Genomic DNA, 56,225 nt, shown 5'->3' on the forward strand with positions numbered 1-56,225 from the left:
ATCGACGTTCACGACCGCCTTGTCGAACGCCCTGGCACCTGGGCAGCATGAGAGGTCGTGCCCGCCGGGCACGTAAGCCGAGAGGTACTGATGAAGCTGCTGCTGAGCTCGTGGTTTCTGACCCCGGACAGTCGGCCGCCGGTGCTGACCGACAACCTGGGCACCGGCAGGGCAGGCATCGTCTTGAACGCTCTGGATGAACATGGCCCCTCACGCACCCGCAACCTCGCCCGCGAGAGCCGCACCCTGGAGACGTTCGGCTACTCCTGCGAGGAGCTGGACCTGCGCGACTACTTCTCCGGCGCCGAGGGTCTCACCGATCGTCTGAACGGCCTCGACCTGGTCTGGGCTCTGGGCGGTAACGCGTTCGTTCTGGCCCGCGCCATGACGCGGTGCCGGTTCAGCGCTGCCCTCAAAAAGCAGGTGCATCGGCGTGAGTTCACCTACGGCGGCTACTCAGCAGGAGCATGCGTCACCGGACCGGACCTGGAGGGCATCGATCTCATGGACGACCCGACCGTGCTGCCCCACGGGTATTCGTCGACCACGGCGCCGGCATGCCTGGGTCTGGTCCCCTACCGAATCGTTCCTCACTGGCGATCCGAGCACCCCGAAGCGGAAGGCGCGGAACGAGCCGCCGCTGATCTCACCGACCGCGGATTGCCTCATCGATGTCTACGCGATGGGGAGACAATCACCATCCCTGATGTCAGCAAGGTGGTCCTCTGACCTGCACGTGCCTGTGCCTGTGCCTGTGCCTGAGTCTCGTTTGTCGGTCGTGCGAGGTGCGTGTTTTTCGGCGAGGTCTGTCGGTGGTGTGGTGGCCTTCGCCCAGCGGGCTACGAGATCGCGGAGCTGACCGCGGCGACACGACGGTCCAGGCGGTCGGCAGCAATATCGATGAGTTCGTAGCCGAAGGCGCGGTAGCTCTGCTCGTGGATCCTTTCGAAGGCCAATGACTCCTGGAAACTGATCCGGCGGGCACTGGTGGGCTCGCAGAAGCCCAGATTGCGGATGAAGAGCACCTGACGCTCATAGATCCGTCCGGTGGTGATGCGCTCGATCTCCGCAGTCAGTACTCGGGAAAACGGTAGCCCCAAATAGCGGGCGAGCGCGTGGGTGCAGACCGGAGATCGATCGAACACCTGGACGGAGTCCGTGGAGGAGGCTTCCAGCTGTCGTTGTTTTTGCAGATCAACGATGTCGTCGATGAACGACGCCCGAGTCCACGGCGCGTCCTCGCCCTGCGCCTGGGCCTGCGCGATGACCGCAGTCGCCGCCTCGTCGACGACCCTGTACCCAAGCTCGGCAAGGCAGCGCAGGATCGATGTCTTGCCCGCGCCCGGCGTACCGGTGAGAACGTACCGTCGCATGATCAGAAGCCTTTCGTGGATTGCGGGTGCAGCCCATCGGCACCCCGCCGGGCCTATTACGAAGGCATCGAGGCAGGGGCCTCCGGGATGGATGTGGGGGGTGTTCTTGCTGCGTTCTTGGTGTGCTCTCAGCAGGCCCTCGAACGGCTCAGGTGCCGGAGATGCCCGCATTACCCAGGGCGTAAAGCAGGGGCCTACAGCAAACTGATCACAGCTGTCCTGCTCAGCCTCACGCCGGCTCCCAGTACACCTGCTCACCGAGTTCTCGGCAACCGACCTGGTGTCCTTCTACGCCCACTTGAGCTGGCACGCGCGATTGCAGGACCGTGACCTGCTCTCCGTGCGGACCGTGACCGGGCGGCGCACCGTCGACCTCACTCGGCTCACCAAGGTCGGCCGGATCGAGGTGGTCGCCCAGGGACCCACCGACGACCGGCTGATCCTCACCGACGACCACGGCGTACGCGTCCTCCTCAACAAACTCAATGGCGGCCGCGACACCGTCGACGCAGCCGTGCGCAGAGCCCTGCTCCACAGCCCCGCCACGGCAGGCGTAACCGTGTCCGGGCGCGCCGCGGAACGTCTCGACCTGGAAGCTGAAGTGCGGCGCCCGAACGGCAGGTTCAAGGAGGGGCGCCGCATTCCGTTCACGCTCATCGGCTTCGCGCCGCTGCTGTCCGTGCCGCTGTACCTCCTGCTGGCGCTCGTTCTGACGCTCGGCGGATTCCAGCTCGCCGACATCTCCTGACCACAGGAAAATTCGGTGCCGTTTCAGCAAGCACTCCCCCACCCGCTCGTTCCTGCGCCCCTGCTCGCCTCCGGCGCAGCGGAGCACGCCGATGTGGTGGAGAGAGCCGGAGGACGCCGAAGGCGCATTGCAGGATGACCGACAATGCCGGGATGACTCGACCCAGAATCCGCGTCGCTGCGTACGTGATCCGGAATCGTGCCGTCCCCGAGCTACTTGTGTTCGACCATGTGGGCATGCCGGAGGCCGGCACCCAGGTCCCCGCGGGAGGAGTCGAATCGGGCGAAGAACTGGAAGCAGCGGTTCTCCGCGAGGTCGCCGAGGAGACGGGGCTGCTGACGGCCGCGGTGGTCCGGCGGATCGCCGTGGAGGACAAGCCCCACCCCGACACGGGACACCCGCGGCGCACCAGCTTCTTCTACGTACAGGCTCCCGCAGACACCCTCGATGCGTGGGAGCACCAGGTCCAGGGGGACGGAGAAGACGTCGGCCTCACCTTTGCCTGCCGGTTCCTCTCACTTCCCCTGAAGCAGCCACTGGCCGACGATCAAGACGCATGGCTGGGGAATCTCCTGCCGATCGTTGCCCCACAGGTGAGGCCCGGGCAATGATCCGCAGGACGCGACTGGGAGCGGGGCATCAGGCCATCGCGAACTCGGCGACGTACTCGTCGAAGGGCCCGATGCCGACTTCCGCCGGGCAGCCCTAGTCGCCGGTCGTGCCGTCGAGCATCTCGCGGAGGATGTCCAGGTGGCCGTTGTGGCGGGCTGTCTCCTCGGTGAGGTGAAGGAGGATCCAGCGCAGGTCGACGTGGAGACCGTCGCGGACCGCCCGCTCGGCCTGGTCGTCCAGGCCGTTCCCGGCAACCAGTTCGCGGTAGCGGGCGCTCTGTTCGGCGTATTCGTCGAGCAACTGCGTGAGCGGGAAGTCGACGGCGATACGCATCTCGCGGTCGGGGTCCTCCTCGGTCCAGGGACCGTGGTCTTCCTCGCCGAGGAAGACCACCTGGAACCAGTAGTACTCGACCCAGCGGAGGTGGTTGATCACTCCGCTCATGGTCATCAGAGGTGAGCCCGGCAGGAGCGCCTTGCGGGCGTTCTCGGCGGAGACGCCATCGCACTTGGCGCGGGCGGTGTCACGTGTGTAGTCGAGAAACGTGGTGAGCTGGGTGCGCTCGTCCCACGCGGGCGGCGTGTCGTCGATTCTGGTCATCGCGCGAAGCGTCCCCGATGACCGCGACCTCTGTCGAGGTATTTATCGACGGGCCCAGCCTGCTCCGCCTAGCCCCTTGTCGTCGGGGCGCTACAGCCAATCAGCGCCGGCAGGCCGGGCTGAGGAGCCGACCGGCACCCACGCCCTCTACCCCGATGACGTGGTGGTGATTACGGTTCCGGACGTGGCCAACTCATATGCGGGACTGGCGCGTTACTACGACCTCATCATGACCTCGGGGTACTACGACTACGACGCATTCACGCGGGCCCTGCTCGCGCGCATCGGTAACCGCAGGGCGCTACTGGAGCTGGGGGTGGGTACCGGGCTGGTCTGCGAGAAGCTGCTGGAACTCGGCCCGCCGGATCTGCGGATCACGGGAATCGACCACACGGAGAGCATGCTCGCCGTGGCACACGAGCGGCTCGGTGACCGGGTCCGTCTCCTTCCGCAGGACATCCTGGAGATGTCAGTCCCGCCGACCTTCGATGCGGCCTTCTCGGTCGGTGGCATCTGGTACGGAGTCCAGGACCAGGAGCACAGCTGGCTGGGCAGCCATCTCCCGGGTGAGGCCGAGGACCTCAAGGGTTTGACCAATCTGGCACATGCGCTGCCGCCCGGCGGGACGCTCCTGCTGACTCTCCAAGAGCAACACCGCTCCTACCGTCGGACACTGCCCGGCGGGCTTGTCTACGCCCAGGAGGTCGAGGACAAGGGCGATGGGCGGTTCGTCAAGGACTACAAGGTTCTGCGCGAAGGCGAGGTGATGGCGCACCAACGCTCCCCGTTCCGCCTCCGCACTCAACAGGAGGCCGACCGACTGCTGGAGGAGGCCGGATTCCGCTTCGCTTCCAGGAGCCCCGACAAGTTGCTGCTTGAGTACACCCGGCTCTGAGAGCCGTTCGGTCTCGATGGAGGACGGCGGCGGGTGTCCAGCAGTCGGCGAACGTCGCCCGACGCCGCCGGAAGGCCGGCGGGCTTCGACGGCGGGTCAGTCGGACAGCCGTAGCGGCAGCGACTTCAGACCGTTGATGAAGTTCGACACCAGCCGCTGGGGTGGAGCGGCGACCGCCAAGGTGGGCAGCAGATGGCATGTCTCCTCGTAGAGCGCCCGCAGTTGCAGCCGGGCGAAGTGCGCACCGAGGCAGGTGTGCGGGCCGTCGCCGAAGGAGACATGGGGGTTCGGGGCGCGGGTCAGGTCCAGCCGGTGCGGGGTGGCGAAGGCCCGCTCGTCGTAGTTGGCCGAGCCGTGGAAGACGACGACCTTGTCCCCGGCGCGGATGCGGCGGCCGGCCAGCTCGGTGTCGGACGCGGCGGTCCGGCGGAAGCTGAGCACCGGCGGATGCCAGCGCAGCAGTTCCTCCACACAGGTGGCACCGGGCACCGACCCCGCGCGCAGGCCGCGGTACGCCTCGGGGTGCTCGGCCAGTGCCAGCAGACCGCCCGGGGCGGCGCTGCGCACCGTGTCGTTGCCGGCGATGGTCAGCAGGAAGAAGAACATCTCCAGCTCGGGAGTGGGCAGTTCCTCATCCAGGGCGAGTACGGTCAGGACGTCGTCCCCGGGGTGCCGCCGCTTGTGGGCGGCCAGCTCCCGCGCGAAGTCGAACATGTCACGCAGCATCGCCGGGGAGCGTGGATTGACGGGCGGGGTGGGCGGCGCCTGCGACGGCAGTTCGGTGGCGGAGGCGGGCGGGGGCGTTCCTGCCTCGTCCGGGTCCTGGTAGCCGATGACGCGGCGGGTCCAGTCCAGAAGCAGCCCGCGGTCGGTGGCCGGGACGCCGAGCAGGTCGGCGAGGTTGAGCAGTGCGAACTCGTCGGTGACGGCGGTGACGACATCGACGACGCCGTCCCCGGAGCGTGCCGTGTCGGCGGCCGCCGCCAGCAGGCCGCGGGCCCGTTGGCGTACGGCGGCCGTGAAGCGTTCGATCCGGCGCGGGGTGAAGGCCCGGCTGACCAGGCGTCGCAGCCGGTTGTGGTCCGGGGGATCCTGATTGAGCATCATGCGCCGGATGAAGGGCAGGTCGGCGGGGTCGGGGTCGCGAATCTGGGTCGCGCCCAGGTGGGAGGAGAACGTGCGGGCATCCTTGAGGACGCGTACGACGTCTGCATGCCGGGTGACGGCCCAGAAGCCGGGCCCCGAGGGCCAGCCGAGTACTTCGTGCTCCTCCTGCCAGGCCACCGGGTGCCGGTCGCGCAACAGCCGGTAAGCGGTGTGCGGCAGCCCCTGCACGTAGCCGCGAGGGTCGAAAACGTTCGGCACCTCGGGGTCCGTGGCGGTCGCCGCGCCCGCCGCCTGTCCCGTCACCCGGCCGCCCCCGGCCCTCCGCCCCGCCCGGCGCCCTCGGCCTGTCCGTTACCGTCGTCGGCCCGCCCGGCGTCGTCCTCGCGCAGGAAGTCCTCCACCGTCCGGATCAGTTCCAGCGGCGTTTCGTCCATGGAGTAGTGGCCCGCCGAGGGCAGTTCGACGAGCTTGGCGTCGGTGTGCCACTGCATCCACGTCTGCCGCGCCAGGTCGGCATTCAGAGCCGGGTCCAGCGCGCCGGTCACCACCAGCGCCGGGGCCGACGAGCCCTCGATCTCGGTGTGGAACCCCTCCCTCGCCCATGAGTCCAGCCAAGCCCGGAACGCCTTCGGGTCGCTGCACGCCAGGGACCGCCGCACCATCCGGTCCAGCCATGCCGCAGGGCGGCTGCCGCCGGTGGTGATGTCGAGGATGGCCCGCCGGCTGTCCGGATCGTGCTCCGCGGAGGTGAACAGTTCCCACTGCTCGGGGGGCATGGGCAGCCCGGAGGCGGGGACGGGTGAGACGCCGGCGAGCCGGCGCACGCGGTGCGGCGCCGCGGCCACCACCCGCTGAATGACACTGCCGCCCATCGAATGCCCGATCAGCGAGAAGCGGTCCCAGCCCAGACGGTCGGCGAGGGCCAGCACATCGGCCGCCGCCTCCTGCGTGGTGTACGCACCGACCGCCCCCTTCGCCGCGCCGTAGCCCCGCAGATCGACCAGCGCGTACTGGAAGGCGTCCTGATCGAGGTCCGGCAGCAGGGCGTCGAAGGCGGACCGGTCGGCGAACCACCCGTGCACGGCGATGACCTTGTGCGGCCCCGACCCGTGCAGGCCATGAGGTAAGGCGAACGGAGTCACGCTCTCTCTCCCGACGTGAGACAAGGACGCGCAGGACCACCGCCGCGTCCGGTCACACATTGACGCGAACTCCCCCGCCCTGCAAGAGGACGCCTGCCCGGCGAGTCCCCGGCCTCGCGCACACCGGCGGGGCGCAAGGGTCGGCATCTGGCTGAGGGCCGGCGAGTCGCAGACCGCAAGCTCGCCGAGATCGAGCAATCGAGTTCGAGTAATGCCGCACCCAGAGCCTCGAACGCGACGCAGGCGGGCCGGGGGGATTCGACCGCACAGCTCCTCCCGTCAAGCGTTCTTGACGCGCAGGCATCCTCCACCCACTACGGTCTCCGGGTGACCGATCTTCAGACCTTGCGTGCCACTCGTGAGTCCTACGACGCCATCGCACCCACCTACGCGGAGCTGTTCAACGACTCCCTGCGCGACCGTCCCCTGGAACGCGCCCTGCTGAGCGCCTTCGCGGAGCTGGTGCGGACGAACGACGGCGGCGAGGTCGCAGACCTCGGCTGCGGGCCGGGGTACGTCACAGCTCACTTGCACGGGTTGGGTCTGAATGCCTTCGGTGTCGACGCCTCCCCCGTGATGGTCGAGCTCGCTCGCGAGGCGAACCCCGGGCTTCGCTTCGAGGTCGGCTCGATGGCCGCGCTGGACATCGAGGACGGCACGGTGGGCGGGGTGCTCTCGCGGTGGTCGGTCATCCATACCCCGCCGCAGGACGTGCCCGCCATCCTGGCCGAGATCGCCCGGATCCTGGCTCCCGGCGGGCATCTGCTGATCGACTTCCCCGCCACCGACGGCCCCCACCACGAGACACAGGCCTACGACCATGCGGTGGCGACGGCCTACCGCTGGTCCCCCGACCGTCTCGCCGCGCTCCTGCGCGACCACGGATTGGTGGAGTCCTCCCGCACGGTGATCGAGCCGAAGCCCACCGACCAGCGGCAGTTCCAAGAGGTCCAGCTCCTCGCCTGCAAGGCGTAGACCTCGATCACCTGACGACATCGGCGCGGATCGATGGGCCGGGGATCGGGCGGGGGTCGGGCGGGGTCAGCTGGGATCGGCTGGGTGAGGAGGAGCAGCCCGGCGAGCCACATGATCGCCCGGACAGCTCCTGGCTGAACCCGACCCTGCCGTCGGTCGCCTCGTCGGGGTAGGGCGGGATCACGGATCCTGCTTGACCCTCACGTTGCGTGAGGCTGGAGGGTCAGGTGCATGAGCGACTACTACAACGCGTTCGAGATGAGCCCCGTACCCACTCCCGGCCCGGAGGCGGTTCCGCCGGAGCCGTTCCATGGCATCTATGGAATGCCCGCGTTCGTGACGATCCCCACGAGCGATTTGGCGGCGTCGGTGGACTTCTGGATTCGTGGGCTCGGGTTCTTCGAGCTGTTCAGGATCCCCGAAGCGGTTGTGCACTTGCGCCGGTGGGCGTTCCAGGACGTCCTCCTCGTCCCGGCGGCGAGCGATCCGGAGCAGACACCAGCGATGAGCTTCAGTTTCGCGGGCGTGCTCAGCCAGGTCGATTCCCTTGTCGAGGACTGTCGTGCGTTGCGCCCCGACTCGGTCGACGGTCCACGGGACACTCCCTGGAACACCCGCGATGTGGTGGTGACCACCCCCGAGAACGCACGGATCATTTTCACCGCAGCGAAGCCCTTTGATCCGGCCAGTCAGGAGGCGCGGGACCTCGAAGCCGTCGGGATCACCCCACCGGGCGCCGAGCGCGGCGACAATGAGAAGCATGTCTGATGCCACTGGCGCCGATGGCCTGACCGTCGGTCAGGTCTCGGCGCGCCTCGGCGTGACGGTCCGCGCACTGCACCACTGGGATGAGATCGGCCTGGCGCGACCCTCGCTGCGCACGACTGCCGGATACCGGCTCTACACCGCTGGTGATCTGGAACGCCTGCACCGCATCGTCGTCTACCGCGAGATCGGTCTCGGCCTGGACAGGATCCAGGCCATCTTGGACGACTCGACCGTGGACGTACCCGGCGCCTTGCGCGCGCAGCGCGCCCAGGTCGCTGAGCGGATCGACCGCCTCCGGCAGCTCAGCGCCGGGCTGGACCGGATGATCGACGCCCACGAGCGTGGCCTGCTGCTGACCGCCGAGCAGCAGGCCGCGATCTTCGGCCCCCAGTGGAACCCGGACTGGCCCGCCCAAGCCCGTCAGCGCTTCGGAGACACGACGCAATGGCGGCAGTACGCCGAACTCTCGGCCTCTCGCAGTCCGGAGGATTGGCAGGACATCGCCGACGCCGTTGCCGGCCTCGACCGCGCGCTGGCAGATGCGATGGATGCCGGTGTCACACCTGGTAGCAGGGAAGCGAATCAACTCGTGGAGCGGCACCGCGAAGTCTTTGCTTCGTACTTTCCCCTCACCAGGCAGATGCAGGTCTGTCTCGGCCGTATGTACGAGGCCGATCCGGGGTTTGCTGCCCACTACGACGGCATCCGCGCCGGCCTTGCCACGTGGTTCCGTCGAATCATCGACGCGTGCGCGCACGCCCACGGCATCGACCCCGACACCGCGACCTGGCAGTAGGGCGCGGGGCCGGAATCCTCAACCCGTGGGAGCGTCCGACGCCCCACGAACCCGGACGTCTCCCACAACAAACGACGCCAGGAGGGCCATTTCGCTGACGGTCCGCTCCTGGGTACCGCCGCCTCCCCGGCCGGCATCGGATTCTCCGTAGCGTGAATCTGATGGCAACCGGCTCATCGATGCCGGCCACGCCAATGCAGGCGTGGCCGGCATCCCGTTGTTCCGCGACGGACAGCCGCCTCGCTTCTGCACCGGGCCGGCAAGACGCGGGGGCGACTCCCCGGAATCGTCGGCGGCCTGCCAGGTCGCCGGCCGGATCCTCGACATGCAGGTGCTCCGCTCCCCGACCTTGGGGGCCCGTTGCACGATGACCGTCGCCGCCGCCCGGGCTCCAGTCCTGCGCACCCCGGTTTCGGCCGAAGGCGTAGGCGTCCTTCCGGTTCGGGTCCTTGGCGGTTCCGCGCGCAGCAATTCCGTGGTGGAGGTCGTCACCGACGACATGCCCTTCCTGGTCGACTCGGTCACCAACGAGCTCTCCCGCCAGGGCCGCGGCATCCACCTGGTGATCCACCCGCAGGTGATCGTCCGCCGCGATGTCGCCGGCAAGCTCATCGAGGTCTACGACTCCACCTGCGAGGCGCACGGCAACACCGGCAAGGGCAAGGCGGCCGAGCTGCCGCACGACGCGGTCACCGAGTCGTGGATCCATGTCGAGATCGACCGGGAGACCGACCGCGAGGACCTCCAGCAGATCACCGCCGATCTGCTGCGGGTGCTGTCCGACGTCCGCGAGTCCGTCGAGGACTGGGAGAAGATGCGCGGCGCCGCGCTGCGCATCGCCGACGAGCTGCCCTCCGAGCCGACCGCCGACGACCTGCGCGACCAGGAGATCGACGAGGCCCGCGAGCTGCTGCGCTGGCTGTCCGCCGACCACTTCACCTTCCTGGGCTACCGCGAGTACGAGCCGGCCTCCGCGCCCAGTGAGGGCGGCACCGATGCAAGCGGCTCGTCGCCGAGCCCACAACGGCCGCGAGCTGCACAGACCTTGAGAGCCACCTGCGCGACACGCGCTGCGCCCGTTCACGCTCCGGCCCGCCGGGGGCTTTCGCGTGCCGCTCGACCATGACTCCATGACGTTCTCCACCGACGAGCCCGGGATGGTGACGGTAGGGCGCGGAGATTTCTGCCGTAGACCAGGAAATGCGCAGGTGGGACGGACAGATCGCTCGTCGGCACCGTCGTTGACCAGACTCGGTGAGGTAAAAGGGCGGTCTCGGCATGCCTGGCGGATGCCCCAGGAGCCTCCCACGGCACGGGAGTTGGCAGCGACTCTCCAGGCGCTCGATACCATCAGTCACAACGCGAAAGAGAGCCCGCTACCTCGCGCCAGGCTTCCTACGGCCACTGGTTCGAGGGGGCTCTCTACGCGGCGCACCACCCATCAGGACCGCTAAGACCCGATTTCTGGAGGCACACCCATGGAAAATGACGGTACCACCCTGCCCCGGGACGGCACCGGCAAGCGCCGGGCACGCCGCCGGCGCATGCGCCACCCCCGTGGACAGCGCTCGCGTCCCAGCCCGATGTGGCAGGAGCCGGTACGCGGCGCCCTGTACGCCGCGGGCAGCGGCCTCATCGCCCTGGCCGTGGCCTGGGTCCAGAGCCGCATGTGACACCCGCCGGCTGAGCGGCGCGGCGCCCGCACCCGCACCCGGCCCGGGGTGCAGGGCGCCGCGCCGCTGCCGCACCAATGGAACAGGTATCAGAGCACGCGGCGAGGCGTCTCGGCACGGTAGGTGCCGTCTTTACCGTCCGGGCGATGCACAGCAGTTGGGCCCTGCAGCGCCCCCCGTTCTACGTGGGCCCGCGCCGCCGGGCGTGAGGGCGGTGCTACGGCAGTGCGGGACTGGGCTCAAGCCCCCACGTATTCCGCAGGACTTCGGCAGGGCTTCCACAGGGCGGGACCGCGCTCGGGCTCCGGCCGGCCAACCGGCCATCAGGCACGACAGCGCAGCATCTCCAGCGGCGGCTTCGCCAGGAGGTCCGCCCAGAAGTCCTCGCCGAACTCACTGATGCCCGCTTCGGACACGTGCAGCGCAACCCACTCCACGTCACTGAACCCGGCCGCCCGCAGACAGTCCTCGTAGACCTCGCGACGTGGGGCGGTGGCGATGATGCTGATCGGCTGCGGGTCGAGGAGAGCCGTGACCCGCGCCTGCGGACCCGTCTCACTCTCTTCACCGGTGGGCTCGCAGCGGAACCCGTACTTGTCCAGGGAGGGGCAGTCGAATCGGTAGTCGGGCTTCTGGGCGAGCACGAAGAACTCTCCACCCGGCACCAAGCTCCGGTGGATGTTGCGGCACATCCGCTCCATCCCCGCGATGTCCTCGGCGTAATTGAGGCACTGCACTCCCGCCGCGACGTCGAAGCGGGTGTCGAGAGACGGCAGTTCGGCCACGTCACCGACCTCGTAGCGCAAGCCCAACGGGTCACGCTGCTCGATCTCGCGCGCGGCGGCGATCATCTCGACGGAGATGTCGACACCGAGGACGTCCGTGGCACCGCGGCGCTTGAACTCCCTGCTGTAGAAACCCGTTCCGCATGCCACATCGAGAACCGACTTGCCGCTCACATCCCCGACCATGCCCAGGAAGCTCGGCACTTCCCCGTAACGCGTCAGCGGCAAGGACTTGAAACCCTCGAACGCCTCACCGATCTCGTCATACTGCTGCACGCTCACGTGCCGCCCCCTTCTGTACGTCATCCGGTACGTGGCCACGCCGGCACTCCGAGTGCAGAGGTTCGCCGGACCGCGGCCGTGGCAGAGAGTCTGCTCCGACCCCGCCTGGCCGCCGTACTGGCAGATGGCACAAAGAAGTTGGCCGGGCGATCCTCCTATCGCCCAACACCCGGACGCCTCGGATCGGGCCGAAACGCCAGAGGACGAGGGCAGTAGTCGATGGTCGTCAGTCCGGTGAGACCGGGGTGGGGCGGTTGGCCCGCCGAACGCTGCTGTGGCACTCGTCTTGAGCTACCCCAGCCCCTGCGGCAATGCCTGGTCATGCCCACCCCAGGGGCTGCCGGACAGCAGCCGGAGGGCAAGCCGTGGAGCTGCTGCTGCTCCTTCGACCAAGAGAGCGTTACTGTCGCCCGGCGCTCCGGGCGGCCGAAGTCCGCCGCCACTGCTCCATGACCTTCTGGAGGGACTCGCTCACCAGGAGAAGAAAATCGGCGGAGGACTCGAAACGGGCACCGGCCGGAGTTGCGGCCCCGAGAATCTCGGTTGCGTGCCGGGATGCGGCCACCAGGGCGTCGTTCATCCGCAGAGCTGCCAGGGTCGACCGGAGCCAGATCTCATCGTCGATGACATACCGTTCGCGGCGCCCGCCGGGAGACCGCTCCCGCCAGAGCATTCCCTGCTGTTCGAGGAACGTGACGGCGTGCGAGACGGACGCGGGGCTGATGCGAAGCCGCTGGACCAGGTCGGCGGCGGTGAGGGTGCCGGAGTCGCTGATCAGCAGGCAGGCCAGCACTCTGGCCATCATCCGCGGCAGCCCCTGCTGTTCGAGGAGAGCGGTGAAGGACTCCGTGAAGTCATGGACCGCTTGAGGGTCTCGCCCATGGCCGCTGTCAAGGACCGGCGGCGCCGGAGGCTGAGCCTGCTTCTGCCGGCGCGCACGCCGCCGTGTGGCCTCCTCCGCCCGGTCCGCGCTGTAATCATCCGGCCCGCCGTTGCGGGTGACCTCCCGCATGACGGTCGAGGCGGGACGCCCAAGGCGCTGACCGATCTCCGTGTATCCGAGCCCCTCGGCCAACCCCGCGGCAATGTGCCGGCGGTCCTCATTGGTGAGTCTGCCTCCGGGCATCGGTGCTCATCTCCCATCTGTCGACATGCGAGGGGTCCGACACCCCTGCACCCCGCTGCGCAGTATGCATTCACACGAACCCCATTGCAATGCGAGCCCTGGCCATCCTCCATTGCATTCGGCGCCATAGCCATTGCAATACCAGCTCGACATCGCCCAGTTGAGCGCCAGAGAGAGCCTTCGACCTGTTGCCCAAATCGTAAACGCAATGTAGGTTCGCAGTCGTTCAGTGATTCCCGAACGCTTGCGAGTGCCAGCGGCAGCGCGGAGGGAGTCCCATGACCAAGCTCCAGCTCACCGAGGCCATGCGCGCCACGCCGGGACGGGTCGCGCAGATCGAACTGCACGCAAGGAGATCATGATGGGACAGACCAACGGCGGCTTCTCCAAGGCAGGGCTGCACCGAGTGCGCGACGTGCTCGCACGGCATGTCGAGTCCGGGAAGATCCCCGGGCTCGTGGCCCTGGTCAGCCGGGGAGACGAGACGCACGTCGAGGCGATCGGGACGATGCGCCATGACGGTGGCGCGCCAATGCGCCGGGACACGATCTTCCGGATGGCGTCCACCTCCAAGCCGGTCGCAATGGCACCGGTGATGGTCCTGCTCGACGAATGCAGGGTGCGGCTGGACGACCCGGTGGAGCAGTGGCTGCCCGAACTCGCCGACCGTCAGGTGCTCCAGCGGATCGACGGCCCGCTGGACGACACCGTGCCCGCCCGGCGGCCGATCACCGTACGGGACCTGCTGACCTCCACGTTCGGTCTCGGCATAGATCTGACGGCCATGGGCTCTCCGATCATGAACGCGATCTTCGAACGGGGCATCTTCAGCCAGGGCGTGGAGCCGCTGCCCGAGCCGGACGAGTGGATGCGCCGCCTGGGCACGCTGCCGCTGATGCGTCAGCCCGGGGAGCACTGGCACTACCACCTCAGCCATGACGTGCTCGGCGTGCTCGTCGCGAGGGTCACGGGCCGGCCGTTCGAGACGTTCCTGCGCGAGCGCATCCTCGATCCGCTGGGGATGAAGGACACCGGATTCCACGTGCCCGGCGAAAAGATCGACCGGCTCCCGCCCTGCTACGCCCCCAACCCCCAGACCGGAGAGTTCACCGTGTGGGACGAGGCGGTGGGCGGACAGTACAGCGCGCCTCCGGCCTTCCAAGCAGGAGGCGGCGGCCTCGTCTCCACCGTCGACGACTACCACGCCTACTTCCGCATGCTGCTGAACCAAGGGACGCACGGAACCGAACGCATCCTGTCCCGACCCGCCGTTCAGCTGATGACCACCAACCGCCTCACGCCCGAGCAGGAGACCGCCCGATCGGCCCTGGCCCGCAACTCCGTCCATGTCTCCTTCGGCCAGGGGCAGCAGGGCGGCTGGGGCTTCGGGATGGCGGTGCGCACCTACCGCGGCGACTACGCTCCCCTCGGCCAGTTCGGCTGGGACGGCGGAACCGGCACCACGACGTACGCCGACCCAAACAACCAGCTCACCGGAATCCTGCTCACCCAGGTCGGGTTGACCACTCCGGCTCCGGCGCGCCTCATCCACGACTTCTGGACCACGCTCTACCAGGCGATCGACAGCTGAAGCCCGAGCCCGCGCCCTGCAACGCCCCTGGTACGCCCTGGAGTCCGAACCGTCGACGTTGCCGCGAGGTTCGGCTCCAGGTCACCTCAGAAGATCGGTGTGCCCGCCCCGATATGTGCGGAGGGTTTCGGGGCGGGGCTGCGGGGCCCGCCTGTCCCTCGACCCGCGCCCGCACTCGACGGATACGGCTCCACATCACAGACTCGGACCACCAAGGGGCACGTCCACCACGCACCACGGAGGAAGAGACAGTGAAGCGCATCGGCGTCATCGGAGTGGGCGAGATCGGCCGGGCCCTCGTGACGGGTCTGTTCGACGGGGACGACGAGTCGCCACAGGTGTTCCTCTCCCCTCGGGGAGCCCGCACGGCCGCGGAGCTGTCCTCACGCTACGAAGGCGTAGCGGTGTGCGCCGACAACCAGGAGGTGGTGGACCGCTCCGAGGTGGTGTTCATCGCCGTACGCCGCGAAGACCGGCACGAAGCGCTCGCCGGATTGAGGGTGAACGACGACAAGATCGTGGTCAACGTGATGGCCGGCGTCGGCAACGACGACCTGCGCCGGACGCTGGCCACCGATGCCCCGCTGGTACGGGCCATCCCGCTGCCCGCCATACGCGAACGCCGCTCCGTCACGGTGACGTACCCGTCGCACCCGGCAGTGGATGCTCTCTTCGAGCACTTGGGCGGCGTGCTCCCGGTCGCGGACGAGGCGGCCTTCAACGTCTTCTCCACGCTGACGGGGACGCTGACCACCCACTACTGGTACCTCGCCACCCTCACATCGTGGGCCACCGACCACGGCATCCCTGCCGACGACGCGGACAGTTACATTCGCAGCCTCTTCCAGGGGGTGGGGCGCGCCCTGAGCGACGAGACCCGCTCCCTGCACCAGCTCGCCGCCGACCACGAGGCCCCCAACGGCAACAACGAACGCATCCGCACCACATGGTTCGACCCGGCCAACTCCGAAGCCCTCAACAAGGCCCTCGATGCCCTCCTCGCCAACCTGAAGTAGCCCGGCAGCTCACGGCCACCCGCCAGGTGGTGACCTCCGGCCGACATTGCGGTCGGTTGCGTTCACCCCTGAGGCGCGCCCCGGTACGCAGGCAAGAGTTATCAGCGCGAGCTGGCCTAAATCATTCGGTGTCGAGCAGAATGCGGGGCATGACGGAGGACGCGTGCAAGGAAGACGTCATCGAAACCGCATGGCAGAAGTTGCTCACCACTCATCGAGTGGACGGCCGGCTGCTACGCGCCGCCTACGCCGAGCCCCGACTACGGCAGCTGTTCCCCTGGGTCGGCATGGGCGAGTTGCACTTCAGCCGGTGCACGGAGCTGCGGTGGACCTGGGATGTCCCGTTCATCGCCCCGATCATGGGCGGCGGCTTCCTCGTCAGCGGGCCCTCACGGTCCCAGAGCGTCGGCCCCGCCCCCACCGCGGAGGCGGCCATCGCCATGGTGGTCGAACGACTCCCGACGGGCTGCGGTCGCGCGTTCGTCGGCACGCCCGAGCAACTGGCCGAAAAGGAACAGCCGGAGTAACAGCTCCTGCAGACGTCAAGCCGTAGGAGCCGGGTCAGGGCAGGCGGCAGGGGTGCGGGGCCTGCCCACCGCTGTCGCACCTGGGCCCGGGCGCCCGGCGAGGCTCCGTCTGGGGATCGTCCCCACTCAGCCTGCCGCCGGGCGCCTCCTCTGCGGCCGATGGCTACCCCGTCGGTTACCGGTTCGGCATCCGCGAGCTCCAGCGGCGCTGCGGCAGCAGCCAGCCGGCTCGGCGCCCAGCCCATCAGCGTGGGCCCCTTGAGACCCGCCCCCTGCACCACACGACATGTCCCGGCAAATCCGTTCCCGAACCCGATCTCAAGTCGGTCTGACCGCGGCTCGGCGGAGGCTCCAGGCACGTCGGTATTCGCCCAGGAGCAGGGCGATCATCGTGGGCACGGGTGGGCGAGCGGGGCCGGCGAGCAGCGCCGCGCCCTTGCCTATTGCGGCGTCAGCAGTGCGTTCTTCCACTGCTATCAATGTTCTGGCCAGGGGGCGGTGCGCGGGCGGGACAAGCTGCGTGATGACTCGGCTGGAGGCGAGGGTACGTCGGGCCTGCCCGAGGAGCTCGTGCAGCAGAGCGCGTACCTCTGCGGTGTCCCGCCCATGCTCCAGATCCGTGCGGGTCACTCCGTGGCGCTCCATTGCATCCAGCGGAATGGCCAGCCGCCCGTCGCCGAGGTCTTCACTCAAGTCGTTGACGAAGTCGAGTCGCTGGCTGCCGTCGATGTAGCTGCGGCATGCGCTGCGGTAATCGTCGGGGTCTGCCGTCGGGGCCAGGAGGCCGGCGATGACCATGAACGCGGGGAGCGAGTACCGGTCGATGTAGCGCTGGTAGTCGGCCTCTGTGGCGAAGCCTGTGAAGTTGAGGTCCGTGCGAGCACCGTCGAGGAATTCCTCGACATGGGATGCGAGGCAGGGGTGTGCGCGCACGGCGTGCAGCAGAGGCCGGATCAGAGGGTGGGTGCTGTGCCCCGTCCCCAAGGCTTCACGGACTTCCTCATTCCAGCGGTCGAAGGCGCCCGAGCGCGCCCGGCGGGGCCCGGAGTCGAGCAGATTGTCCGTGTGGTGCATGAACGCCGTCGCAACGACGACGTGCGGAACAAGGGCGCTGGGAAGAAGCAGGCGGGTTGCAACATAGTGCTGGGGTCTGTACCGCCGGACCAGCTTGCGCTGCCGAGTGAAGTCGCTGCGCAGGTGCGGGGAGCGGATTTCTGCGGCATCGAGAACTCTGTTCCACGTACTCACTGGCGGTGCCTTCGTCGTCGCGGGGGCCGCGCGCTGCGATCTGCGCACGCGCCCGAGGTCGACATCATCATCACATTCCCGTGACAGGGCCCTGTCACGGGGCTGAAGCTCAGTTGCGGCGGCTGACTGAGGCGATCGCTGACCGGTGGCCTGAAGCCCCTCCGTACGGCGGCAAGTTCACCGAGGTCGTCCCTCACCTGACCATCGCTGACGGTCCGGATGTTGCTGTCCTGGAAGAGATTGAGGCCGATCTTCTCAGCAGGCTTCCCTTCACGGCCCGTGTCCCGTCAGTGGACCTAGTGGTGCATGACGGCGCGAAGTGGCAAGAGCGGGCATCTTCACACAATGGTTGTGACGTACTGATCCGACGACAGCTGGAACACCCGTACTCGCCGACCGCAGGTGGGATTGACGGTCTCGCGGACCGGATGCATCCGCAGTTTCGTCATGATGCGTTCGGAGGCGTCGTTGCCCACTTGAGTGATGCTGACGATCCGCTCCAGCCCTCGCTCCTCGAACCCGAACCGTACAGCGGCCGCAGCGGCCTCGGTGGCCAAGCCCTGCCCCCAGTGGGAACGCCCCAGCCGCCAACCGACCTCAACCGCCGGCAGTACCTCCGGCAAGTAGTTGGGAACCGAAAGGCCGGTGAACCCGGCCAGCTCCCCGGTGGACCGGATCTCCACGGCGAACAGGCCGAAGCCCTGTGACTCCCACTCGCTCTCCCATGCCTGGACCCGGCCGCGAGTCTGCTGTTCGTCGAGGACGCTGCCGTCACGGATCCACCGCATGACCTCGGGGTCGGCATTGACGGCAGCCATGGGCGCAACGTCTTCCTCGCGCCAGCGACGCAGGATCAATCGGGGTGTTTCCAGCGTGACCATCCCATCATTCTCGATCACAAATGGACTCTCCGTCATCCTCACCAGGCACCTTCGATACACGCCCTGGGCCCCTCGGATATTGAGCGTAGGGGCAAAGGAGAGTTGGGCAGGCCCGATGCTCCCAGCAGGTTCCCCGTCGGCATGACCGGGAAGGGAGGGCGCGCGGCCGGCCACAGGCCCCGCCCCAAAGTCCCAGCCCGGCGGCCACCCGCGGAGAAGCGGCCAGGGCCATTACCCCCGGAGTAATCGACGGTTCTCCTCTTTCCCGGCAAGGTCAAGCACATCGACGGGAACCCCCGCAGGGACCCGTCCACAGCCGCTAGGAGAGAGCCATGTCCGTCACGTCCTCCCCCGCCACGACGAGTTCGGCCGTCACCGCGATTTCCGCCGCAGAGGCGACACGGGCCGTCGTCCAGGAGTTCCTCGCCGCCCGGTTGGCTGGGGACACCGGGCGGCTCGTAGAACTCTTCGCCGACGACGTCGACTGGCTGCTCGCCGAAAACCCCGCCGTCCCATGGATCCGCCCGCGGTCCACCGCCGCCGAATGCGCCGCGCAATTCACCGAGTTGATGGAGTACACCGTTCCCGAGGACGCGCGCGCCTCCGTCGACACCTTGCTCGTCGACGGTACCGACGCGGTTCTGTTGGGGCACGTGTCGGGGACCGTGCGTACGACCGGAAAGTCCTTCGAGGGCCCGTTCGCTCTGCACCTCACCGTCGAGGACGGCCGGGTCACGCGACACCACCTTTACGAAAACAGCCTGTCCATTGCCGAGGCATGCACCCCATGAAGGCACGGGCGACCAGGCACCGACGAGAGCCGGGTGGCCCCAGGAGTAGGGCCTTGCCCCGGCTCTCGCACGACTCATCCGCTGAGGGGTGCCTGCCCCGCAGCCTCCGATGTCCTTTCCCTATCCGCTAGGACGGCGGTGAGTGCGGCAGGACGGGACCGGTTCACGGCAGTTGCAGCGGACAGGATCGCCGGGGCCGCTGCAACTGCGAAGCACATGGGCAACGGGAGGTGACCTACCGCTAGCCCGGTGGCAGCGGTTGCCCCTGATGAACCGGCATTGAAAGCGGTGTTGACCCACGCGCCCGCCTGGATGCGGTTGGCCGGACCGGCGGCCTCATCGACGATCAGGTAGGCCGTGGTGAGAGCTGGAGCGATGAACAGTCCGCCGAGCCCTGCCCACGCGATGAGCGCATAGGGATGAGGGGAAAGCCCCGTCGTAGCCAGGGTCAGCCCCAGTGCTGCGGCAAGACATGACAGCCGCAGCCTGCTTGAGGCGCGCCATGGGACGGCGCCGTAGATCAGGCCGCCGATGGCGCTGCCTGCGGACAACGCCGCCAAGACCCAGGCCACCGCCTCAGGGGCGTGACGTGCGTCGGCGAAGGCGATCACAAGCAGGTCGAACGCTCCCAGGCACATGCCCACTCCGGCTGAGACGGCGATTGCCTGCCCCAGCCCGGGGCGGCCTTGCAGCGGCCGTCGGCGCAACAATGCAGGTTTCGCGGCGTGGACGGGTTCCTGGGACGGCGCCGATACGGCGGAGGCCCGCCGGCGGTCGCCCTCGCGGCGGACTGCCGGAGAGGAGGTCAGGGCAAGTGAGCCGCTCAATACGAGTGCGGCGCTCACCGCAAGACCGACTGATGGCACCGTCACCCGTACCAACAGGCCCACGAGCAGCGGTCCTGTGACGAAGAGGAGTTCCTCGGCGACCGAGTCCAGGCTGTAAGCGCGCTGGAGCAGGCGCTTGTCAGGAACCAAGTCGCTCCACAGTGCCCGCATCACCGGTCCGAGAGGCGGTGTGCTGGCGCCGGCGGTCATTGCCAGGACCCCGAGCAGGACTGCTGACGATCCTGACCACGAGGCCGCGAAAGCCAGCCCGGTCAGCAACAGTGCGTAGACCGTGGCCATGGGGAGCAGAGCACGGCGCGGCCCGTACCGGTCGATCAGGCCGGCGCGGGCCGGCGAGAGAAAGACACTGGTGAGCCCGAACAGGGCCATGACAGTGCCGGCTACGGCGTAGGAGTTGGTGGCCTCTTTGACTGCCAGGACCAGCGACAGAGAGACCATTCCGTAGGAGAGCCGGCCCAACAGTGCCGCACCGAATGTGCGGCAGGCGTGGCGGGTGCGGAGCACAGCCGCATACGACGGGGCCATGGAAGATGAAGACATGATCATGTTCCTCTTGGAGGCAGCGCCGAGCTGGTGGCGCTGAATGTGCATGGGAGGCGAGAGCGCCGCGCCCGATGGGGCGCAGTCAGCACGGACTCCTATGCACGGAAGAGGAACATGCGGTCAACGTAGCAGAACGGGTGCAGGCCGGGGCGCTGTCACCCAAATCGGTGTCGGCAATTGAGGGTCTACCGACGATCGCACTCATCGTTGCGACGCCAATTCCCTTACCAACTGGCATTTCTGACCTGACATCAGCTCGTACGCCGGGCACCTCGGCGGTCGACATCCCCGCCTACGCGCCGACCTCTGCGCCACCGCCATCACAGCAGCCCTCGTCGCCACAGCATCCGGCCTGCTCGCCGCCCATTGGTTCACCGATCAGCGACCCGATCTCCGCTGGACCGGGGCGCGATGTCACCTGCCGCGACCACCCTCTCCTCGCAGGCCGGCGGGCCGATTTGCCAGGTGCCGATCCCAGGTATGGGCGGAGGCGGGGGCGCCTGCTACGGCGGCAACACGGGCGGGGGCGCCGGCCACGCGGGAGGAGGAGGCGGCCTAGAGGTCTACGCCTCGTCAAGCGCCTTCTGCGGTAGTGGCGGGGGTGGTGGCAGCAGCTTTGTGGGCGGCCCCGGAGTCGCCGCGGGACGCACCCTTCCGGGCGACGGCACCCGAGCCGGCGGCAAGGACGACCCCCTGTACAACTCCCCCGTCGGCGACGCGGGCAACCAAGGCCAAGTAGTCCTGCAGTGGTCCGAGTTCACGGTTACCCCCGGCGCGCCACCCGATGTGGAGCTGACGCGTGGCGGACCGGCCGGATACCCAGGAGTACGCGTCGCCTCGGAGGTCGCGTTCGAACCTGTGACGGTGACGGTGGCACTGCCCGCCGACCGCGGCCTGCTCTTCGGCACCCCCACACTCGCCGACCACCAGCTGACCGTCCAGAACGCAGCCGGGGACACCACCCAGTACACCGGAACCCTCTCCGAGGACGGCACGTCACTCATCTTCTCCGACGTGGACCTGCAACTGCCCGGGACCACGACCATGTGGGTCGACGTGAGCGCCGGCCATGACGTCCCGCTCGGCGCCACCAACCTCACCTTCACCGTCGGAGGAAAGACATCCCCCTCCACCACGGTCGTCGTCACCCCCGGCTACAGCGTGTCACCGGGAGGCGCGCCCGTGACAGCGGAGCGGGGAGGGCGGCGGCCCGTGTAACCCGGGCGGAGAGGTCCGCAACAACGGGACGGAGACCATCCCACAGCAAAAGGTCACCGCCACCCTCCCAGCCGATGCAGCCATGCAGTTCGGCACCCAGGGCAACCCTGATCACCAGCTGACCGTATGGCCCACAGGCGGAAGCACCACCGTGTACTCGGGGACGCTGTCCGACGACGGCCAGAGCCTCACCTTCTCCGACGTCGACCTGACCATCCCCGCGAGCGGATCACAGTCAGTCATGTGGGTCTGCGTCACCGCCTCCGACAACACCCTCGTCGGCCCTACCAGCCTCCAGTTCACCGTCGGCGACCGCACCTCACCATCCACCACCATCAACGTCATCTGACAGAGATGCGGGGACGGATCCACCCGCCGCGGCCCAGCCCTGTTCGTTTTCGGCAAGGGGCCCACTCGCGGTCCTTCAGGAGGGCGTTTCCGTGTCAGGCCGCATGCCTGTCGGTCCGCAGGGCGGACGGTTTGTCTTCGTGAGCGACGCGTGAAGGGAGCGCAGCCCGAGCCCACCACGAGGCAGCCGTAACGCGGCACCCTTCCTCGTATCCCTCCGCCCTTGCTGACCAGCAACGATGATAGCCCCGACCAAGTCTCAGGTCGGGGCTATCCGCGCTGCCTGACGCTCCGCACAGGCAGTCGCTCGTGCCCGGGGAACGTGCTCGGTGAGGCCGTTAGCCTCCAGGCGCCCGGACTTCCGGGTCCTGAAGCAGGTGGAGGACGGCAGGGAGTGCGCTTGCGCGGGCACGGCGGAATGCCTCGCGGAAGTCGGCGGTCGAGGTCACGGTCTCGCCGTGGGCGCCGTGGGCGCGGGCCCAGGCCGCGAAGTCGGGGTTGGTCAGCTGTGTTCCGGAGGGGCGGCCCGGATAGGTGCCCTCCTGATGCTCCCGGATGGTGGCGTAGCAGCCGTTGTCGACCACCAGGGCGATGAATGTGGCCCCGTATCCGCGTGCGGTCGCCAGCTCCTGGCCATTCATCAAAAAGCAGCCGTCACCTGCGACGGAGACGACCTCCCGGCCGGGGAACACCAGCGACGCCGCGACCGCGGCCGGAATTCCCATGCCCATCGCGCCGTTGCGCGGCGCGACGAGTGAGGCGGGCGACCGGTGTGGCAGATGGCGCGCCGGCCAGAGTGCGTGATTGCCGGCTCCGTAGGTGATGACGGTGTCCGGTGCGAGCTCCTCCTGCAGCACGCCCATCACCGCGGTCATGTCGACGTAGGAGCCGCCCGGGTCCGGCGCGGGGGCGGCGGTGCGGGATCGGGTGTACGCGGCTCGAGCCGCAGCGAACCAGTACCCGGCGTCCGCATGCACCGAGACCGGTGCGGTGGCCAGGTCGAGCGCGAACGCGGGAGCGTCGGCTGAGACGAACTGGTCGACGCGGCCCGCGTGGCCGAGTGCTTCGCCGGGGAGGACCAGCACCGTTTCGGAGTCCAGGCCCCGGGTGTAGCCGTCGCTCAGCACATCGGTACGGGCGGCACCGAGGAAGAGCGTGAGGTCGGCCTCGTCGAGCAGTCCTGCCGTACGGCTGCTTCGGCCGTACCCGAGCGAACCTGCGAAGGCGTTTCCCCCGTCGAGTTCGTGGGGGACCGCGTCGTACGCACGGAAGTCGGCGACGACCGGGACGGAGTGCTCTGCCGCCCACCGGACGAGCTCCTGACCGCTCTGCGCGGTCCAGCCTTCGCCGCCGACGACGACGAGGGGCCGGCGGGCGCGTTCGAGCCGGCCGACCAGCTCCTTCAGCTCGGACTCGGCCGCACGGGGCCGGGGGACGGCAAGCGGCTCCGACGTATGGGTCGTACCGACCGAGTGCGTGAGGACGTCTTCGGGCAGGCCGATCACGACAGGTCCGGGCCGGCCGCTCCGCGCCGTTTGGATGCTCTCGGAGACGACACGGGCCGCGGCCGACGGGTCGTCCAGCACCACGACCTTCTTGGCCGTGCTGCCGAACCATCCGAAGACGTCGAACTCCTGGAACGCCTCGCGCCCCCGGTCCGCGACCGGTATCAGACCCACGAAAAGGATCAGCGGTGTCGCGTCCTGGTGGGCGGTGTGGACGGCGATGAACGCGTTGGCGGCCCCCGGCCCCCTGGTCACCATCGCCACCCCTGGAAGGCCCGTCAATCGCCCCTCGGCCAGGGCCATGAAGCCCGCGCCGCCCTCGTGCCGGGCCACCACTGTCGTGATCGTGGAGTCGTGCAGGCCGTCGAGGACATCGAGGTAGGACTCACCGGGAACGCCGTATACCCGTCGGACGCCTTCGCGCTCCAGTTGGGCGACAATGAGATGGCCTGCGGAGAGCCTGCGGTCGGGGTTATCGGCATTCACCATCGCGGGTCCCGTTTCCTTCTTCGAGGATTCACTTGCCGATCCATTCTTGCTTTCCTCGGATCGTGTGGCACGTGGCACCGGCACTCGAAAAGGCCGTGATCGATGTGCAGATGAACACCCGTCGGCGCGAGTCCCCTGGCACGGCCGGGCCGAGCCGCCGAGCCCCACACCCGAGCCGCCGGTGACGGGATCCCTCCGGTAGCCGGCCGCAAGGACGGGCAGGGCCGCGGGCGAACCGCGGCCCCGGCTCAGCTCGTTGGCTCATTGGTCATCTGCACAGTTCGCGGCCTGCGGTGATGTGCTTTTGATTCTTGCCGGTGGCGCTGGGGCCGGGGCACCGTTGGCCAATCGCCGGGTGCTCCCGGACGCCGGCCATGTCCCCTGTCCCCCTCGGAGTCCTCATGACGAGTCCTGCCTCCGCGCCGACCGGCGTGGGCCGCCTCGACGCGAGCCGCCTCGACGCGGCGAGAATGCGAAAGATTTCCCTCGCCAGCGTGATCGGAACCACCGTCGAGTGGTACGACCTGTTCCTTTTCGGCACCGCGTCGGCGCTGGTTTTCGGGAAAGTATTCTTCCCTCAGTTCGACGGCGCCGTCGGTACGATCCTGTCCTTTTTGACATTCGCGTCGGCGTACTTGGCGCGCATGGTCGGCGCGGTGCTGTTCGGGCATTTCGGCGACCGGCTCGGACGCAAATCCATGCTGCTGACCTCGCTCACGGCGATGGGTGCGGCGACGTTCGGGATCGGCCTGGTGCCGGACTTCCACGCCATCGGCATCGCGGCGCCGCTCCTCCTGCTCGGACTCCGAATCGTCCAGGGCCTGGCGCTCGGCGGGGAGTGGGGAGGCGCCGTCCTCATGACCGTTGAACACGCACCGCACGGCCGGCGCGGCTTCTACGGTTCCATGGTCCAGGTCGGAGTGCCGCTGGGCACGCTGCTCGCCAACGGTGCCTTCCTGCTGATGGCCGCGAACCTGGACTCGGCGGCACTGCTGAGCTGGGGCTGGCGTATTCCGTTCCTGGCGTCCGTGCTCCTGGTCGGCATCGGCATCTACATCCGTCTCCACATCGAGGAGACGCCCTCCTTCCAGGCCGTCAGGCAGGACGGCGCCAAGGCCCGGATTCCGTTCTTCGCGCTCATCCGGCAGTACTGGCGGCAGGTCCTGCTGGGCGGAATCGCGACGCTGTCCACGGGCTCGACGTTCACCCTGATGGTCACCTCTGGGGTGAGCTACGGGACCACCGAACTCGGCCACTCGGAGAGCCTGATGCTGTGGGCGGTCATGGCGTCCTGCGCCGTCGCGTTCGTGGCGATCCCGTTCTTCGGCCGGCTCTCCGACCGCGTCGGCCGCAAGCCGGTGATCTTCGCCGGAGTCGCCGCGGAGGCCGCCCTGGCCTTCCCGTTCTTCCGTCTCCTGGACACCGGTTCCACCGCTTCGGTCTTCGTGGCCTACGGGCTGATGACGGTCGCCTTCTCCGCCAACTACGGCCCGATCGCAACGTTCCTCGCCGAACTGTTCGGCGCCCGGGTGCGATACTCCGGACTCTCCGTCTCGTACATGCTCTCCGGCCTGCTCGGCTCCGCGACCGCACCGGCGATCACGGCAGCGCTGCTGTCCGCGACCGGCAGCAGCGCCTCGATCGCCTGGTACGTCCTCGGCGCGGCGGTCCTGTCGCTGCTGGCGCTCATCCTGCTGGCCGAGACGCGCTTCGGCGACATCGACGCACCGGGTCCCGTCGCCCCGCCGGTCGGCACCGAGGCGGTGGCCAAGGCATGAGTGCGATCCAGCGGTTCGACACCGCCCCCGGTGTGCCCACCGCGGTCGGCCCGTACGTCCAGGCGACCTCCGCCGGCGGGTTCGTGTTCACCACCGGACAGATTCCGGCGGCGCCCGGCCACTCCCCCGGCACGTTCGCGGACGACGTGCGCGCGACGCTCCGCAACCTCGAATCCGTCCTCGTCGCGGCCGGCTCCGACCTCGACCACATCGTGAAGCTCAACACCTACCTCGGCGCGGAGGAGCAACTGCCCCCGTACAACAAGGTGTACGAGCAGGTCTTCGCAGGTCACCGGCCGGCGCGGACGACGGTGTGCGTCGGACTCTGGGGGGTCTCGATGGAGATCGACTGCATCGCGGTCCTTCGCAGCGAATCGGAGGGCTGAGCATGCAGGCGCCAGACGATGTGCCCAGCAGCCATGATCGGCTGCTCGAACGTGTCCGGGAGGTGGACTTCCCGACCCTCGGCCACTTTCTTGAACGGGGCTTCGTCAGTTCGGCGATCCGGCGGTACGGTCTCGCTCGGCGAATGGCCGGTCCGGCGGCCACCCTCGCCCTGACCGAGCCGGATGCCGGCGCGGTCAACCGGGCGATCGTCGGCCTGAACCCCGGCGAGGTGCTGGTCATCGACATGGGCGGCGACCACACCCACGCGGCGATCGGCGCGGTCACGGCCGCGGCCGCACGCGCCCGTGGGGCCGCGGGAATCGTGGTCGACGGTGTCGTCACCGATGTCGACGCACTCTCGCACCCCCGCACCGGAATTCCGGTCCACGCCCGTGGCAGCAGCTGCCTCACCACCAAGCGGCTGAACAGCGGGGCCGGGCGGCGTGGCATCCCCGTAGAGACCGGCGGCGTCCGCGTCGAGCCGGGGGACATCGTCCTCGGTGACGCCAACGGGGTGGTCGTCCTGCCGCCGCGGAACCTGGACGCGGTCCTTGCCGAAGCGGAGGCCTCCGACGCGGCCGAACCGGAACTCATCCGGCGGATCGCGCAGGGCGAGGACCTCCGCGACCTCCTCCACCTCAGCTGACCTCCCCCGCCGGCCGAACAGGCCGCAGTCAGTCCGTACCACGTGTCCGCGCGGGCACGGCGCACCAAGGAAGCGAAGCAACGTGAGCGAATACCGGATCGTCGATCCCACGACGAACTCCCTCGTCCGCAGCTATCCGACCCATGACGACAGCGAGATCGAACGCGCGGTCACGTCCGCGGCGGACGCATTCGCCTCCTGGCGCCGACGCCCGATCGCCGAGCGGGCGGACGCGGCACTGGCGGTGTCGTGGGAGTTCCGCAAGCGACGGGAGGCCCTCGCCTCGATCATCACCCGCGAGATGGGCAAGACCACCAGCGAGGCGCTCGGCGAGGTGGACCTGTCAGCGGCGATCTTCGCGTACTACGCGGAGCACGGGCCGGCGTTCGCCGCGGACCAACAGCTCGACATCCGCGGTGGCGGCGAGGCGTGCGTCAGGTCCGAGCCGCTCGGGGTGTTGCTCGGCATCATGCCCTGGAACTACCCCTACTACCAGGTCGCACGCTTCGCGGCACCCAACCTCGTCCTCGGCAACACCATCCTTCTCAAGCACGCCCCGAACTGCCCGGAGTCGGCGCAGGCCATCGAGGACATCATGACGGCGGCCGGGCTGCCGTCGGGTGCGTACGTCAACGTCCGCGCCGACCACGACCAGGCCGCGCGCATCGTCGCGGACCCCAGGATCCAGGGGGTTTCCCTCACCGGATCGGAGCGGGCCGGGCGCGCGGTGGGCGAGATCGCCGGCCGCCACCTCAAGAAGTACGTGCTCGAACTCGGTGGCTCCGACCCGTTCATCGTGCTCCCGGACGCCGACCTCGAAGCAGCCGTCAGCGCTGCGGTTGAGGGCCGGATGGGCAACGCGGGGCAGGCTTGCACCTCTTCGAAGCGCTTCATCGTGGCGGATGCCGTCCATGACCGCTTCCTCGCCGCTTTCACCGCAGCGGTCGCCTCTTTGACGGTGGGCCATCCCTCGGACGACGGCGTCGCGTTCGGCCCGCTGTCCTCCGAGGAAGCGGCCCGCACGGTGATCTCACAGGTGGCCGACGCGGTGGAGAAGGGGGCCACGGCCGTGACCGGTGGAGCGCGTATCGCACGCCCCGGTGCCTTCGTCGAGCCGACGATTCTGACCGGCGTCACCCCCGCGATGCGCGCCTACCACGAGGAGATCTTCGGTCCCGTGGCCGTCGTCCACCGCGTCGCCGATGCCGAGGAGGCCGTCCGCCTCGCCAACGACACGCCCTACGGCCTGGGGAGCGTGGTCTTCAGCCGCGATGTCGCGGCGGCGGAGGCCGTCGCCGACGCCCTCGACGTCGGCATGGCCTCCGTCAACGGCCCCTCCGGCACACAGGAGGACCTCCCGTTCGGAGGCGTCAAGCGCTCCGGAGTCGGGCGGGAGCTGGGCGAATACGGGATGGGCGAATTCGTGAACCGCAAGGTCATTCGCGTGCACCCGGCCTGACCGAGACCGGTCGGCGGAGGTCATCGGCCGGTGTCACCGGCCGGTGGCCTCCGTCAGCTGGGTGCGGGCGCGCAGCGCCAGCGTCAGGAGCGCCGCGTCCTCGGGGCGGCGCACGTCGTAGCCGGTGAGCTCCGCGAAACGGTCGAACCGGTGGCGGATGGTGTTGCGGTGGCAGTACAGAGCGGCCGCGGTGTCCGCCACGGACCCGGTCCCTGCCAGGTGGATCCGCACGGTGTCAAGAAGCCGCTCCGCCTCGGACCCGGGGACATCCGCCGAGGCGAGGCCGCCGAGGACGTCGGCGGCGAGGTCGTGTCCGAAGCCCTCCGACCGGTGAACGAGGACATCGAGCCAGCTCTCCTCCAGCCTCCTGGGCCCCGTCGCACCGGCCGGCAGGACCCGGGCGGTCGCAGTGGCCAGTTCGACCGCGCGCGGCACCTGGGCCAGCCCGGCCACCTCGGAGGACACGCCGCAGGGCGCCTCCTGGAGGTACTTCAGCACCACGTCCCGCGTCACCCGGGCCCCGAGCTGGACGGTCAGCACCACATCCGAGGCGACGCCCTGAAGCTGCAGCGGAACGTCGGAGGAGCGAAGCGCGGCCGCGGCCCTGTGCAGTGCGGCACCGTCACTGAGCGCGGCGACCGCGCAGACGAACCGTTCGCCCGGTTGGAACCCGAGTGCCAGGGCGGCGTCACGCACCACGATCGGGTTGCTGCCCCCGGTCTCCCGGAGCCGGGCGAACCACAGCCGGCGCTCGTCCTCGGCCCGCCTGCCCATCTCCAGGACCGTGCGCTGGTACGCGGTCATGATGCCGGTGACATGGCCTCCGACGGCCTCCCACACGAGGTACGCCGAGGACACCAGCCGCGCCTTCTCCTCCTCGTCCGCCCGCCGTACGAGAGCGGACCACACGATGTGGAAGTTCACGCGCGCGGCCTCCAGCAGCGCGGCGAGCGGCACGCCCTGCCGGGCACGCTCCTCGCCGACCCGCTCGGAGACACCCGCGATGTGCTCCGGCACGGGCAGCTGGGCCACGGTGCGCAACAGCAGCTCGAACGCCTGCCAGGCACTGTCGTGGGACTCCTGGTCGGTGACGAGGTCGGCGTAGCTCGCACGGACCGGCCCCACATAGGCCGCCCACTCCTCGACGAGGACGTCGATCTCCTCCAGGCACTGGCTGGCGAGAGCGGAGACGCGGGGATCCGGCGGCGGCAGGGACGGACGCGGGGTGTGCATGTGCACAATCGTGGCCCACCTTCAGCAATAATCCAATGCCGGCGGGGAGCGCCGGACGCTCGCCGTCACGAGGGGACGGCGCGGCGCATCGGCCCCGCGCCGTCCCCCGCCTCACCGGACGTTGTCCAGGGCGCCGTTCATCAGCCGGTGGAGCACCTCGGCCAGCTGATCGGTGCCGGCGCAGATCTCGCTGTCCTGCGTGAACTCGCCCTCGTTGTGGGAGATGCCGTCGACGCTGGGCACGAAGAGCATGACCGCGGGCGCCACATCCTTCATGTTCACCGAGTCATGCCCCGCGATGGTCATCACCCGCTGGTGGCTGAGCCCCAGCTCCTCAGCCACCTCGGCGGCGAGCTCGACGCCGGCCGCGGGGAACTGCGCCACACCCCAGCCGTGCGTCTGGACCAACTCGATGCTGACCGACGCGCGCTCCTCGACGCCCGGAAGCGATTCGGCCAGCTTCTTGGCCGCGGCGTCGAGAAGCGCTTCGTCGGGCGAACGCAGATCGACGTGCATGCGGACCTCGCGAGCCACCACCACCGGGGAGTTGGGCAGAACGGCCATCTCGCTCACGGAGGTGTGCAGCGGGGTGTCCTTGCTCTGCTCGGCCAGTTCGCGTACGCCCACGACCAGGAGCGAGGCGCCGAACAGGGCGTCGCGGCGATCCGCCATGATCGTCGACCCCGTGTGGGACTGCTCGCCACGGACGACCACCTGGTACTTGCGTGCCGCCCAGGTTGATTCCACCAGGCCGATCGTCGTCCCCGCGTCCTCCAGGCCGCGGCCCTGCTCGATGTGGATCTCGGCGTACGAGGCCACCTCGGGCCCGGCGTGGTCGCCGATCGTCCCGATCTCGCGCAGCGCGCTCTCCACGGTGGTGCCCGCCGGATCGGTCGTGGCGAGGGCGGTCCCGGCGGACAGCTTCCCGGTGAACACCGAACTGCCCATCATGCTCGGCTTGAACCGGGAGCCTTCCTCGTTGAACCAGTTGACGACGGCCACGTTGTAGCGCGGTGCGTCGTCGGAGGCGCGCCGGCGTTGGACGGCCCGGTAGGCGGCGTGGGCCGACGCGAGGACGCCGTAGGCGCCGTCGTAGCGGCCACCGAGCGGCTGGCTGTCCAGGTGCGATCCGCTGAGGACGTACGGCGCTCCCGGGGTGAAGGTGAAGAGACCGAACTGGTTGCCCACGCTGTCGTAGTGGACCTCGAAGCCCCGGTCGGTGAGCCACTGGTGCAGCCAGGCACGCTGCTCGCCGTCGGCGGCTGTGGCGGCCTGCCGTTCCACGCCTCCCCCGGGGGTCGAACCGAATGCCGAGAGGGTCGTGAAGTCCTCCAGAAAGGCGGTGTCCTGCGCGTATGTGCCGGAAGAGGTACGGGAGTTACTCATGCGGAAGTCCCTTTCGGTGGGTGTGCCGGCTCGGCCGGCAGTTTGAGGACCTGAGGTCGGGGGGTGACACGGTCGGAGCGCCGTCGGAGCGCGGCTGGGACCGGGCGGTACATCAAGGTGAGCTCGACCCGCAGAACCCACTGGGTCATGTCGGCCGGGCAACCGAACGCGGCACCTCGGCCCTGAAAAGTGCACCCGTGTTCATGGCCTGCTCCCCCTCAAGACGAAACAAGAGGCGGAAGGCGCGCACATCTAGTGCTTGAGACCGGCTTCGGTGACGCTGTAGCGCGGTGCCAGCAGACCACCGGCGAGAGCGATGAATCCGATCAGCGTGAGGATGCCCGCGCTGGGCCAGAGGGTGTCTCCGGTGAAGGTGAGCGCGGCTGTCGCGACCAGGGGCACGCAGCCGCTGAGCAGACCCGCGAAGTTGGCGGAGACGGCCACCCCGCTGTAGCGCACCTGCGCCGGGAACAGGCTCGTGAGCACGGCGCCGGAGACGGCGTACGGATAGGAGACCGCGGCGACACCGACGGTCATCGCCGCCACGACGACAACGGGGCTCGCCGTCCCGATCGCCCAGAACACCGGGAAGGCGAGCGCGATGGTGGCCAGTGCCCCGCCGATCACGACGCGGCTGGAGCCGTACCGCTGTCCGAGCCGGCCCCCGGAGACGATGACCGGGATCTCGACTGCGGCGGCGATGACGGTCGCCAGCAGCAACATGGAAGAGCTCAGGCCGAGAACCCGCTGCCCGTAGCTGATGACGAACGTGGTGACGAGGTAGAAGCCGCCGGCTCCGATGAGCATGATCGAGGACCCGATCAGCAGTTGCCGCCAGTCACGGCGGAAGAGCTGACGCAGCGGCGTCTCCGCCACGGTCTCCTCCGCCTGGAGGGCCTTGAAGGCGGGCGACTCCTCCAGCTGACGTCGGATCGCGACCGAAACCGCCAGCATCGGCAGGGCGAGCAGGAACGGCACCCGCCATCCCCACGAGTCGAAATTGTCCGGTGAGAGCAGTACCGAGCAGAGGAAGAACGCACCCGAGGAAAGGATCGTGCCGACCGGAGAGCCGAGCTGGGGAATGCTGGCGTAGACGGCGCGTGAGGAAGCAGGCGCGTTCTCGGCGGCGATGGTGACCGCTCCACCCCACTCGCCGCCGACACAGAGTCCTTGCAGGATCCGCAGGACGATCAGCATCACGGGAGCGGCCACCCCCAGAGAGGCATACGTCGGCAGCAGGCCGATGAGCACGGTCGCCGCCCCGATGCCCACGATCGTCGTCATCAGCACCTGCTTGCGGCCGACCCGGTCCCCGAGCCGGCCGAACAGCAGGCCGCCCAGCGGGCGGGCCACGAACCCGACGGCGAGGGTGGCGAATGACGCCAGCGTCGCGGCGAGGGCGTTGCCGGAGACGAAGTACTGCACGTTGAACACGACCGCCGCGGCCGTCGTGAACAGGAAGAAGTCGTACCACTCCATGGCGGTGCCGACGAACGCCGCCACGGCGACTCGGCGCGCGACAGCGCGGTCCATGGTGCCCGGCGGCTCGGTGATGGGGACGGCTGCTGTGTCGCTCACTATGAACTCCGGAAGAAGACGGGCCGGACGCTGGTTGGCTTTCATTCGACCCCGGGCCGGATCATCGGACCATTGCAGCCCGCCACCGATTTCAGCAAGATGGTTGTGCACACGCACAACCGCCAGGACATTGCCGGGAGCTCCCCATGAAGGATTTGGCCGAGCGCAAGAGGGAGTCCCTGCCGCGCTGGCGGGAGCTGGTCGCCGCCATGACCAGTGAGGTCGACGCACTGGCGGAGACCTTCCTGGGCAAAGTGGATGACATCGATGGATACCGGGCGGGCCCGGTGGGCGAGGAGCAGCTGCGGGAGTCGGCGCGCGACTCGCTGGCGTTGATCCTCAGCGCGGTCGCCACCGACTCCACCACGACCCAGCTGAGCTCGCTCCCCGGCGAGCTGGGGCGGCTCCGGGCACGCCAGGGGGTGCCCGGCGAGGATCTCGTCGCCGCAGTGCAGCTCGACTTCGGACTGCTGTGGTCGGCGATGCTGACTCGCGCCCGGGACAGCGACATGGCCGTACTGGCCCTGCATGTCGAAAACCTGTGGTCGGTGGTCGATGACTACGCCCGCGCGGTGCAGCAGAGCTACCTGGAGGAGCGGGCGCTCCTGGCCGCCACCACGCGCGACGAGCAGCGCACCTATCTCGCGGAGCTGCTCGGCCCGGCCGGCCAGTCCCCCCGGGACGTGCAGAACATCGCGCGGGCCCTGGGCGTCGAGGCCGATGCCGTCTTCCGCGTGGTGGTGGCCGATGCGGCGGCCTCTCAGCATGCGCACCGTGCCGCCGCGCGGGTCACCACTCTCGGCGAGCAGCTCTTCGTGCTGAACCAGCCCGGACGCGTCGTCCTCCTCTGGCCGGCTCCCCGGTCGGGCGGACTGCAGGAGCGCCAGCTGCAGCAACTGCAGGGGATGGCGGGCGGCCTCGTGTCGGATGTTGCGGGACTCGGTGCCGTACCTGCGGCGACGGCGACAGCCTTCGAGATCTGCCGGACACTCCGGCCCGACGACAACAGGCTGGTCACCCTGGCGCAGGCATGGACCCGCGTGACGAAAAGCCAACTCGACGAGCAACACGGCTTTTCCGCCGCGCTGCTTGCCGGCCTCGGCACGGTGCCACCATCGGAACGGGACGTGATCGTGGAGACGATCCGCGCCTACCTGGCGACCGGCAGCCTGTCGGCGAGCGCCGAGCGCCTGTACTGCCATCGCAACACGGTGCTCAACCGCCTGGGCCGCTTCCAGAAGCTGACCGGACTCGACGTCACCATCCCCGATCAGGCCGCGCTGGCACTGGTGGCCCTGGCCTAGAGAGGTCGACCGTCCCACAGCCACCACCACCCGGCAGGCGACACGCACCCGACCAGCCCCCGGGCCCCTTACCGCCAGAGCCCGAACAACCGGCACAGCCCGCGAAACACCAGACCGTGGGATTGCGGAGCATGACGGCGTCCCTCGAAGCGGCCTTCGCACTTCTGCGCTGGTTCCGCCGACTGCGTATCCGCTGGGAAATCCGCGCCGACATCCACCAGGCCCTCCTCACCCTCGGCTGCGCAATCGTCTGCCGGCGGTGCCTCAAAAAAGCAGTGCTGATCTGAGCCTCAGCTCGAACCGCCGACCAGTGCCTCGCCGAGCGGGGTTCGCCGGTAGAGCACCGACCGTCCGGACCGGGCGCGGACGAGCAGCCCCGCGCCCCGCAGGATGGCGAGGTGGTCTCCTACCGCGCCGGGTGCCATGGCGAGGCTTCGGGCGAGGTGACTGGTGCTGGCCGGGGCGTCCAGCGCCACCAGCAGCCGGGCCCGGGCCCGGCCGACCAGAGCGGTCAGCGCGTCCGGTTGGGGAACGGTCTCCTGTTCGCCCCACAGGGCGGCGGTGCCGCGGGCAGGATAGACCAAGGTCCTGGGCCAGGGGTCTTCCAGGTGGGCGGCGATATTCGCGACGAAGACCGAAGGGATCAGCAGTAGCCCGTCGCCGGCGAGGCGGACCGTTCCGCCTCGGGGGAAGAAGCCGAGCTCGATACCGCCGGCGCGCCAGGCGATGCTCGGGTGCAGGCTCTCGATGGTCGTGGCCCATCCGTGTTCGCCGATCACACCCACCCGGTGCACGACATCGCGCTCACAGATCGCGCGCAGTTGCGGCCAGTCCGGGGCGAGCAGCTCGTGCCACGCCTGGTCCATCGCCTCGGCGATCCTGGAGACGGCGTCCGTCGAGTCCAGCACTGCGCGTACGCGGGGATCACGGGCGGACGGGCCGGTCGCGGTGGTGGCGAATTCGTGGCGGGCCGCTTCCAGCGGTGTGCTCCGGATCGTGGCCAGGTCGTCTGCCCAGGTCTGGTTGAGGCCGCGCGGGGGCGGGGCGACGAAGTTCGGTCCGGATCGCGGGGCGTGCAGGGCGAGGGCAGCGTCCAATTCGGTCTCGCGGCGAAGCCGTTCAAAGGCCGGCAGGAGCCGGGTGGCCCAGGCTCGCGGCAGCGGCCGGTCTTGGCCGGCGAGCGAGCGAAGCAGTAGGCAGAGGTCCAGCGCGGGCGACAGTGCGAAGCGGCTGCGCAGCAGGTCCTCGACGGAGACTTCGAAGCGGAGCACCCTGCGATGCTACCGCGGGACGTCTGTTCCGATTCGTCCAGCGACGAATCATTGGTGAGTGGCGTGGGCGCACGGCGAGGCTGGGAGCCATGACCCCAACCGCCGAACCTGCGCAGGTCAACCACCGTGCCACCTACCGGGAGGTGCTCGCCGAGCCGCGATTCCGGCTGCTCTTCTCGACCCGCACCGTCGCGATCACTGCGGGCGCGCTGCGGATCACCACGTTCTCGGTGCTGGTTTTCGCGGCCACCGGCTCCGCGCTGTTGAGCGCACTGGCCTTCGGCATCGGCTTTCTCCCGCAGTTGTTCGGCTCGCTGCTGCTGGGCTCGCTGGCCGACCAACTGCCGCCCCGCGCGCTCATCGCCGGCGGCTACGCCTTGGAGTGCGCCGCCGCCCTGCTGCTCTCCCTGGTGCGGATGCCGATCGCGGCAAGCCTCGGTGTCGTGGCGCTGGTCGCCCTCGCCACACCGGTGTTCGGCGGCGCGTCGAGTCGGCTTGTCGCGCAGTGGCTGAAGGGCGACGCCTATGTGCTGGGCCGTTCACTGAACAACATCGCCTCCTCTGGCGCGCAATTGTTCGGTCTGGCGCTGGGAGGTGCGGTCGTCGCGGTACTCGGCCCGCACCGGGCGCTCGCGGTGAGCGCCGCCCTCTACCTCGCCTGCGCCCTCGCTATCCGCATCCGGCTACCCCGGCTGCAGCCGGGAGAGTTCGGCGGCCCACCCGGCGGCGCTCGGGGCAATGGCGGGGCCGTTCGGGCGAGCCTGCACGGTGCCGGCCTGCTGCTGCGCGGACGCACGGTGCGACGACTGATGCTGGCCCAGTGGCTACCGTCCGCGTTCGTAGCGGGCGCGGAAGGCCTGATCGTCGCCTACGCGGGAGGACGCCACTTCGCGCCCGGCTGGTACGCGGTGCTGATGGGCTGTCTGCCGGTCGGCATGCTTGTCGGCGACCTGCTGGTGGGCCGACTGCTACGGCCACCCACCCGGGAGCGACTGGTGGTCCCGCTGATTGCGCTGATGGGACTGCCGCTGGTCGGCTTCGCCGCCGAGCCCGGAGTGGGCGTCTCGGCCTGTCTGCTGCTGCTCTGCGGCGTCGGATTCGCCTACGGTCTCGGCCTGCAAAGGCCGTTCCTGGACGCCCTGCCGGAGGATGGCCAGGGCCAGGCATACGGTCTGCTCGGCTCCGGCAGCATGACGCTGCAAGGCGTCGGGCCTGCCTCCTTCGGCTCCGTGGCCTCAGGCATCGGAACAGGCGGCGCAATCGCCCTGGCAGGCGGCGCGGCGGCGCTTACCGCCGGCTGGATTCTCACCTGGCACCCACTCACCTCCCCGGGCCCCGTCCCGAACTACTCAACGGGATCATGGAACGGCACCGAACAGCATGCCTGTAGTTCTCCTGCGCAGTAACCGTCGCAGGTCGGGTCGGACACGAGCCGTCACGCACCCCACCCCCACGTCTCCCTGACAGACCGCCATTCCCGATGGCTCACGGTGTGACGAGTCCTGAGGCGTAGCTGTGCCGGGAAACTCCATGCTCTGGTGTGGCGTTACGCGTCTCGGTCGGCTTCCTGAGCCGCAAGCTCCAGTCGGCTTCGATAGCCCTCCCACCACGCCGAGTCGCCCGGCGCCATGCTGTCGTTTGCCTTGTTCATCCCGACGGCACCGTCCATGAGTTCCCGGAGGATGTCGGCATGGCCGGCGTGCCGGTGTGTATCGGCAATCACGCGCACCACGGCATGATGCAACGTCACCTCGTCCCTGCCGCTGGGCCACCACAGCACCTTGCCGACCGTGTCCAGCGCCAGCGCGTCGATCGTCGCGTCCGCGTGCGCCCACGCTCGGTGGTAAAGCTCCACGACGAACTCGCGCGTCTCACCGGCAGTGGCCCACATATCCGCGTTGGGCTCAGCGCCGTCCTCGAGCCAGGGCAGCGGTTCACCGGACGGCCGTCCGAAGGTGTCGCCGAGGTAACCCAGCTCCACGCCGGCCGCGTGTTTCACCAGGCCGAGGAGATTCGTACCGCTCGGCGTCGCGGGACGGCGGATGTCGTACTCGGAGAGCCCATCGAGCTTCCACAGCAAGGCATCGCGGGCGGACTGCAGAGAGAAGTGAAGATCAGCCTTAGGGTCTGATGCGGTCATGGGGCCAGTCTGCCGCTCGCATGATCTCTGTCCACCATTCGCGGCGAATCCGATCACCTGACGCAACGAGAGAAACGGACACGTGCCGTCATCTCTCCTTGATACTTCACGATCCACCACGCCGATCGTCGGCGTAAGGACTGCCACTTCCATGGCCCCGGAGTGCCCGCAGTGCACCAGGGGGCCACCGCCGTCGGGCCGCGGCGGCGGCAGCCCTCCCCGGAGGTTTCAGCCCTTGCGGGGGTAGAAGCCGCCGCCGGCGTCGCCGTGGGCCGTGCAGTCCATGTCGCGGTAGCGGTCGACGAAGGTGCCGGTGAGGCCGGTGAACCCGTCGTACGTCTGGTCCAGGGGCAGGTCATTACTCACCCTGAACCGAAGCTGCACGTGGACGGACTCGCGGGGCTTCAGCGTCTTCGGGCCGGGGATGGTGCCGCCGGCGTCTCCACCGGCCTGGCGCAGCGTCTTCCAGGCGCGCTGCGAGGTGTCCCAGTACTGCAGATCGCCGTACGGGCTCAGGTCGCGCTCGCCCTCGTTGTAGACATAACTGCCCAGCTTGGCGCTGAGTTCTAAGGACTTCAGCTCCTTCGCCGAGGCGTTGGTGAGCGTGGCGGTGTAGGTCGTCCAGTGAGTGCCGAGAGTGATCGACTTGGGTATGCCGAACGAGCGGCCCACGAAGGTGTTGTCGTGGTACTGCCCGTAGGCGGTGTCGAGGTCGTAGCACGTCGGGATTTCCTCGGCAGGGGCTGCCTGGGAGGCGGGCGCGGCGGCCACCGCCACGGGGAGCAGGGCGGCCGTCGCGGCCGAGACCGACAGGGCGCGGCGCAGATTCATGAAGATCTCTTTCCTGGCTCTTCGGACCCTTGAAGCCTCTGTATGGAGTGTCATTGAGCTCTAAAGGCTGTGGATCCTTGGGCTATCAGGTTCTTGGAGAAATGGTTGGGCTTACGCGGTGACATCCGTGTCACCCGGACCGGCCACGCCCTTGCGGCGGCGCACGCCGATGACCGCACCCGCGCCGACGACCATCGCGGCTCCGCCGGCGAGAGCGATCGCCGGGAGCGCGGACGAGGAGCCGGTCGCGGCGAGGTGGGCGCCGCCCTGCGGGCTGAGGGCTCCTCCGGTGGAGTCGGAACCACCCGTACCGCCGCCGGGCACGGCGCTCTGGCTGGGCTCGGCCGTGCCACCCGGCTTGCCCGGGTCGCTCGGCTTGGTGGTCGGGGGCTGCGTCGGCTTCGTGCCCGCGGGGAGGATGGTGAAGTCGTACCAGGCTTCCTTGGCCGAACCACAGGAACCGTCGCGGTTGCGGTAGTCGCCGGCGGCGAGCGCGTACCCGGCGCCGGGCTTGGCGTCCTTCACCACGCGGGTGCGCAGTTGGAGCGTGATGGTGCTGCGCGGACCGACGGCGAGGAACCCGAACAGGTCGTCGGGCGCCGCGTCATGGAAGGTCTTCCACCGCCCCGTCTTGGCGTCGCGGTACTCGGTCTCCAGCTCCCGGTACGGCCGGTCGACGTCTTCGGCAGAGGACACCAGCAGGAAGGGCTGGACCTCCCCCAGGGACTTGCCGGTGGTGTTGGTGAGCGTCATGGAGAAGGGGGTCCAGGCACCGCCAGCAGTCAGCTGGGACGGCAGCCCGCGGACGGCCACGTGCAAATCACCGGCCTCCTTGCCTCCACCGGTGGCAGCACCCGCGCCAGGGGCCCCCTCAGTGGTCCCTTCGGCGGTCCCGGCAGCTTTCGGCGGCTTCCCTGGGGCGGGACGGGCGGACCCGTCGCGGTCCTGGGATGCCGAGCCACCGGCAGCGGCTTCGCCCGGGCGCGGCGGCTCGTCCGGGTTACCCGCTCCGCCGCCGCTCTCGTATCCCAAGTGCTGCCTGGGCAGCACAGGTTGATGTTCGTGATGGTCAGGCCGTGCGTGACGCATGGTGTGCGTGAGTGCGCTTGCAGACATGCGTACATGCGCACACCTGCGCCTCGTGCATGACCACTCGTGCTGCGAAAAGGTTGCAGTAGCGGCACCATTGCGGGAGCAGCGGCGGCCGGCCACCAGGCTTCAACCAGAGGGCCCACGGCGGACGCAACCCCGTCGCACGCTGCTCCGACCAGCTCAAGAGCTTCCGCGGCATCGGCACCCGAAACGGGCAGACCGCCACCTCCTACGAAGCAGCGGTCACACTCGCATCACTCCGGCCCTGGGAAAGAGCCGTTCGAAGACGGGGCCGTGGGGCCGCCGACGCCTCCGGGCTCAGCATGGCGCGCCGTTCGCCTCACATCAACATCGTGTGGCGTCCGTCCACACCGCGAGCTCCGCGGCACCCCGACGGACTGCTGATTCCGGGTCTCGGGCGAGCCATCCGCAGGCCGCTGCGACATCCGGCACACTGCCCGGCCCCGCGAGAGCGTCCTCCACCCCGGTCTGCATCCAGTCGGCATGATTGTCATCGGCCTCGGCAACCGCGAGGGCGATGAGCCTTACGGAGGCCATCGTCCCCACCCTGGCCAGCGCCTCGGCCGTCCGTCGCGTCACCGCTGTGTCCGCAACGTCCAGCAGCAGACTCACCAACGCCTCAGCAGCTTCAGGAGCATCAGCGAACGGAGCAAGGTCGCGCCCGGCACGAGCACGCGTCGCCCACGAGGGAGACGAAGCCGCGGCCAAGGCCGCCTGCAACCCACTCATCGGCGCTGACATATCCAGACGGTCTCATGCCTCAACAGGGAGGCCGACGCCGATACGAGTTCGCCATGCCTTCATCGCAGCGCCCCGGTGTCAGCCGATGGGGTTGACGAAGGTGGCCGGATGGGTGGCACCACGCTGGTCGACGAGCGCGTCCCACGGCCAGTCCAGGGTCAGCGAGGTGGTCTCGTTCGGCGGGGTGATGACCGCGAAGGCGGGCTGCCAGAAGCCCTCCTCCTCCTTGGTCAGGGCTAGGTTGATCGTGAAGTCGGTGCTGTCCCCGGGGTTCAGGGTGATCGAGCCGTGCTTGGCCGACGAGCGTTGCAGCGACCAGACCCCACCGCCGTTCTCCGTCTTGAGGTCCACGCCCGGGAAGCCGCCGATCTTGCAGGTGTGGCTGCCCTTGTTGGTCAGTACGACGCTGGTGGTCGTCGAGCCGCCCGCGTCAGGGTCCGGGGTCGCGTCCTCGCCCGTGGCGAACGACGCCTTCAGGCCGGAGGTGTGGCAGCGTTCAACGCCCGAGCCCGCCTTGCCGGCGTTGGCGGCCTGCCCGCTGCCCGACTGCTTGCCCGCAGCGCCCGCCTTGCTGTCAGCCTTGGCGCCGGGGCCCGCCTGCGAGTCGGAACCCTGCGCTCCGGCGGAGGAGCCCGCGCCGCTGGATTCGGCGGCGGCCTTGCCCGCGTCCGTGTGTGCCGCGGGCTTCGCGTCGGCCGCGTCGGAGCCGGAGCAGGCGGTCAGGGTGAGGCCGGCGACGGCGGTCAGGGCCGCGGCGGCAACGCGCAGGGTGCGGCGGCGCGCGGTGCGGGCAGTGGTGCTGGAGCTCATCGGGTCCCCCGGGTCAATCGATGTCGTTGTTTCCTCGGTACGTCACCCACTCTGATCGGCGCTCCTGTCGCAAGGCTGCCGCTCCACTAACGTCCGGCTAACACGGGTGTGAGGGGTGGCGGGACGCCAAGGAGAAGGCGGGCCGGGCCGGCGACCACAGCGGCCTCCCGCGGGACACGTCACGGGCCCGCCCTCAGAACTTGTTACGGCACGCTGAGCGCGGCTAGAGCGTGCCGAAATCGGGAAGGGTGACCGAGCCGTCCTCGGCGAGGGGGAACCCTGGGTTGTGCGCGATCTCCCAGACGTGGCCGTCCGGATCGACGAAGGCACTGGAGTAGAAGCCGATGGCGTTGACGGCCGCCGGCTTGGTGATGGTCCCACCGGCCGCCTCTGCTGCCGCGAGCAGAGCGTCGACCTCGGCCTCGGACCGGACGTTGTGCGCCAGCACGATGCCGCCGAATCCGACCGCCTGCCCTGGCTCCAGGCCGCAGTCCTCCGCAAGTTTGTCGCGGCCCCACAGGACCAGTCCCAGGCCGCCCGCCTGGAAGAAGACGGTCTCCTCGACTTCTTGCCCCCGCCAGCCAAGAGCCTCGTAAAAGCTTTTGGCACGAGCCAGATCGGAAACCCCCAGCGTGACCAGAGTGATGCGCTGCTCCATGCGGTTACGGTACGCCGCCCGTGGCCATGGCCAACACGCTTCTCATCAGCCACACCTGAAACACGCCCAAGTGGACTACCCGGGGCCCGTGGCCGCTGGTTGAAGGGAGGGACGTCTCCAGGCTCGTGTCCCAGCAATTCCTCCGAATGTTCCGTGCCGTGCGGGCCGGCGGAAGGGCACACTCACTCCATGGCGGACATGCAGGCATTCCGGGACGCGGTCAGCCGCTGGGCGGCCGGCGGTCCCGGCGATCCGGCGAGCGATCTGGCGGCACAACTGGAAGTGCGGACAGCGGTGCTGCTGGAAGGACCGAGCGACCTCGCGGCCGTCGAGGCGCTGGCCGCCCGGCGTGGCCGGGACCTGGCCGCGGAAGGGGTGTGCGTCGTGCCGATGGGCGGGGCGATGAGTATCGGCCGCTACGCCGGCCTTCTCGGGCCACCCGGTCTCGGCCTGCGCCTGACGGGACTGTGCGACGAGGGCGAGCAGCGCTTCTACGACCGAGGCTTGAAGCGTGCCGGGGCGCCGCACCAGGACTTCTTCGTCTGCGTGGCGGACCTGGAGGACGAGCTGATTCGCGCGCTCGGCACGGCGCGGGTCGAGGACATCATCCGCGCCGATGGCGACCTGCGGGCCTGGCAGATCTTCCTGCGCCAGCCGGCGCAACACGGTCGGCCCCGGCACCAGCAGTTGCGGCGTTTCCTCGGTACGAAGAAGGGCCGCAAGATCCGCTACGGCCGTCTGCTGGTGGAGGTCCTTGACCCCGGACAGGTACCGGCCCCGCTCGACGACCTCCTCGCGAGTCTGTGACGGAAGCTCGGAAGCCCGGGCACGGCCGCTTCGAGCGCGGGGATTTGTCTGATCGCCCGGCGGCCGACCCTCTGGCGCGAGTCACTGACCGGGGGTCATGTCCTCGCGTCAGTACCTCAGAACCTTCTCGTGCACGATCTCAAGCCGTTCCGCAGCGATGAGGCAGGTGACAGGCTCTTGACCGTTCGCGTCCGCTTCGAAGGCGACCAGAACGGACGGTGCCTCTCCGAGCTGACGGGTGACTCGCATCGACTCCTCGGCCGTCGGCGGGCGGAAGGCCGGATCGTGAAACATCGCCGGACAGCTGACGAAGGCCGGGTCCCCGAAGACCAGCTCCAAGCCGTGGTGGTAGGTGAGGTCGTGGCCGGCGGCCAATCGAAGTCGGCCTGCGTCCCAGGCGATGACTTCCCAGTCCCACCAAGACCCCTCGGGGAGTTGGATCGCAGGGTGCTGATGCTCGGTGTCCACCGTCGGGCCCTCCTCCTGTTCGAATGATCGGCAGGCTATCCAGAGGGGGCACCGTGGCGGCTGAGGCGGACGCCAATAAGCGGCCCTCGCGGCACGCCTGGGCATCGAACGAGTGGGGCTCTGCGCACCGGGTACCCCTGACCGGCGGAATGACGCTGGACGGTAACCTGCACCGGTCAACATCACGTTGACCTTCATTCACGTCGTCAACCATGGGGGACCAAAGCCGTGTCCGCACCGCCGCCCTACCCGAACCAGCCTCAGCAGCCGTACGGACACCAGCAGCCCCCGCAGCAGCAGTACGGGTACCAGCAGCAGCCGCCGCAGCAGTACGGGTATCAGCAGGCCCCGCCGCAGTACGGTCACCCGAAGGGGCCGCAGCAGCCGTACGGTCAACAGCAACCGCCGCGCGGCCCGCAGAGGCAGCAGCCAAGTGCATTGCAGCGGCTGCTGAGTCTGGCCGTTGTGCTGGCCGTCATCGGCGGCGTTGTCTGGTACGTGGTGGACTACAACACCAATCCCAATGGCGGCAAGGCCGCGAAGGAAGCCTCGGCGTCCGCCTCGGCCAAGGCATACGACGACGAGCACAACGCCAAGGTCGGCGACTGCGTCAAGATGACCGGCTCCGGTGACGCCGTGGAGATGACCATCGTCGACTGTTCCTCACCCGAGGCCCAGTACAAGACGGGCGACGTGATCGGTGGCAACGAGAAGTGCGGGCCGCAGTACGTGCGTAGCATCGTGTACTCGTACGACCACCGCCCCACTACCACCTGGTGCTTCACCAAGGCATGACCCCGCAGCCGACCGGCCGTCGCCCACCCACGGGCGGCGGCCGTCGTCATGCTCATCCCGTTACGGACGCCGGCTCTCCGGTCATCGGACAACGGCGACGCCGTTGAGAAGGCGGCCGAGTCTGTCGACGCCGCCCGCCTCTTCCGGAGACGTGGCTACTCCGGGATGTCGACCCGCGACCTCACCGCTGCCGTCGGGAGGTCGAGCTCCAGCCTCTACGCCGTCTTCGGCAGCAAAGCCGGGCTGTACGAGCGGGCTCTCGTCGCACGCATCGAGCGAGCGGTTCAGGACGGGGAACTCGTCGCCGGGGCCGACGCGGCGGCCCTGACCGGGCTCGTCCAATCCGTCGTACACGGCTTGTCGGTGCGAGCGAACCTCGGCACAGCCCGGAAGGACCTGCTGACGACGGCACGGCTCGCCCATGAGCTGGTCTGCCGACAACTCACGATGTAGAAGGGCATAGCTGTGCCGAAGGGGGCCCCGCGTGTGTGCTGTTGGCACGCGTGCGGGGCCCCGGTCGATCCGGTTGGAGAGTCAGTCCCCGTCGGTTTCGAAGGTGCGCAGCAAGTCGGCTGCGACACTCACGGCGATGGTCGCGGGTTCCTTGCCGGTCATGTCCGCCAGCCCGATCGGGGTCTTGATCCGATCGATGGCGGCCTTGTCGTGACCGCCCTCGGTGGCGAGGCGCTTGTGGAACCGCACCCACTTGGCCGCCGACCCGATCAGCCCGATGGAGCCGAGGTGGGTGGTGCGCAAGGCGGCGTCGCACAGGGCGGCGTCCTCGGCGTGGTCGTGGGTCATGATCAGGATGTGGGTACCGCGCGGCAGCTCCTCCAGCACCTCCTCGGGCAGCAGTGGCGTGTGATGCACATGCACCTGCGCCACCGCGTCCGCCAGCACGTCGAGCCGCTCTTCGGTGAGGATGTCGGAGCGGGTGTCGATCAGATGGAGATCGAGGTCCTGGCGTGCCAGGATGCGCGCCAGTTCCAGCCCGACGTGTCCGACGCCGAAGATCGCGACCGCCCGTACCACCGGCAGCGGTTCGAGGAGCACGGAGACCGTGCCGCCGCAGCACTGCACGCCGTGCCGGTTGGTCACCTTGTCGTTCAGGGCAAAATCAATCAGCTCCGGCTCCGGCTTGGCCACGGTGATCATCTCCCGGGCCCGATCGATCACGACGGCCTCGACATTGCCGCCACCGATCGAGCCCCATGTCTCGGTCTGCCCCACCACGAGTTTGGCACCGGCGTCGCGCGGGGCATGGCCGCGCACGGTCGCGACGGTCACCAGCACACCGGGCTCCCGGCGGGCTCTCAACCGTGCGACCGCGGCGACCCACGTCATGTCAGGCACCGCTCAACGCTGCGGCGTCGGTTCGGTTCCTGCCGTCGACGACCTGGCCGTTGGCGGCAGACCCGTTGTGGACGCGCCCGTTCCGTGAGGCATCGCCCTTGCGGGCCGCCTGGATCGCCCAGTACACCGCCTCCGGCGTTGCGGGCGAGGCCAACTCGACGCAGACCCCGCTCGGCCCGAACGCGGCAGCGGCCTGCCGCAACGCCTCTCGCACCGAGAACGCCAGCATCAGCGGAGGCTCACCCACGGCCTTGGACCCGTAAACGGCGCCCTCTTCGGTGGCGTTCTCCAGAAGCGTGACGTGGAACTCCTCGGGCATCTCCGAGAAGCTCGGCAGCTTGTAGGTGCTCGCGGCCTGGGTCAGCAGCCGGCCGCGGTTCGGCCCGTCACTGGCGTCCCACCGCATGTCCTCCAGCGTCAGCCAGCCTGCGCCCTGCACGAAACCACCCTCGACCTGCCCGATGTCGATCATCGGGGAAAGGCTGTCGCCGACATCGTGCACGATGTCCACCCGCCGGATGCGGTACGCGCCGGTGAAGCCGTCCACCTCCACCTCGGCCGCGGCGGCGCCGTGGGCGAAGTACTTGAACGGCGTGCCCCTGAACGTCTTCGCGTCCCAGTGCAGACCCTCGGTCCGGTAGAAGCCGGCCGCCGACAACTGAACTCGCTGGAAGTACGCGGTGCGCACCAGGTCGTCCCAGGCCAGCTCCTTGTCGCTGCCCAGGCTGCGCGCGATGCCCTCGACGATGCGCACATCGGAGGCATTCGAACCCAGCTGTGTGGCGGCCACCTGCAGCAGCCGCTCGCGCAGCTGCTCGCAGGCGTTCTTCACCGCCGCGCCGTTGAGGTCCGCCCCGGCACTGGCGGCGGTGGCAGAGGTGTTGGGCACCTTGTCGGTCCGCGTCGGGGCCAGCCGCACCTTGCGCAGCGGGATACCCAGCGTGGTCGCGGCCACCTGGAGCATCTTGGTGTGCAGGCCCTGGCCCATCTCGGTGCCGCCGTGGTTGATCAGGACCGAGCCGTCCTTGTAGATCAGCACCAGCGCGCCGCCCTGGTTGAAGGCGGTGAGGTTGAACGAGATGCCGAACTTGATGCCGGTGATCGCAAGTGCCCGCTTGGTGTTCGGGTGCGCGGCGTTGAAGGCAGCGATCTCGCGCGTGCGATCGGCGACGCCGGCGTTGTCCCGGACCTGCTGCCAGACGGTGGAGATGCGTTCGGGGTGAACGACCGGCTGTCCGTACGGCGTGGACTGACCCTGCCGGTAGAAGTTGCGTTCCCGCAGCTCCATCGGATCCAGGCCGAGCAGCGGCGCGCACCGGCCCATGATGTCCTCGATCACCAGCATGCCCTGCGGTCCGCCGAAGCCGCGGAAGGCGGTGTTGGAGACCTTGTTGGTCTTGGCGATGCGGCCGGTGATGCGCGCGTTGGGAATCCAGTAGATGTTGTCGATGTGGCACAGCGCACGGGCCACCACCGGCTCGGACAGGTCCAGGCTCCAGCCGCCGTCAGCGGTCAGGGTGGCTTCCAGTGCCCGGATGCGGCCGTCGGCGTCGAAGCCGATCTTCCACCCGGCGTGGAACCCGTGCCGCTTTCCGGACATGGTCAGGTCCTGCGTCCGGTTGAGCCGCAGCCGCACCGGCCGACCGGTCAGCTTGGCGCCGAGCGCGGCGACAGCGGCGAAGCCGTGCGGCTGCATCTCCTTGCCGCCGAAGCCGCCACCCATCCGCAGACACTGCACGGTCACCTCGTGGCTGTGCAGACCGAGCACGTGCGCGACGATTTCCTGGGTCTCCGAAGGATGCTGGGTGCTGCTCTGGACGAACACCTGCTCGGCCTCGTCGATATGGGCCAGCGCCGCGTGCGTCTCCAGGTAGAAGTGCTCCTGATCGGAGAACTGGAACTCGCCGGTGAACACGTGCGCGGAGTCGGCGAAGCCGGCGTCGGGATCGCCGGTCAGCATCACGGGCCGAGCGCCGTGAAAACTGTCGGCCGCGATCGCGTCCTGCAGCGTGATCACGGAGGGCTGTTCGTCGAGTTCCACCTCGACGGCCGCCGCACCGAGCCGGGCCGCCTCCAGGGTCTCGGCGAGCACCCAGGCGACCGCATGGCCGTGGAACATGACCTGGTCGGGGAACAGCGGTTCGTCGTGCTTCATCCCGGCATCGTTGACGCCTGGCACGTCGGCACCGGTCAGCACACGGACCACACCGGGCACCGCGAGCGCGGGCTCGGTGCGCAGCGCGGTGATCGTGCCGTGGGCCTTCATGACCTGGACCGGGTGGGCGTGCAGTACGTCCTTGGTGCGATGAACCAGGTCGTCGGTGTACAGCGCGTTGCCGGTGACGTGCAGGGTGGCACTCTCGTGGGGCATCGAGATGCCGACGACAGGCTTTTCGGGCCGCTCGGACAGATGACTCATGACGACACCGCCTCGGTGGTTTGCGCGTACAGCTTCAGCAGGCTCTGGCCGAGCATCGCGGAGCGGTACTCGGCGCTGGCACGATGATCGTTCATGGGTGTGCCCTCGACCTGCAGCACTCCGGCCGCGGCCTCGACCGTGTCCGCCGTCCACGGCTTGCCCTCCAGGGCCGCCTCGGTGGCGAGGGAGCGGATCGGGGTGGCGGCCACGCCGCCAAGGCCGATGCGTGCCTTGCGGACGATCCCGTCCTCGATGTCCAGCGCGAAAGCGACTGCCACGCTGGAGATGTCGTCGAAGCGCCGCTTGGCGATCTTGTGGAAGGCCACGACCGGCGACAGCGGCAGCGGGATGCGCACCGCGCGGATCAGCTCGCCGGGACGGCGCACGCTCTGCCGGTAGCCGGTGAAGTATTCCGCGAGCGGGACCTCGCGCTCACCGTCGGCGTCGGCGAGCACCACCGTCGCCTCCAGCGCGAGCAGCGCAGGCGGGCTGTCGCCGATGGGGGAACCGGTGCCCAGGTTTCCGCCGAGGGTCGCACCGTTGCGGATGAGCCGGGAGGCGAACTGCGGGAAAAGCTGTGCCAGCAGCGGGATGTCGCCGTCGAGGCGGCGTTCGATCTCGGTGAGCGTCAGCGCCGCCCCGATCTCGATGTGGTCGGACTCGACGCGCAGCGCGCGCAGTTCGGGCAGCCGGTCGATGGCGACGACACAATCCGCCCTGCGGGAGCGGATGTTGACCTCCACGCCCCAGTCCGTGGAACCGGCGACCAGCACCGCGTCGGGCCGCTCACGCAGCAACCGCAGCGTTTCGGCCAGGGTGTTCCTCCGCAGGAAGGTGCTGTCGTCCTGGGCGTATTCGGTGGCGACCGCTGCGGGCGCGGACTGCTCGCGACGCTGCGCGAGCGGGTCCTCGTCGGTGGGCGCGCCGACGGCGAACGCGGCATCGCGAATCGGGCGATAGCCGGTGCAGCGGCACAGGTTTCCGCTCAGCGCGTGCAGATCGAATCCGTTCGGACCGTGCTCGGCGTCGGTGCTGTCGGCCGGGCCCGCGCCGTCGGCCGGGTCCGCGTGGGCGCAGCGGTCGGGACGGTAGTACTCGGCGGCCATGCTGCAGATGAAGCCCGGCGTGCAGTATCCGCATTGGGAGCCGCCGCGGACCGCCATCTCCTCCTGCACCGGGTGCAGGATGGGTGGCGTGCCGGGTTCGCCGGAGGTGGCGAGACCTTCGGAGGTGACGATCTCCTGACCGTCCAGCGCCGCCACCGGGACCAGGCAGGCGTTGACCGCCACCCAGTCGGTGGGCTTGTTCACCCCCGGCCGGGCCACCAGGACAGAACAGGCGCCGCATTCACCTTCGGCGCAGCCCTCCTTGGTGCCGGTGAGGCCACGCTCGCGCAGAAAATCCAGCGTTGTGGTGTGGGGTGCGGCCGGTGAAATCGGTGTTTCTTTCCCGTTGACCGTGATCCGCGCGGCTACCATGTCAGGCCTTCGTTTCGGGGCGCGATCGGTCGATTCATCATGTTCGCCAATTTCAGGCAGCTTTCTGTGTTCAGACGCGCCGCGTAAGAGGAACGGGCGCAGAACGGCACGCGACAGCGACGTGCCGGAAAGTGGTGACAGGAAACCTGGAATGTGCCGCGACGGGCACATCAGAACGGCGTACTCAGCAGCCGTGCGCGATCCGGCCCGGAACCCAGACCGTGTGCTGGGCGAGGCGACCGAGATCAGAGTAGGTGTACATCTGCTGGTCGCCTCCTTTCGGTATTCATGGATCGGCTTCCACCGTAAAGTATGGGCTGAGGCCACCGAGGTCAAGGGGTTGACCTCGGTCCGAGCCCCCATCGGCCGGGTGTCGCCGCCGGGTGGCCGAGCGCACCGGGTCCACGCCGGGCCGGCTGCCGCCGCTACGAACGCAAGCCGAGCGCTACCTCAGCCTCATCCGCGCCCTCATCGGCACAGCCGCAGTGACGAGGGCCGTGGCCCGCAGTGCTTCGCACGTGCTGACAACACGGAATGAGGCTCATGTGGTGCTAGGCCGTCAGTGATCACGGAAATAGGCTGGGGACGACTGGTCCGCGCCCTCTGAAGGCAGGCAGAAGGCGCCGCGGCGAATGCCCCGTCCGTCAACGCGGAAGCCCATCGCAAAAACCTCGGTCGGCAGCTGTGCGCCGGACGCCGACTGTCGTCGAGTCGCATCCTCTGCAGGAGATCCTCATGGACTACTTCGACCTCGGGCCCTTCACCCGGCCCGTATCGACCCGTTCACCGGAAGCGCAGCTCTGGTTCGACCGGGGCCTCGTATGGAGCTACGCGTTCAATCACGAGGAGGCGGTCACCTGCTTCGAAGCGGCGGCGGCAGCTGATCCGGACTGCGCCATGGCGTACTGGGGTGTCGCGTACGCCATGGGCCCCAACTACAACAAGCCCTGGGAGTTCTTCGACGACGCCGATCTGCAGCGCACAGTGGAACGGACGCACGCCGCCGTCGAACGGGCCCATGCGCTGAGCGGCGGGGCCACGCCGACCGAGCGCGCCCTCATCGAGGCGTTGCGCGAGCGCTATCCGGCCTCACAAGCCGCGGAGGACTGCTCCGTCTGGAACGCGCCCTATGCCGATGCCATGCGCGCCGTTCACGAGCTCGCACCCGACGATCGGGACATCGCCACCCTCTACGCGGACGCGTTGATGAACCTCACTCCGTGGCAGCTCTGGGACCTCCGCACGGGCGAGCCCGCCGTCGGCGCGCGGACCATGGAGGCGAAGGACGTCCTCGACCGCGCGCTGGCGGCCGAGACGGGCACCGATCACCCGGGCGTACTGCACATGTACATCCACTTGATGGAGATGTCGCCGACGCCGGAGAAGGCCCTTTCCCTCGCCGACCGGCTGCGAGGACTGGTCCCGGACGCAGGCCATCTGCACCACATGCCCTCGCACCTGGATGTGCTGTGCGGCGACTACCGACGTGTCGTGTCGGGCAACAGCGACGCGATCAGGGCCGACGAGAAGTACCTGCGGCGGGCCGGCGCGATGAACTTCTACACGCTGTACCGCTCGCACAACTACCACTTCAAGATCTACGGCGCGATGTTCCTGGGCCAGGCCGGGACGGCGCTGGCGACGGCCGCGCAGCTCGAAGCGTCCATCCCTGAGGAACTGCTGCGCGTGGAGAGCCCGCCCATGGCCGACTGGTTGGAGGGCTTCCTCGCCATGCGGGTGCACGTGCTGATCCGTTTCGGCCGGTGGGCAGACATCCTCGCGCAGCCGATGCCCTCCGATCCGGAGCTGTACTGCGTCACCTCGGCGATGCTGCACTACGCGCGCGCAGTGGCGTACTCCGCCACGGGCGTGATCGCCGAGGCAGAGGCCGAGCGAGACCTGTTCCGGCGCTCGGCCGGACGGGTTCCCGAGACGCGGATGCTGTTCAACAACACGTGCCGGGACATCCTGGCGATCGCCTCCGCCATGCTCGACGGCGAACTGGCATACCGAAAGGGCGAGTACGACGCGGCGTTCGCTTCCCTGGAGCGCTCCATCGAGCTCGACGACAACCTGCCCTACGACGAACCGTGGGGGTGGATGCAGCCGACCCGCCACGCCTACGGGGCGCTCCTGCTGGAACAGAACCGGGTCGAAGAAGCGGAGGCGGTCTACCGGGCCGACCTAGGACTCGACGACACCCTGCCCAGGCCATTGCAGCATCCGGGAAACGTCTGGGCCCTTCACGGCTTCCACGAATGCCTCGTGCGGCTCGGCAGGACGGGAGAAGCCGACATCATCGCCCAGCAGCTCACCATCGCCACCGCACTCGCGGACGTCCCCGTCGAGGCGTCATGCTTCTGCCGCCTCGACACCGCGAGCGCGAACGGCTGCTGCTCCGACTGAACCCGCAGCCCTGGAAGCCAGTCTCCTGGCCTCCTCCCCCCCCCGCCCCACTCGCGGCGGCAGCCACGAGGCCACACGAAGCGCTGCGGGAGATCCGAGCGCGGCCCGTCAGCGGCCCGGGCCGGCGTTGAGCCGGGCGGCCTGGCGCGTCAGGTAATCACGCTCGGCGAGGTTGGGTGCCTTCTGAGCCGCCTCGGCGTACAGCCGTGCCGCCGTCGCAAGGTCGCCGTCCCGCTCGTGGAGGTACGCCGCCACCGCGGTATGGCGGGGGATGGAGTCTCCCCTGCCCGAAGAGTTCGGGGAGGAGGCGTCCAGCTCCGCTAGCGCCGCCAGCCCGGCACGCGGACCGTCGGCCTCGCCGACGGCCACTGCGCGGTTGAGCCGTACCACCGGGCTGTCGGTCAGACGCGCCAGCTCGTCGTACCACTCGACGATCTGCACCCAGTCGGTCTCCTCGGCGGTGGGCGCGTCTGCGTGGAGGGCCGCGATGGCGGCTTGCGCCTGGAACTCGCCCAGCCGGTCGCGGGCAAGGGCCGTCTGCAGGATCACGACGCCCTCGGCGATCGACTCGGTGTCCCACCGACCACGATCCTGCTCGGCCAGCGGCACCAAACTGCCGTCGGGGGCGGTCCGGGACGCGCGCCGGGCGTGGTGGAGCAGCATGAGAGCGAGCAGCCCCGCCACTTCGGGGTGGTCGATCGCGGCCGCGAGCTGCCGGGTGAGCCGGATGGCCTCGGCGGCGAGGTCGACATCGCCGGAGTAGCCCTCGTTGAAGACCAGGTAGAGGACGCGCAGCACCGTGGCGACGTCGCCGGGCCGGTCGAATCGCACACCGGAGACGGTGCGCTTGGCGCGGCTGATGCGCTGCGCCATGGTCGCCTCGGGCACCAGGTAGGCCCGGGCGATCTGCCGGGTGGTCAGCCCGCCGACGGCGCGCAGCGTGAGCGCGACGGCGGACGAGGGCGTGAGAGAGGGGTGGGCGCACAGGAAGTAGAGCTGGAGCGTGTCATCCACCGCGGTCGCCGGGCCTGGCGCCGGCTCCTCGTCGATGCGGTCCTCACGCCGACGCCGGGCGGCGTCCGCCCGGGTCGCGTCGAGGAACCGGCGCCAGGCGACGGTGACCAGCCAGCCCTTCGCATCCCGCGGAGGGTCGTCCGGCCAGACGCGGACCGCCTCGATCAGCGCGTCCTGCACGGCGTCCTCGGCCGCCGCGAAATCGGCTCCGCGGCGGACGAGGACGGCGAGCACACTCGGCGTGAGGCTCCTGATCAGGGCCTCGTTCATCTCGGTCACCTGAGAGGTCACTCCGTGACGGTGGGCGGCGCGGTCAGGAAGGGGCGCAGCTCAAGCCACTCGTGGATCGGCTTCCCGCCCTTTCCGGGGGCGGCCGACAGTTCCCCGGCCAGTTCCACGGCCCGCTCGTAGCTGTCGACGTCGATCACCATCCAGCCGGCGATGAGGTCCTTGGTCTCGGCGAACGGGCCGTCGGTGACCGGCGGGCGCCCCTCACCGTCGTACCGCACCCACGACCCTTCGGGCGCGAGCGCCTGACCGTCGACGAACTCGCCGGTCTTCTCCAGCCGGTCCGCGAAGTCCTGCATGTACTGCACGTGGGCCGAGATCTCCTCCGGCGTCCACTTGTCCATCGGCACGTCGTTGAACGAAGCCGGAGCGCCGCGGTAGTGCTTGAGCAGCAAGTACTTGGCCATGGTGATTCTCCTCGATGCTGGTGCGACCTATTTTTGTCACGTTCACCCCGGGGACGGAGCCCATCACGCGTTCTCGACATCACCGACCAAGATTTTTTTCAGCTTCCGTAGCTGCCCCTGGCCGGCGACGCAGCGAAGCGCCCCCGCCTGCTCTCATTGGCGGCCTGGCGACACAGGCGCCCCTTCAGTGGGACGGACTCATCACCTTTCGTAACTCACATGAGCGGTCTATCGGTTCACGGTGAGGTCCGCGGCAAGCCTCTCTCTTGGCAAGTTCCCCAGGCATGGGCCGTTCCTCCGTGTACGGGCCACCTCTGCGCCGTCGGCCCCCGGCCTGGTCCCGGCACGAAGGAGACGTGCATGACGACCGCCGTTGCAGACCAGAACGACAGCCAGGCGAGCTCGGACCCGGAAGGGACGGGCATCGAGACTCTCGGCCATGCGAACCGCTTCGCGACGTGGGACTCCGAGTTCCGCTACGACGGCCGGATCCGCGTCCCGATGGGCGTGCGGATCAAGGCGGTGAAGTACTCCTACCAAGGCACTGACAAGCCCGACATGATCGCCGCCACCAAGGTCGAGCGTGGGCGCGGCGGCATCGACACCACCTTCCTCGCCGACACCGACGTCATCACCCTCACCCTCCGCGGCGATCTCAACGTCGACGCCGACCCCCGCCCCGCCTGCAGCCACACCTACACGATCCGGGTGGAGGTCACACTCGACGACGGCACGGTCCGCAACGCCTACCCGAAGATCGAGGTGCTCGTGCCGAACTGGCGGCGGGAAGGTGATGGCCGGATGGTCGGGCGTCCCTTCGTCCGCCTGCCCTACGACACCGGCTGGGGCGGAAAACCCAACAGCCAGGCCGGCTTCGGCTGCGTCTCGGACAACGGCCTCATCGAGGACAGGTTCATCGTCGACCTCGTCAACCCGCGCAGGGCGAATCGGGCGTCGAGAGCAACCACAGCGACTGTGTCTACTACCAGCTGGTGCACGAGGACGGCACCGCCTCCTCCCACACTCCCACCCCGAAAAAGCTGGAGAACTTGGTGGGCCACAAGGGCAGCGGGACGGAGCACAAGGTGCTGCTCGGCCGCATCAATCTGCGGGAGACGGGCGACAGCCCCGGGTACTACCGCTTCCTGGTCTGGCCGCAGTCGGTGGACGCCGACGACGAGGTGAGCAAGCTCAGCTGGGACCCGGCCAACCCCGAGGACGCGTTCCAGCTCGGCAGTGACTACTACCGCTACACCGCACCCCGCGGCACCGTTTTCACGGTCTCGCCGGGAGGGCCCCTGATGTCACGCTCGCGCCCGCCGGCAGCATCGGCTACCCGGGTGTGCGACTGGACGCGGCCTCCGACGGCACGGTCCCGCGGCAGAACGTCCGCGTCAGCCTCCCTCGGGGAGCAGGGCTCCGGTTCGTCGCCGAGGGCAATCCCGGTTACCAGCTGACCGTCCAGAGCGCTGACGGGACCATGAACATCTACCCGGGGATGCCGTCCGCGGACGGCCAGACCCTCACGTTCGCCGATGTCGACCTGGCCCTGGCAGGCGGGGACGCGACGTCCAGGGCGTGGGTGGCGGTCACGGCCACCGACAGCGCCCCCGCGGGAGACACCGGCCTCAGCTTCCAAGTGGGCGACCGGACGGCGTCTTCCACCCCCGTCCACGTCGTGCGCCAAGCGGGCGGGTGACGTTCTCGGCCCTCTCGGCACCGGGTCCTGCGCCGAACATCGACCCGCAGGGCCCGCAAACCGGGCCGCACGCCACGTCGGCCAGGAGCACTGCAGATTCCTGGCCGACGCTCCCGGCGGTAAGCGCCCACTCCCGCGACGCGCGCCCGCCCCGCCGGCATGCTGCAAACTCCGGCGGGACGGGCACCAAGCAGGGTCTTCAGCCCGGCAACTCGCGGTTCTCAGGCGCGCTTTGCCGGTTGCTGGTCACTCAGACGCGGTCGGCTGCGATCAGCACGTACTGGAAAGAGCCGTCCTTGTACGAGTTGATGAACGCCTCCTCGATCCCGGTGACCAGAGACGAGGTGGCACGCAGCTCCCAGTAAGGCAGCGTCGCAGGGGTCAGGTCGATGACGGTCTGCGGTACGAGACGGTTGTCGGCCATGGCACGCAGGTACTCGCGGCGGGAGTGAATGTTGCACTCGAAGTGTGCGTTGATCTGGGAGACCCACTTCGAGGGCTGGCCGTAACGCGGGTTCCAGCAACCGGTGATGGTCACGTAGCGCCCGCCGACCTCGAGGACTCGGGAGTGCTCGGCGAAGAGGTCGTGCAGATCGACGTACATGCTCGACTCGTTGTTCCACGAGGCCGCGGCCTGTCCCGTGGCGAACGGCGTGTCGAGCATGTTGCACACGCGGGCGCGGACGTGATCATCGATGCCGAGCTCGTGGGCGCGACGGTTGGCGAAGTCGGCCTGCTTGGCCGACAGGGTGACGCCTTCGACGTTGCATCCGAATCGCTGGTGGGCCATGACCATCGAACCGCCCCGGCCACAGCCGGCGTCCATGAGTGTGTCGTCACGCCCGATGGCGCCGAGGTGGTCCAGGAGGACCTCGGCCTGCGCCGACTCCAGGCGGTGAAGCTCGGCGATCAGCCTCTTCTCGTACTCGCTGTCGGCGGCGTCCCCCAAGGCGGAGTGATCGACGTCGCCGATGCCGTAGTGGTGGTGGTAGAGGCCGTCCACGTCGCCGAGGCGCAGGTTGACGGGCCTGGCCTCCTGGTCCCAGTAGCGGGCGATGTCCCCCTGGTAGGGGGAGGTCTGGGAGGGGACGAAGGCAGAGGTGTTGCGGGTGGTGGTGTCAGTGCTGGTCACAGTAAATTTCCGTCCTTACCAGAAGTCGGGCAGGCTGTATCGGTAGGTGTTGGTCTGGTGCCAGTAGTGGTTGCCGTCGACCCATACGGCCACCCCCCGCAGGAAGCGCAGCACGCTCGGGGCGGGGCAGGCGGCGGCCAAGGCGGCGGCTTCGGCTTCGAAGTCGTGCATGAGGTCGTTGTGGACCTCGACCGCCTTGAGATAGGCATCCCGGTCGGAGATGCCCTCACTTTCGGCGATCACCACGGGCAGGTTCAGGTGCTTGCCGGGGCTCTTGAGTTCCTTGGTGTAGGAGTACAGGTCGTTGACGATGGTGGTGGCATTGCCCGCCAGCGCGATGACCCGCTGCATGGCGGGCTGCGCGTGCAGGTCCGCCGGCAGTTCGTAGCCGCCGACGGTGTCGGTGATGGTGGGGCAGGGGCGGAAGTTGTTGAACTGGCGCATCGCCAGGTACTCCCACACCTCGGGCACGTCGTCCGTCTGGGCCCAGGCGGCCTCGGCGAGGTAGCCCAGGTGCAGACGGGCCATGTCGTGCCGATACCGGTCTGCCTGGGAGGGCGTGGCTTGCCGGCAGAAGTAGTCCATGGCGGAGTGGTAGGCACGCCGAGGGGCGTCCGACTGGAGCGAGGCGATCCAGTCCGGCTCGTACTCCTTCGTGGTGTGCAGCGGGTCGAGAGCGGTGTGCGCCAGCAGGAGGCGGCTGCCGAGGCCGATGGGTGAGCCGCCGTGGTCCTCGC

At 69.0% G+C, this 56,225-nt stretch carries 54 protein-coding genes and 2 pseudogenes (1 of these 56 running past the window's edge); 29 read left to right on the forward strand and 27 right to left on the reverse strand.

All coding sequences use genetic code 11. From position 1 onward, the window contains the following. The first annotated feature begins 90 nt into the window (after positions 1-90). A complete protein-coding gene (locus tag QOM21_RS01600) occupies positions 91-729 on the forward strand; it encodes a Type 1 glutamine amidotransferase-like domain-containing protein (protein WP_407547682.1) in 639 nt (212 codons plus the stop codon). Positions 730-839: 110 nt separating this feature from the next. Here the strand turns inward: QOM21_RS01600 and QOM21_RS01605 are convergent, their stop codons facing one another. Next, entirely contained in the window at positions 840-1,373 is a 534-nt protein-coding gene (locus tag QOM21_RS01605) for an ATP-binding protein (protein ID WP_407547683.1), read from the reverse strand. A 280-nt stretch (positions 1,374-1,653) separates the two neighbouring features. Between QOM21_RS01605 and QOM21_RS01610 the strand changes: the two genes are divergently transcribed. Together QOM21_RS01610 and QOM21_RS01615 are read left to right on the forward strand one after the other, a co-directional pair. Next, complete coding sequence (locus QOM21_RS01610; RefSeq protein WP_407547684.1) at positions 1,654-2,121, forward strand: hypothetical protein; 468 nt, start codon at positions 1,654-1,656, stop codon at positions 2,119-2,121. A gap of 152 nt (positions 2,122-2,273) precedes the next feature. Beyond that, positions 2,274-2,732 carry an NUDIX hydrolase gene (locus QOM21_RS01615; protein ID WP_407555551.1) on the forward strand — a complete coding sequence of 153 codons (459 nt, stop codon included), beginning with the start codon at positions 2,274-2,276 and terminating at the stop codon, positions 2,730-2,732. 94 nt (positions 2,733-2,826) lie between these two features. Here the strand turns inward: QOM21_RS01615 and QOM21_RS01620 are convergent, their stop codons facing one another. Beyond that, entirely contained in the window at positions 2,827-3,333 is a 507-nt protein-coding gene (locus QOM21_RS01620; RefSeq protein ID WP_407547685.1) for a DinB family protein, read from the reverse strand. Positions 3,334-3,517: 184 nt separating this feature from the next. Here QOM21_RS01620 and QOM21_RS01625 point away from each other — a divergent pair, with 184 nt between their 5' ends. Then, entirely contained in the window at positions 3,518-4,228 is a 711-nt protein-coding gene (locus QOM21_RS01625; protein WP_407547686.1) for a class I SAM-dependent DNA methyltransferase, read from the forward strand. Positions 4,229-4,324: 96 nt separating this feature from the next. Here the strand turns inward: QOM21_RS01625 and QOM21_RS01630 are convergent, their stop codons facing one another. Both QOM21_RS01630 and QOM21_RS01635 read right to left on the reverse strand, forming a co-directional pair. Beyond that, on the reverse strand, positions 4,325-5,638 hold the full coding sequence (locus tag QOM21_RS01630; protein ID WP_407547687.1) for a cytochrome P450: 1,314 nt from the start codon (positions 5,636-5,638) through the stop codon (positions 4,325-4,327). After that, on the reverse strand, positions 5,635-6,477 hold the full coding sequence (locus QOM21_RS01635) for an alpha/beta fold hydrolase (protein WP_407547688.1): 843 nt from the start codon (positions 6,475-6,477) through the stop codon (positions 5,635-5,637). Before QOM21_RS01635 ends, QOM21_RS01630 begins: the two co-directional genes overlap by 4 nt. Positions 6,478-6,804: 327 nt before the next feature. Between QOM21_RS01635 and QOM21_RS01640 the strand changes: the two genes are divergently transcribed. The 5 genes and pseudogenes from QOM21_RS01640 to QOM21_RS01660 all read left to right on the forward strand — a co-directional run bounded on the left by QOM21_RS01640 (position 6,805) and on the right by QOM21_RS01660 (position 10,689). Beyond that, entirely contained in the window at positions 6,805-7,452 is a 648-nt protein-coding gene (locus tag QOM21_RS01640; RefSeq protein WP_407547689.1) for a class I SAM-dependent DNA methyltransferase, read from the forward strand. Positions 7,453-7,683: 231 nt separating this feature from the next. Beyond that, a complete protein-coding gene (locus tag QOM21_RS01645) occupies positions 7,684-8,220 on the forward strand; it encodes a VOC family protein (protein WP_407547690.1) in 537 nt (178 codons plus the stop codon). Continuing rightward, positions 8,213-9,016 (forward strand): MerR family transcriptional regulator, encoded by an 804-nt coding sequence (locus QOM21_RS01650; protein WP_407547691.1) that lies wholly within the window; start codon positions 8,213-8,215, stop codon positions 9,014-9,016. The genes QOM21_RS01645 and QOM21_RS01650 overlap by 8 nt, the downstream gene beginning before the upstream one ends. 466 nt (positions 9,017-9,482) lie before the next feature. After that, positions 9,483-10,007: pseudogene (locus QOM21_RS01655) on the forward strand (NAD-glutamate dehydrogenase); the annotation flags it as partial. Between the two features lie 487 nt (positions 10,008-10,494). After that, complete coding sequence (locus QOM21_RS01660; RefSeq protein ID WP_407547692.1) at positions 10,495-10,689, forward strand: hypothetical protein; 195 nt, start codon at positions 10,495-10,497, stop codon at positions 10,687-10,689. Between the two features lie 323 nt (positions 10,690-11,012). Here QOM21_RS01660 and QOM21_RS01665 read toward each other — a convergent pair whose 3' ends face one another. Both QOM21_RS01665 and QOM21_RS01670 read right to left on the reverse strand, forming a co-directional pair. Next, on the reverse strand, positions 11,013-11,756 hold the full coding sequence (locus QOM21_RS01665) for a class I SAM-dependent methyltransferase (protein WP_407547693.1): 744 nt from the start codon (positions 11,754-11,756) through the stop codon (positions 11,013-11,015). A 400-nt stretch (positions 11,757-12,156) separates the two neighbouring features. Further along, positions 12,157-12,882, reverse strand: coding sequence for a helix-turn-helix domain-containing protein (locus tag QOM21_RS01670; protein ID WP_407547694.1), 726 nt, complete (start codon positions 12,880-12,882; stop codon positions 12,157-12,159). 361 nt (positions 12,883-13,243) lie between these two features. Between QOM21_RS01670 and QOM21_RS01675 the strand changes: the two genes are divergently transcribed. The 3 genes from QOM21_RS01675 to QOM21_RS01685 all read left to right on the forward strand — a co-directional run bounded on the left by QOM21_RS01675 (position 13,244) and on the right by QOM21_RS01685 (position 16,016). Continuing rightward, positions 13,244-14,473 (forward strand): serine hydrolase domain-containing protein, encoded by a 1,230-nt coding sequence (locus QOM21_RS01675; RefSeq protein WP_407555552.1) that lies wholly within the window; start codon positions 13,244-13,246, stop codon positions 14,471-14,473. 251 nt (positions 14,474-14,724) lie between these two features. After that, entirely contained in the window at positions 14,725-15,489 is a 765-nt protein-coding gene (locus QOM21_RS01680) for an NAD(P)-binding domain-containing protein (protein WP_407547695.1), read from the forward strand. A 149-nt stretch (positions 15,490-15,638) separates the two neighbouring features. Further along, positions 15,639-16,016 carry a DUF6193 family natural product biosynthesis protein gene (locus QOM21_RS01685; RefSeq protein WP_407547696.1) on the forward strand — a complete coding sequence of 126 codons (378 nt, stop codon included), beginning with the start codon at positions 15,639-15,641 and terminating at the stop codon, positions 16,014-16,016. A 318-nt stretch (positions 16,017-16,334) separates the two neighbouring features. On the opposite strand, the gene QOM21_RS01690 is transcribed toward QOM21_RS01685, so the two are convergent. Further along, positions 16,335-17,264: a phytoene/squalene synthase family protein gene (locus QOM21_RS01690; RefSeq protein ID WP_407547697.1), complete on the reverse strand. Its 930-nt coding sequence runs from the start codon at positions 17,262-17,264 to the stop codon at positions 16,335-16,337. Positions 17,265-17,344: 80 nt separating this feature from the next. On the opposite strand from QOM21_RS01690, the pseudogene QOM21_RS01695 reads away from it, so the two are divergent. Then, positions 17,345-17,566, forward strand: a pseudogene (locus QOM21_RS01695) (2'-5' RNA ligase family protein); the annotation flags it as partial. 36 nt (positions 17,567-17,602) lie between these two features. Here QOM21_RS01695 and QOM21_RS01700 read toward each other — a convergent pair. Then, on the reverse strand, positions 17,603-18,145 hold the full coding sequence (locus QOM21_RS01700; protein WP_407555553.1) for a GNAT family N-acetyltransferase: 543 nt from the start codon (positions 18,143-18,145) through the stop codon (positions 17,603-17,605). Positions 18,146-18,477: 332 nt separating this feature from the next. Between QOM21_RS01700 and QOM21_RS01705 the strand changes: the two genes are divergently transcribed. Further along, on the forward strand, positions 18,478-18,936 hold the full coding sequence (locus QOM21_RS01705) for a nuclear transport factor 2 family protein (protein ID WP_407547698.1): 459 nt from the start codon (positions 18,478-18,480) through the stop codon (positions 18,934-18,936). Between the two features lie 74 nt (positions 18,937-19,010). On the opposite strand, the gene QOM21_RS01710 is transcribed toward QOM21_RS01705, so the two are convergent. Continuing rightward, the gene (locus QOM21_RS01710; protein ID WP_407547699.1) at positions 19,011-20,324 is read right to left on the reverse strand and encodes an MFS transporter; all 1,314 of its coding nucleotides are present in this window, start codon (positions 20,322-20,324) and stop codon (positions 19,011-19,013) included. Positions 20,325-20,945: 621 nt separating this feature from the next. Between QOM21_RS01710 and QOM21_RS01715 the strand changes: the two genes are divergently transcribed. Beyond that, positions 20,946-21,545, forward strand: a complete 600-nt coding sequence (locus QOM21_RS01715) for a hypothetical protein (protein ID WP_407547700.1) — start codon at positions 20,946-20,948, stop codon at positions 21,543-21,545. An 82-nt stretch (positions 21,546-21,627) separates the two neighbouring features. Next, positions 21,628-21,894, forward strand: a complete 267-nt coding sequence (locus tag QOM21_RS01720; protein ID WP_407547701.1) for a hypothetical protein — start codon at positions 21,628-21,630, stop codon at positions 21,892-21,894. Positions 21,895-22,231: 337 nt separating this feature from the next. On the opposite strand, the gene QOM21_RS01725 is transcribed toward QOM21_RS01720, so the two are convergent. Further along, a complete protein-coding gene (locus tag QOM21_RS01725) occupies positions 22,232-23,887 on the reverse strand; it encodes a thiamine pyrophosphate-dependent enzyme (RefSeq protein ID WP_407547702.1) in 1,656 nt (551 codons plus the stop codon). A 401-nt stretch (positions 23,888-24,288) separates the two neighbouring features. Between QOM21_RS01725 and QOM21_RS01730 the strand changes: the two genes are divergently transcribed. From QOM21_RS01730 to QOM21_RS01745, 4 genes are all read left to right on the forward strand, one after another. Beyond that, positions 24,289-25,665, forward strand: coding sequence for an MFS transporter (locus QOM21_RS01730; protein WP_407547703.1), 1,377 nt, complete (start codon positions 24,289-24,291; stop codon positions 25,663-25,665). Then, positions 25,662-26,051, forward strand: coding sequence for a RidA family protein (locus QOM21_RS01735; RefSeq protein ID WP_407547704.1), 390 nt, complete (start codon positions 25,662-25,664; stop codon positions 26,049-26,051). The genes QOM21_RS01730 and QOM21_RS01735 overlap by 4 nt, the downstream gene beginning before the upstream one ends. 2 nt (positions 26,052-26,053) lie before the next feature. Then, the gene (locus tag QOM21_RS01740; RefSeq protein WP_407547705.1) at positions 26,054-26,698 is read left to right on the forward strand and encodes an RraA family protein; all 645 of its coding nucleotides are present in this window, start codon (positions 26,054-26,056) and stop codon (positions 26,696-26,698) included. An 82-nt stretch (positions 26,699-26,780) separates the two neighbouring features. Continuing rightward, positions 26,781-28,157 (forward strand): NAD-dependent succinate-semialdehyde dehydrogenase, encoded by a 1,377-nt coding sequence (locus QOM21_RS01745; protein WP_407547706.1) that lies wholly within the window; start codon positions 26,781-26,783, stop codon positions 28,155-28,157. Between the two features lie 33 nt (positions 28,158-28,190). Here the strand turns inward: QOM21_RS01745 and QOM21_RS01750 are convergent, their stop codons facing one another. The 3 genes from QOM21_RS01750 to QOM21_RS01760 all read right to left on the reverse strand — a co-directional run bounded on the left by QOM21_RS01750 (position 28,191) and on the right by QOM21_RS01760 (position 32,354). Continuing rightward, positions 28,191-29,390: a PucR family transcriptional regulator gene (locus QOM21_RS01750; protein WP_407547707.1), complete on the reverse strand. Its 1,200-nt coding sequence runs from the start codon at positions 29,388-29,390 to the stop codon at positions 28,191-28,193. Between the two features lie 111 nt (positions 29,391-29,501). Further along, a complete protein-coding gene (locus QOM21_RS01755) occupies positions 29,502-30,776 on the reverse strand; it encodes a M20 family metallo-hydrolase (RefSeq protein WP_407547708.1) in 1,275 nt (424 codons plus the stop codon). 252 nt (positions 30,777-31,028) lie between these two features. After that, on the reverse strand, positions 31,029-32,354 hold the full coding sequence (locus QOM21_RS01760) for an MFS transporter (protein WP_407547709.1): 1,326 nt from the start codon (positions 32,352-32,354) through the stop codon (positions 31,029-31,031). Positions 32,355-32,500: 146 nt separating this feature from the next. On the opposite strand from QOM21_RS01760, the gene QOM21_RS01765 reads away from it, so the two are divergent. Together QOM21_RS01765 and QOM21_RS01770 are read left to right on the forward strand one after the other, a co-directional pair. Continuing rightward, complete coding sequence (locus QOM21_RS01765) at positions 32,501-33,658, forward strand: PucR family transcriptional regulator (protein ID WP_407547710.1); 1,158 nt, start codon at positions 32,501-32,503, stop codon at positions 33,656-33,658. 131 nt (positions 33,659-33,789) lie between these two features. Further along, a complete protein-coding gene (locus QOM21_RS01770) occupies positions 33,790-33,945 on the forward strand; it encodes a hypothetical protein (RefSeq protein WP_407547711.1) in 156 nt (51 codons plus the stop codon). 3 nt (positions 33,946-33,948) lie between these two features. Here the strand turns inward: QOM21_RS01770 and QOM21_RS01775 are convergent, their stop codons facing one another. Continuing rightward, positions 33,949-34,929 (reverse strand): ArsR/SmtB family transcription factor, encoded by a 981-nt coding sequence (locus QOM21_RS01775; protein ID WP_407547712.1) that lies wholly within the window; start codon positions 34,927-34,929, stop codon positions 33,949-33,951. Positions 34,930-35,018: 89 nt separating this feature from the next. On the opposite strand from QOM21_RS01775, the gene QOM21_RS01780 reads away from it, so the two are divergent. Continuing rightward, positions 35,019-36,335: an MFS transporter gene (locus QOM21_RS01780; RefSeq protein WP_407547713.1), complete on the forward strand. Its 1,317-nt coding sequence runs from the start codon at positions 35,019-35,021 to the stop codon at positions 36,333-36,335. Between the two features lie 140 nt (positions 36,336-36,475). On the opposite strand, the gene QOM21_RS01785 is transcribed toward QOM21_RS01780, so the two are convergent. The 5 genes from QOM21_RS01785 to QOM21_RS01805 form a co-directional block, all read right to left on the reverse strand. After that, complete coding sequence (locus QOM21_RS01785; protein WP_407547714.1) at positions 36,476-37,069, reverse strand: DinB family protein; 594 nt, start codon at positions 37,067-37,069, stop codon at positions 36,476-36,478. A 228-nt stretch (positions 37,070-37,297) separates the two neighbouring features. Next, positions 37,298-37,900 carry a hypothetical protein gene (locus tag QOM21_RS01790; protein WP_407547715.1) on the reverse strand — a complete coding sequence of 201 codons (603 nt, stop codon included), beginning with the start codon at positions 37,898-37,900 and terminating at the stop codon, positions 37,298-37,300. A 111-nt stretch (positions 37,901-38,011) separates the two neighbouring features. Beyond that, the gene (locus QOM21_RS01795) at positions 38,012-38,719 is read right to left on the reverse strand and encodes an LPXTG cell wall anchor domain-containing protein (RefSeq protein WP_407547716.1); all 708 of its coding nucleotides are present in this window, start codon (positions 38,717-38,719) and stop codon (positions 38,012-38,014) included. Positions 38,720-39,832: 1,113 nt separating this feature from the next. Continuing rightward, on the reverse strand, positions 39,833-40,564 hold the full coding sequence (locus QOM21_RS01800; protein WP_407547717.1) for a DUF4232 domain-containing protein: 732 nt from the start codon (positions 40,562-40,564) through the stop codon (positions 39,833-39,835). 223 nt (positions 40,565-40,787) lie between these two features. Beyond that, on the reverse strand, positions 40,788-41,222 hold the full coding sequence (locus tag QOM21_RS01805) for a VOC family protein (protein ID WP_407547718.1): 435 nt from the start codon (positions 41,220-41,222) through the stop codon (positions 40,788-40,790). Positions 41,223-41,411: 189 nt separating this feature from the next. On the opposite strand from QOM21_RS01805, the gene QOM21_RS01810 reads away from it, so the two are divergent. Then, positions 41,412-42,029, forward strand: a complete 618-nt coding sequence (locus QOM21_RS01810) for a TOPRIM nucleotidyl transferase/hydrolase domain-containing protein (protein ID WP_407547719.1) — start codon at positions 41,412-41,414, stop codon at positions 42,027-42,029. A gap of 108 nt (positions 42,030-42,137) precedes the next feature. Here QOM21_RS01810 and QOM21_RS01815 read toward each other — a convergent pair whose 3' ends face one another. Continuing rightward, entirely contained in the window at positions 42,138-42,497 is a 360-nt protein-coding gene (locus QOM21_RS01815; RefSeq protein WP_407547720.1) for a hypothetical protein, read from the reverse strand. 228 nt (positions 42,498-42,725) lie between these two features. Here QOM21_RS01815 and QOM21_RS01820 point away from each other — a divergent pair, with 228 nt between their 5' ends. Together QOM21_RS01820 and QOM21_RS01825 are read left to right on the forward strand one after the other, a co-directional pair. Further along, positions 42,726-43,292, forward strand: coding sequence for a hypothetical protein (locus tag QOM21_RS01820; RefSeq protein ID WP_407547721.1), 567 nt, complete (start codon positions 42,726-42,728; stop codon positions 43,290-43,292). A 48-nt stretch (positions 43,293-43,340) separates the two neighbouring features. Beyond that, entirely contained in the window at positions 43,341-43,745 is a 405-nt protein-coding gene (locus QOM21_RS01825; RefSeq protein WP_407547722.1) for a helix-turn-helix domain-containing protein, read from the forward strand. An 81-nt stretch (positions 43,746-43,826) separates the two neighbouring features. On the opposite strand, the gene xdhC is transcribed toward QOM21_RS01825, so the two are convergent. The 3 genes from xdhC to QOM21_RS01840 are packed head-to-tail and all read right to left on the reverse strand — an operon-like array spanning position 43,827 to position 48,542. After that, entirely contained in the window at positions 43,827-44,636 is an 810-nt protein-coding gene (gene xdhC / locus QOM21_RS01830) for a xanthine dehydrogenase accessory protein XdhC (protein WP_407555554.1), read from the reverse strand. A gap of 1 nt (position 44,637) precedes the next feature. Beyond that, entirely contained in the window at positions 44,638-47,064 is a 2,427-nt protein-coding gene (xdhB, locus tag QOM21_RS01835; protein ID WP_407547723.1) for a xanthine dehydrogenase molybdopterin binding subunit, read from the reverse strand. Further along, a complete protein-coding gene (locus tag QOM21_RS01840; protein ID WP_407555555.1) occupies positions 47,061-48,542 on the reverse strand; it encodes a xanthine dehydrogenase small subunit in 1,482 nt (493 codons plus the stop codon). Before QOM21_RS01840 ends, xdhB begins: the two co-directional genes overlap by 4 nt. 735 nt (positions 48,543-49,277) lie before the next feature. Here QOM21_RS01840 and QOM21_RS01845 point away from each other — a divergent pair. Further along, a complete protein-coding gene (locus tag QOM21_RS01845) occupies positions 49,278-50,948 on the forward strand; it encodes a hypothetical protein (protein WP_407547724.1) in 1,671 nt (556 codons plus the stop codon). 108 nt (positions 50,949-51,056) lie between these two features. Here the strand turns inward: QOM21_RS01845 and QOM21_RS01850 are convergent, their stop codons facing one another. Further along, the gene (locus QOM21_RS01850) at positions 51,057-52,232 is read right to left on the reverse strand and encodes an RNA polymerase sigma factor (protein WP_407555556.1); all 1,176 of its coding nucleotides are present in this window, start codon (positions 52,230-52,232) and stop codon (positions 51,057-51,059) included. Positions 52,233-52,249: 17 nt separating this feature from the next. Further along, positions 52,250-52,657: a YciI family protein gene (locus QOM21_RS01855; RefSeq protein ID WP_407547725.1), complete on the reverse strand. Its 408-nt coding sequence runs from the start codon at positions 52,655-52,657 to the stop codon at positions 52,250-52,252. 360 nt (positions 52,658-53,017) lie between these two features. Here QOM21_RS01855 and QOM21_RS01860 point away from each other — a divergent pair, with 360 nt between their 5' ends. Both QOM21_RS01860 and QOM21_RS01865 read left to right on the forward strand, forming a co-directional pair. Next, positions 53,018-53,842: a hypothetical protein gene (locus tag QOM21_RS01860; RefSeq protein WP_407547726.1), complete on the forward strand. Its 825-nt coding sequence runs from the start codon at positions 53,018-53,020 to the stop codon at positions 53,840-53,842. A 157-nt stretch (positions 53,843-53,999) separates the two neighbouring features. Then, entirely contained in the window at positions 54,000-54,356 is a 357-nt protein-coding gene (locus tag QOM21_RS01865; RefSeq protein ID WP_407547727.1) for a hypothetical protein, read from the forward strand. Positions 54,357-54,606: 250 nt separating this feature from the next. Here the strand turns inward: QOM21_RS01865 and QOM21_RS01870 are convergent, their stop codons facing one another. Then, entirely contained in the window at positions 54,607-55,488 is an 882-nt protein-coding gene (locus QOM21_RS01870; RefSeq protein ID WP_407547728.1) for a geranyl diphosphate 2-C-methyltransferase, read from the reverse strand. Between the two features lie 15 nt (positions 55,489-55,503). Further along, positions 55,504-56,225, reverse strand: the 3' portion of a protein-coding gene (locus QOM21_RS01875) for a family 2 encapsulin nanocompartment cargo protein terpene cyclase (protein ID WP_407547729.1). 637 nt of this gene lie beyond the right edge of the window; 722 of the gene's 1,359 nt are visible here — the last part of the coding sequence; its start codon lies off the right edge, out of view; it ends in the stop codon at positions 55,504-55,506.

The organism is Streptomyces sp. Pv4-95 (assembly GCF_045782725.1).
Lineage (GTDB): Bacteria > Actinomycetota > Actinomycetes > Streptomycetales > Streptomycetaceae > Streptomyces.

Bases quoted from the DNA above. Each gene is read 5' to 3' on its own strand.
- QOM21_RS01600 (WP_407547682.1), top strand. From the start codon at position 91: ATGAAGCTGCTGCTGAGCTCGTGGTTTCTGACCCCGGACAGTCGGCCG.
- QOM21_RS01605 (WP_407547683.1), bottom strand. From the start codon at position 1,373: ATGCGACGGTACGTTCTCACCGGTACGCCGGGCGCGGGCAAGACATCG.
- QOM21_RS01615 (WP_407555551.1), top strand. From the start codon at position 2,274: ATGACTCGACCCAGAATCCGCGTCGCTGCGTACGTGATCCGGAATCGT.
- QOM21_RS01620 (WP_407547685.1), bottom strand. From the start codon at position 3,333: ATGACCAGAATCGACGACACGCCGCCCGCGTGGGACGAGCGCACCCAG.
- QOM21_RS01645 (WP_407547690.1), top strand. From the start codon at position 7,684: ATGAGCGACTACTACAACGCGTTCGAGATGAGCCCCGTACCCACTCCC.
- QOM21_RS01650 (WP_407547691.1), top strand. From the start codon at position 8,213: ATGTCTGATGCCACTGGCGCCGATGGCCTGACCGTCGGTCAGGTCTCG.
- QOM21_RS01660 (WP_407547692.1), top strand. From the start codon at position 10,495: ATGGAAAATGACGGTACCACCCTGCCCCGGGACGGCACCGGCAAGCGC.
- QOM21_RS01670 (WP_407547694.1), bottom strand. From the start codon at position 12,882: ATGCCCGGAGGCAGACTCACCAATGAGGACCGCCGGCACATTGCCGCG.
- QOM21_RS01675 (WP_407555552.1), top strand. From the start codon at position 13,244: ATGGGACAGACCAACGGCGGCTTCTCCAAGGCAGGGCTGCACCGAGTG.
- QOM21_RS01685 (WP_407547696.1), top strand. From the start codon at position 15,639: ATGACGGAGGACGCGTGCAAGGAAGACGTCATCGAAACCGCATGGCAG.
- QOM21_RS01700 (WP_407555553.1), bottom strand. From the start codon at position 18,145: ATGGTCACGCTGGAAACACCCCGATTGATCCTGCGTCGCTGGCGCGAG.
- QOM21_RS01705 (WP_407547698.1), top strand. From the start codon at position 18,478: ATGTCCGTCACGTCCTCCCCCGCCACGACGAGTTCGGCCGTCACCGCG.
- QOM21_RS01710 (WP_407547699.1), bottom strand. From the start codon at position 20,324: ATGTCTTCATCTTCCATGGCCCCGTCGTATGCGGCTGTGCTCCGCACC.
- QOM21_RS01720 (WP_407547701.1), top strand. From the start codon at position 21,628: ATGCAGTTCGGCACCCAGGGCAACCCTGATCACCAGCTGACCGTATGG.
- QOM21_RS01725 (WP_407547702.1), bottom strand. From the start codon at position 23,887: ATGGTGAATGCCGATAACCCCGACCGCAGGCTCTCCGCAGGCCATCTC.
- QOM21_RS01730 (WP_407547703.1), top strand. From the start codon at position 24,289: ATGACGAGTCCTGCCTCCGCGCCGACCGGCGTGGGCCGCCTCGACGCG.
- QOM21_RS01735 (WP_407547704.1), top strand. From the start codon at position 25,662: ATGAGTGCGATCCAGCGGTTCGACACCGCCCCCGGTGTGCCCACCGCG.
- QOM21_RS01740 (WP_407547705.1), top strand. From the start codon at position 26,054: ATGCAGGCGCCAGACGATGTGCCCAGCAGCCATGATCGGCTGCTCGAA.
- QOM21_RS01750 (WP_407547707.1), bottom strand. From the start codon at position 29,390: ATGCACACCCCGCGTCCGTCCCTGCCGCCGCCGGATCCCCGCGTCTCC.
- QOM21_RS01755 (WP_407547708.1), bottom strand. From the start codon at position 30,776: ATGAGTAACTCCCGTACCTCTTCCGGCACATACGCGCAGGACACCGCC.
- QOM21_RS01765 (WP_407547710.1), top strand. From the start codon at position 32,501: ATGAAGGATTTGGCCGAGCGCAAGAGGGAGTCCCTGCCGCGCTGGCGG.
- QOM21_RS01770 (WP_407547711.1), top strand. From the start codon at position 33,790: ATGACGGCGTCCCTCGAAGCGGCCTTCGCACTTCTGCGCTGGTTCCGC.
- QOM21_RS01780 (WP_407547713.1), top strand. From the start codon at position 35,019: ATGACCCCAACCGCCGAACCTGCGCAGGTCAACCACCGTGCCACCTAC.
- QOM21_RS01785 (WP_407547714.1), bottom strand. From the start codon at position 37,069: ATGACCGCATCAGACCCTAAGGCTGATCTTCACTTCTCTCTGCAGTCC.
- QOM21_RS01790 (WP_407547715.1), bottom strand. From the start codon at position 37,900: ATGAATCTGCGCCGCGCCCTGTCGGTCTCGGCCGCGACGGCCGCCCTG.
- QOM21_RS01800 (WP_407547717.1), bottom strand. From the start codon at position 40,564: ATGAGCTCCAGCACCACTGCCCGCACCGCGCGCCGCCGCACCCTGCGC.
- QOM21_RS01805 (WP_407547718.1), bottom strand. From the start codon at position 41,222: ATGGAGCAGCGCATCACTCTGGTCACGCTGGGGGTTTCCGATCTGGCT.
- QOM21_RS01810 (WP_407547719.1), top strand. From the start codon at position 41,412: ATGGCGGACATGCAGGCATTCCGGGACGCGGTCAGCCGCTGGGCGGCC.
- QOM21_RS01825 (WP_407547722.1), top strand. From the start codon at position 43,341: ATGCTCATCCCGTTACGGACGCCGGCTCTCCGGTCATCGGACAACGGC.
- xdhC (WP_407555554.1), bottom strand. From the start codon at position 44,636: ATGACGTGGGTCGCCGCGGTCGCACGGTTGAGAGCCCGCCGGGAGCCC.
- xdhB (WP_407547723.1), bottom strand. From the start codon at position 47,064: ATGAGTCATCTGTCCGAGCGGCCCGAAAAGCCTGTCGTCGGCATCTCG.
- QOM21_RS01840 (WP_407555555.1), bottom strand. From the start codon at position 48,542: ATGGTAGCCGCGCGGATCACGGTCAACGGGAAAGAAACACCGATTTCA.
- QOM21_RS01845 (WP_407547724.1), top strand. From the start codon at position 49,278: ATGGACTACTTCGACCTCGGGCCCTTCACCCGGCCCGTATCGACCCGT.
- QOM21_RS01850 (WP_407555556.1), bottom strand. From the start codon at position 52,232: ATGAACGAGGCCCTGATCAGGAGCCTCACGCCGAGTGTGCTCGCCGTC.
- QOM21_RS01855 (WP_407547725.1), bottom strand. From the start codon at position 52,657: ATGGCCAAGTACTTGCTGCTCAAGCACTACCGCGGCGCTCCGGCTTCG.
- QOM21_RS01860 (WP_407547726.1), top strand. From the start codon at position 53,018: ATGACGACCGCCGTTGCAGACCAGAACGACAGCCAGGCGAGCTCGGAC.